Below are 53879 nucleotides of genomic sequence, written 5' to 3'. Positions count from 1 at the left end.
TAAGAAAGTGCTTGAGTCTGCTATTGCTAACGCAGAGCACAATGAAGGTGCTGACATTGACGAACTTCGCGTTGCGACTATCTTCGTTGATGAAGGCATGACCATGAAACGTATCCGTCCGCGTGCTAAGGGACGAGCTGATCGTATTTTGAAACGCTCGTGTCATATCACTGTTAAGGTCGCAGACTAAGAGCTGAGTACTAGGAGATTTAATCATGGGTCAAAAAGTTAACCCAACCGGTATTCGACTTGGTGTCGTAAAAGACCATACTTCTGTGTGGTATGCGGACAAAGCCGATTACGCGAAGAAGCTGTTGAATGACCTTGAAGTACGTAAGTACCTTGAGAAGCAGCTAGAAAAAGCATCTGTAAGCCGTATCGAAATCGAGCGTCCTGCACAGAATGCGAAAATCACCATCCACACGGCGCGTCCAGGCATCGTGATTGGTAAAAAAGGTGAAGACGTAGAAGTTCTACGTTCAACTGTTTCTAAGATGATGGGTGTGCCAGTTCACATCAACATCGAAGAGATTCGCAAGCCAGATATGGATGCGAAGCTAGTTGCGCAGAACATTGCAGGTCAGCTAGAGCGTCGTGTTATGTTCCGTCGTGCTATGAAGCGCGCCGTACAGAACACAATGCGTGCTGGTGCAAAAGGTATCAAGATCTCTCTTGCAGGCCGTCTAGGTGGTGCTGAGATCGCACGTACTGAGTGGTACCGTGAAGGTCGTGTACCTCTACACACTCTACGTGCTGATATCGACTACGCTACATACGAAGCCCACACTACTTACGGTGTGATCGGCATCAAAACTTGGATCTTCAAAGGTGAAGTTCTTGGTGGTATCGAACAGGTACGCGCTGAGAAAAATGCACCTGCGAAGAAAGCGAAGTGAGGTAGCGGAACATGTTGCAACCTAAGCGTCTAAAATTCCGTAAGGTAATGAAAGGCCGCAACCGCGGTTTGGCTCAACGCGGCAGCAGCGTTAGCTTTGGTGAATTCGCACTGAAATCGACCGAACGTGGTCGCATCACAGCGCGTCAGATCGAAGCAGCTCGTCGTACCATGACTCGTCACGTAAAACGTGGTGGTAAAATCTGGATCCGTGTCTTCCCAGACAAGCCGATCACAGGTAAGCCGCTAGAAGTACGTATGGGTAAAGGTAAGGGTAACGTTGAGTACTGGGTCGCTCAGATCCAACCAGGTAAAGTACTGTTTGAAATGGCAGGCGTACCTGAACAACTCGCGAAAGAAGCCTTTGAACTAGCGGCAGCTAAGCTTCCGCTTTCAACAACTGTAGTTAAACGGACGGTGATGTAATGAAAGCTACTGAACTACGTGATCAATCCGTAGAAGAGCTTCAGCAAACATTGCTGACTCTCCTTAAGGATCAGTTTAACTTGCGTATGCAAAAGGCTACTGGCCAGTTGGCACAGACTCACATGTTGGGTCAGGTTCGTCGCGACATTGCTCGCGTTAAGACAGTACTTAACCAAAAAGCAGGTGACTAAATGAGCGCTGAAAAACGTACTCGTACCGTTACTGGTAAAGTTATCAGTGACAAGATGGATAAGACCATCACTGTGTTGGTTGAGCGCAAGGAAAAGCACCCGATCTACGGTAAATTCATGAAGCGTTCAACTAAGTTGCACGCACACGATGAGAAGAATGAATGCCAAGCGGGTGACCTAGTGACAATCGCGGAAAGTCGCCCTCTGTCTAAGACTAAGTCTTGGTCATTGGTACGCATTGAAGAACGTGGAGCAAAGGTGTAAACTATTGCACCTTTGCTTCACTAGCCGCCTTATTCGACGGTCGATTGAGGGTCGAATGAGGCACTAGAGATTGTGGAGTAAACCATGATTCAAACTGAAACGATGCTTGATGTCGCTGATAACAGCGGCGCTAAGCGAGTGCAGTGTATTAAAGTACTAGGCGGTTCACACCGTCGTTACGCTAACGTTGGCGATGTTATCAAGGTATCGGTTAAAGAAGCGATTCCTCGTGGCAAAGTTAAAAAAGGCCAAGTACTTAAAGCTGTCGTAGTACGTACCCGTAAAGGTGTTCGTCGTCCCGATGGTTCATTGATCCGTTTTGATGTTAACTCAGCGGTTCTATTGAACGCGAACGACGCTCCAATCGGAACTCGTATCTTCGGCCCAGTAACGCGTGAGCTTCGCTCTGAGAAGTTCATGAAGATCATTTCCCTGGCGCCTGAAGTGCTATAAAACCTCGAAAAATTCGAAGTTTTTAAGGAAAACGTCAAGCTCTAACGAGTTTGGCGTTTTTCAGCATGAGGAAGGTAGTAGGAAACGAAGGTAAATTAAAATGCGCAAGATTAAACGTGACGACGAAGTCATCGTTATCGCAGGTAAAGACAAAGGTAAGCGTGGCAAAGTTGCTCGCGTACTTGAAAACGATCGTTTGATCGTGTCTGGCATCAACATGGTGAAAAAACACCAGAAGCCAAACCCTATGCTTCAGCAACCAGGTGGCATCATTGAGAAGGAAGCGGCTATCGCGACTTCTAACGTTGCTATCTTTAACGCTGCGACTGGTAAAGGCGACCGTGTAGGCTTCAAGACTCTTGAAGACGGCACTAAAGTTCGCTTCTACAAATCAACTGGCGAAATCGTTGAGTAAGAGGAGTAGAACAGATGTCTAGATTGAAAGCGCTTTACGAGACTCAGATCAAACAGAGTCTTAAAGAAGAATTGAATTCGCCAAACGTAATGGCTGTTCCACGTGTTTCTAAAATCACTCTTAACATGGGTGTTGGTGAAGCACTGGCAGACAAGAAGCTTCTAGAGAATGCAGTAAATGATATGACTGCAATCGCTGGTCAGAAGCCTGTTGTTACGTTGGCTCGTAAATCTGTAGCGGGCTTTAAAGTTCGTGAAGGTTGGCCAATCGGTTGTAAGGTTACTCTACGCGGCGAGCGTATGTGGGAATTCCTAGACCGTCTAGTTGACGTTGCGGTTCCACGTATCCGTGACTTCCGTGGTCTTAACCCTAAGTCATTTGACGGCCGTGGTAACTACAGCATGGGTGTTAAAGAGCAGATCATCTTCCCAGAGATCGACTACGACAAAGTAGACGCGATCCGTGGTCTTGATATCACTATCACGACGACTGCGAAGACAAACGACGAAGGTCGTGCTCTTTTGACTGCACTGCAGTTCCCGTTCAAGAAATAAGGAAGGGATAAGATATGGCTAAGGTATCTATGTGGGAGCGTGAAGTTAAGCGCGAAAAACTAGCGGCTAAGTTCGCTGAGAAACGCGCTTCTCTGAAAGCTATCATCGCTTCACCAGCTTCTTCTGAAGATGAAGTGTGGGAAGCACAAGTTGCGTTGCAGAAACTGCCACGTGACGCTAGCCCAGTACGTAAACAGCGTCGCTGTCAGGTAACAGGTCGTCCACATGCGGTTTACCGCAAGTTCGGTCTTTGCCGTAACCAGCTACGCGAAGCTGCAATGCGCGGCGACGTACCAGGCCTTAAGAAAGCTAGCTGGTAATCGACCAGTTAGTTAACGGTAAGCGTAGTGGTCAGGGCCACGTCAGTGATGACGGGGCTACCGCACTACGCTGCACAAGAGAGGAAGTTAAAGCATGAGCATGCAAGACACGCTCGCGGATATGTTCACACGTATCCGCAACGGTCACATGGCTGAGAAAGTTGCTGTTGCTATGCCATCTTCAAAGCAGAAAGTTGCTATTGCAGCGGTTCTACAAGAAGAAGGTTACATCAACGGTTACTCAGTTGAAGGTGACGTTAAGCCTGTGCTGTCTATCGAACTGAAATACTTCGAAGGCAAGCCAGTAATCGAAGAGATCAAGCGAGTATCTAAGCCATCTCTACGTATCTACAAATCTGCATCTGATCTTCCAAAAGTATCAGATGGCCTAGGTTGCGCAATCGTTTCTACTAGCAAAGGTGTAATGACCGATCGCGCTGCGCGCGCTGCTGGTATCGGCGGTGAAGTGATCTGCACAGTATTCTAAGGGGATTTACGATGTCACGTATCGCTAAAGCGCCTGTTGCTGTGCCTGCTGGTGTAGAGATCTCAATCTCTGGCCAGACGATCAGCGCTAAAGGCAAAAATGGTCAGCTATCACACGAAGTACACCCATCAGTTACTGTTGAACAGGCTGAAGGTTCATTGAACTTCGGTACTCGTGACGGTGCTAAACAATCTGTTGCACTGGCTGGCACAACTCGTTCTATCGTTAACAACATGGTTACTGGTGTTAGCGAAGGCTTCAAAAAAGAGCTAACACTGATCGGTGTTGGTTACCGTGCTGCGGTTTCTGGAAGCACTCTAAACCTGACTCTGGGTTTCTCACACCCAGTAGAGTACGCACTGCCTGAAGGTATCAAGGCAGAAGTACCTAACCAAACGACTGTTGTCATCTCTGGTGCCGACAAACAAGTTGTAGGCCAGGTTGCTGCTGAAGTTCGTGGTTTCCGCCCACCTGAGCCATACAAAGGTAAAGGTGTTCGTTACAGCGACGAATTTGTTCGCCGTAAAGAAGCTAAGAAGAAGTAAGGCAGGGTTATGAACGTTAAAAAAGAATCTCGTTTACGTCGTGCTCGTCGTTCACGCGCTAAAATGCGTGAGATCGGTACTGCACGTCTGTGTGTTAACCGCACACCGCGCCATATCTACGCGCAAATCGTAACTGCAGATGGCGCTACAGTTCTTGCTGCAGCTTCTACAGTTGAAAAAGATATGCGTGAAAGCGCAACTGGTAACATCGAAGCGGCTAAAAAGGTCGGTACTCTGATCGCTAGCCGTGCAAAAGAAGCAGGTGTTAGCCAGGTAGCGTTTGACCGCTCTGGTTTTAAATACCACGGTCGTGTAGCTGCTCTAGCAGACGCTGCACGTGAAGGCGGTTTGGAATTCTAAAGGTTTCTATTATGGCAAATCACGAACAGAAAGACGGTGAACTGCAAGAGAAGCTTGTTCAGGTAAACCGTGTAGCCAAAGTAGTTAAGGGTGGTCGTATCTTCGGCTTTACAGCTCTTACTGTAGTTGGTGACGGCAATGGCCGTGTTGGTTTTGGTCGCGGTAAAGCGCGCGAAGTACCTGTTGCAATTCAAAAGGCAATGGAACAAGCACGTCGTAACATGGTGAGCGTTTCTCTAAACGGTCACACGTTGCAGTACCCAATCAAAGCACGTCACGGTGCTTCAATGGTCTACATGCAGCCTGCATCTGAAGGTACTGGTGTTATCGCCGGTGGCGCGATGCGTGCAGTTCTTGAACTGGCTGGTGTAGAAAACGTATTGGCTAAGTGCTACGGCTCAACTAACCCAGTGAACGTTGTTCGCGCGACTGTTAAAGGTCTTGCGTCTATGGCGTCTCCTGAAGATGTTGCAGCTAAGCGCGGTAAGTCAGTCGAAGAGATCCTGGGGAACTAATCGATGGCTAATACAGTTAAAATCACTTTGGTACGCAGCCCAATCGGTATCATTCCGAAGCATAAAGCTACCCTAACAGGTCTTGGTCTACGTCGCATGAACCACACTGTTGAGTTGGAAGACACTCCTGCAGTTCGTGGCATGATTAACAAAGTCAACTACATGCTTCGTGTAGAAGACTAATAGAGGAGTCACCCAAATGCGTTTGAATACTCTTCGCCCGGGTGCCGGTTCTAAGCACGCTCCTAAGCGTGTTGGACGTGGTATCGGCTCCGGCCTAGGTAAGACTGGTGGTCGTGGTCACAAGGGTCTTAAATCTCGCTCAGGCGGTAGTGTTAAGCCAGGTTTTGAAGGCGGTCAAATGCCTTTGCAGCGTCGTCTGCCAAAATTTGGTTTCACATCTCGCCAAGCGCGTTACGTAGCTGAAATTCGTCTAAACGAATTGGCTGCTTGCGGTGTTGACGTAGTTGACCTCGCAGCGCTTAAACAGGCTGACATTATCCGTGAAGAGATCACCTCTGCACGTGTAATTCTGTCTGGTGAAATTACTAAAGCAGTTACCGTTAAAGGTCTTAAAGTGACTAAAGGCGCTCTAGCTGCAATCGAAGCTGCCGGTGGTAAGGTAGAAGCGTAATGGCAACTAAAGGACAAGTACCAGCAGGAAATGCAAGCGGACTAGGTGAGCTTTGGGCTCGTCTACGTTACGTTGCGATTGCGATCATTGTGTATCGTATTGGCGCGCATATTCCAGTTCCGGGTATTAACCCAGATCGTCTTGCTGCTCTGTTTGATCAGAACCAGGGTACGATCCTAAGCCTATTCAACATGTTCTCGGGTGGTGCACTCGAGCGCATGTCGATCTTGGCTCTAGGTATCATGCCGTACATCTCTGCATCGATTATCATGCAGTTGATGACAGCGGTTAGCCCTCAGCTTGAACAGTTGAAGAAAGAGGGTGAAGCTGGTCGCCGTAAGATCAACCAATACACACGCTACGGTACAGTTGCACTAGCAACTATTCAGGGCTTGGGTATGACCGTTGGTCTAGCTAATCAGGGTGTGGCATTTAGCACAGCGTTTAACTTCTACTTTGTAGCCGTTATTACACTGGTCGCTGGTGCAGTATTCCTAATGTGGCTTGGTGAGCAGATCACTGAACGTGGTATCGGTAACGGTATCTCGATTCTGATCTTTGCTGGTATCGTAGCGGGTCTACCTGGTGCGATCGGTCAGTCCTTTGAATCGGCTCGTCAGGGTGATCTTAACATCCTGGCGCTGCTAGCAATTGCAGTGTTAGCGGTAGCGACGGTTGGTTTTGTCGTGTTCATGGAACGCGCACAACGTCGTATCACCATTAACTACGCAAAACGCCAGCAGGGTAACCGCGTTTATGCGGGCCAAACCAGTCACCTGCCTTTGAAGGTCAACATGGCGGGTGTTATCCCACCGATCTTCGCAAGCTCTATTCTGCTATTCCCTGCATCTCTAGGCCAATGGTTTGGTCAGAGTGAGGGTATGGATTGGCTTCAGGATGTTGCATTGGCTCTAGGCCCAGGCCAGCCGTTGTACATTCTGTTGTTCTCGGCAGCAATTATATTTTTCTGTTACTTCTACACGGCGATTATGTTTAATCCTCGTGAAGTGGCAGATAACCTGAAGAAATCGGGTGCTTTCATCCCAGGTATTCGTCCAGGTGAACAGTCTGCTCGTTACATCGACTCAGTATTGAGCCGCCTTACTCTGTTTGGTGCTCTTTACATCACTGCGGTATCTCTGATGCCACAGGCGATGGTAGTTGCATGGAACGTACCTTTCTACTTCGGTGGTACTTCGTTACTGATCGTTGTAGTGGTGGTAATGGACTTCATGGCACAAGTGCAATCGCACCTAATGTCACACCAGTATGAATCATTGATGAAGAAGTCGAATCTAAAGGGTGGCGCAGGTCTACTGCGTTAAACCATTGAGGTGAATTATGAAAGTACGCGCATCTGTTAAGAAAATTTGCCGTAACTGTAAGATCGTACGTCGTAACGGTTCCGTTCGCGTGATCTGTAAGGTTGAACCTCGTCACAAGCAGCGTCAGGGTTAATCCTAAGCTGTAAACGAGGCGGAAGGGCGCATGGGTTGATTTAATAATAATCAACCCGTATAATTGCGCGCCTTCCACGAACTGAATGTAATTTCGTACCCAGTTCTTGCTGGAAGCGAATAATTAACTAATGGAGTACATTGAATGGCCCGTATAGCTGGCGTCAATATTCCTGACAACAAGCACGCGGTAATTTCACTGACTTACATTTATGGAGTCGGCCGCACAACTGCACAGCAGATTTGTGACACAGTAGGTATCGATCCAACGACTAAAGTTGGCGATCTTTCTGAAGAGCTACTCGACAATGTTCGTGGTGAAGTTACTAAGTTGACTGTTGAAGGCGACCTTCGTCGTGAAGTCAACATGAATATTAAGCGTCTTATGGACCTTGGTTGTTTCCGTGGTATCCGTCACCGTCGTAATCTACCGGTGCGCGGACAGCGTTCTAAAACTAACGCACGTACCCGTAAGGGCCCACGTAAACCGATCCGTAAGTAAGCGATAGGAATTACTAACTATGGCTAAGCCGAGTAATCGCACACGTAAAAAAGTTAAAAAGCAAGTTGCGGATGGCCTTGCGCACATCCACGCTTCTTTTAACAACACCATTATTACTATTACCGATCGTCAAGGTAATGCTCTTTCTTGGGCAACTTCTGGAGGCTCTGGCTTCCGTGGTTCTCGTAAGAGCACGCCGTTCGCTGCACAGGTTGCTGCTGAACGTGCTGGTCAAGCTGCACTAGAGTACGGCTTGAAAAACCTAGACGTGTTTGTGAAGGGTCCTGGACCAGGTCGTGAGTCTGCAGTGCGCGCACTGAACGCTTGTGGCTACAAAATCGCAAACATCACGGATGTGACACCTATTCCACACAATGGTTGTCGCCCTCCGAAGAAACGTCGCGTTTAATCTGGAGACGGTAAGTAATTATGGCTCGTTATATTGGACCTAAGTGCAAGTTGTCTCGCCGCGAAGGCACTGATCTCTTTCTTAAGAGCGGTGTTCGCGCACTAGACAGCAAGTGCAAGGCTGAAACTGTACCTGGCGTACACGGCGCTCGTCGCGGTCGTTTGTCAGACTACGGTCTACAGCTTCGTGAAAAACAGAAAGTTCGTCGTATCTACGGCGTACTAGAAAAGCAATTCCGCGGCTACTACAAAGAAGCAGCTCGTCGTAAAGGCGCAACAGGTGAAAACCTTCTGCAACTTCTTGAAAGCCGTTTGGATAACGTTGTATTCCGCATGGGTTACGGCTCTACACGTGCTGAAGCACGTCAGATCGTTTCTCACCGCTCAATCACTGTTAACGGTGAAGTAGTAAACGTTGCTTCTTACCAAGTAGCAGCGGGCGATGTGGTTGCAGTACGTGAAAAAGCTAAAAACCAACTACGTATCAAAGCGGCGTTGGAACTGGCTGCACAGCGTGCACCGGTAGAGTGGGTTGAAGTTGACTCTGCAAAAATGGAAGGCACTTTTAAAGCCATGCCAGAACGCGCAGAACTACCAGCTGAGATCAACGAACAGTTGATCGTCGAACTTTACTCTAAGTAATTTTTAATTAAACGGTGGAACTATGCAGAGTTCAGTAAATGAGTTTCTAAGCCCACGTCACATCGACGTACAGGAGATTAGCAAGACTCGCGCTAAGGTTACATTGGAACCTCTAGAGCGTGGCTTCGGTCACACCTTGGGTAATGCGCTGCGCCGTATCCTTCTATCTTCTATGCCAGGTTGTGCAATTACAGAAGTAGAAATCGACGGTGTTCTGCATGAGTACAGCAGCATCGAAGGTGTTCAGGAAGATGTCATTGAGATCCTCCTGAACCTTAAAGGTGTTGCGATCATCATGCACAACGGCGACGAAGCGGTGCTGACAATCAACAAGTCGGGTCCTGGTGCAGTTACAGCTGCAGATATCCAGCTAAACCAAGACGTTGAAATCGCTAATCCGGAACACGTGATTGCTACGCTAACTAGCGCTGGCAGTCTGAACATGCGCCTAACTGTTTCCCGCGGTCGCGGCTACGTACCTGCTGATGCTCGTACTAGTGAAGACGATGAGACACGTGCTATTGGCCGTCTGCAGCTAGACGCTAGCTACAGCCCAGTACTACGTGTTTCTTACGCAGTTGAAGCTGCGCGTGTTGAACAGCGTACAGACCTAGACAAACTGGTTATCGATATTGAGTCTAACGGCACAATCGATCCAGAAGAGTGCATCCGTCGTGCAGCAACGATTCTGCAGCAACAGCTAGCAGTATTTGTTGACCTTGAAGATGCAAGCGAACAAGCGAAGTCTGAGCCAGCAGAGCCAGAGATCGATCCAGTACTTCTTCGTCCTGTTGATGATCTTGAGCTAACTGTGCGTTCCGCGAACTGTTTGAAGGCTGAGCAGATCTACTACATCGGTGACCTAATTCAGCGTACCGAAGTTGAACTGCTAAAAACTCCGAACTTGGGTAAAAAGTCACTTACAGAGATCAAAGACGTTCTTGCGTCTAAAGGTCTGTCGCTAGGTATGCGTCTTGAGAACTGGCCACCAGCTTCTCTTAAAGGCGACGACAAAGTGGCTTCTTAAGTCGACTTAGCTAAGTTTTAAAGGATAGATAAGATGCGTCATCGTAAATCTGGTCGTCATTTGAATCGTACCAGCTCACACCGCAAAGCGATGTTCAAGAACATGGCAGTTTCTTTGATCGAGCACGAATTGATCAAAACAACTCTGCCAAAAGCTAAAGAACTTCGTTCTGTTGTTGAGCCACTAATCACATTGGCGAAAAACGACTCTGTTGCTAACCGTCGTCTGGCTTTTGCCCGTACACGTAGCGATGCAGCAGTAGGTAAACTATTCAACGAACTGGGTCAGCGTTACGCTACTCGCCCAGGCGGCTATGTTCGTATCCTTAAGTGCGGTTTCCGTGCTGGTGATTCGGCTCCAATGGCTTACGTAGAACTAGTTGATCGTCCAGTTGCTGAGTCTTCTGAAGACTAAGCACTGTGTTGATCCATAAAAAACCCGGCTTGTGCCGGGTTTTTTGTTTCTAGCGTTACCTTCCACTTGTTTTGTTTTTAAATAGCGTCTGTCCATGCATTATGGTTGATTGAACGCTGTCTTATATATGTCCAGTTCATTAAGTTTTACCTGCGCTTATGTAGGCTTAAATTCATTACAACTGCAAATAAAAAGGGCGCTTTACGGTTACCAATCGTAAAGCGCCCTTTGTGATTTTAGTGACCTAATAGTGGATCATCGCATCATTTCTACTAATCCCAGTGATAGGCTTGGTACTGCTATTAATAGAATTAGCCTTAGTAAATCGACACCAATAAAAGGAACTAGCCCTTTGAAAATCGATGCAAATGATACATTGGGCAGTGTCGCCTTAAGAACGAATACGTTCATGCCAATCGGTGGGGTAATTAGGGCTATTTCAGTAACGACCACGACAATAATGCCGAACCAAATAAGATCGAATCCATTAGCGAGTACGATTGGGACGAATAGAGGTACACAGATCAAAATAATGGCCAGTGAATCCATTACACATCCTAACAGTAGGAATATGATCATGATCAGAGCGATCAATTCATAATTACTCAGACCTGAAGCCTCTACTGCACTCAATATACCTTCGGCTAGCCCTGAGAAAGATACAAATTTTGCGAACAGCATAGCGCCAAATAGGACAGAGTAGAGCATGACGGAGGTAAAAGATGCATCTAAGAAGATGTTTTTTAACTTCGCCCAGGTCATCCGTTTTTGCCAAACAGCTATGATTAAGGCAAATCCTGCCCCCATGCCAGCTGCTTCTGTAGCTGTGAATACCTTCGCGTAGATGCCTCCAAATATCAGAATAAACAGCATAAAGAATGGCCACACTCCTTTTAAGGATTCAACCTTCTCTTTAGCGTCTGATCGATCGCCTCGTGGTGCATGTTCTGGCTTGAAGAGTGCTACGACGTATATTGCTAACATATAAAATGCTAGTCCTAATAATCCCGGCACAACACCGGCTATGAACAGTTCCCCAATGTTTGTCTGTGTCAGAATGCCATAGATCATTAGAATAATTGATGGCGGTATAAGAATACCCAGAGTGCCACCAGCTGCTATTGACGCAGATGCCAGAGAATCCGAATATCCGTATTTTTTCATACTGGGGTAGGCGACTTTTGACATGGTAGCGGCCGTTGCAAGACTCGATCCGCATACAGCGCTAAATCCGGCACAGGTCACCATCGTAGAGAGGGCTAGTCCACCTCTAATGTGTCCTAGATAAGCATTGGCTGCTCTGAATAAATCCGCCGCTATTCCCGTTTTAGATAGGATGTTACCCATCAATATAAACAGGGGTACCACGGCTAGATCGTATGAAAATACAGCGTCTGATATGGTCATGGAGAGCATAGTGATCGACGTCGAATAGCCATAATCCCAAGCAATACCAAAGAAACTAACGGTTAGAAGAGAGAAGGCCAAAGGCACTCTTAAAAATGCCAGTACTAGCACTAGCCCTAGGCAGATTAAACCAAGAGTCATATTGGTTCCTCGGATGTGATATCTGAATGGTGTCTAGCCGGTAATAGACTTGCTAAACCTGCTGTAAATGAGCCGAAAGCAAATAGGTAGTACATGTAACTGCGTGGAATTAGAAGCTCATGACTCACTTCGTGAATCTCAGTTGCATCCAAGGCCGCAATGACAAATTGATAACCAATCAAACCTAATGCAGCTGCTACAAGGCAGCGAATTAAGAAGTGCCACCAGTTCAGACTATCCTTCATTAGGAATCCATCTAATAGGTCGACGCAGAGATGACCTCTCGCTGCAGTGAGTAGAGGCAAACCGGTGAATACAATAACAGCCATAAAGTGTTCGGTTAAATCGTGTGCACCGTAAATGGGAGTATTAAATAGACGACGGCCTAATACATCTGCAAAGGTGAGAGCCACCATTAGGAATAGTGAGATCATTAAGATGATCTCAATGGTTTTGAAGGTCTTATCTATAATAGGCTTCATTTTCTTCCGCCTCTATAAAGCAAGGGGCTATCTAACAGACAGCCCCTTTTTGTTATTTATTAGCGTGAGCGTTGTAACGTTCTTTATGGTAGTTGACAATTTCCATTGGATTGTCGATACCAAAGTTACTAGCATCAGAGGCCCACTCATTGATGATTTTCTCGCGAGCTTCTGTAATTAAGGCCATCAGTTCTGGAGATGGTTCGCTGAAGCTGTGCTCACCAGAGGCGCGCATTTTTTCTTCTGCTGCTTTTGATTGAGCGTCAAATGTCCCACCCCATAGTTTAGCAAATGCGGCACCTGAAACAGTTTCGATCGCTTTTTTATCAGCTTTAGAAAGCTTATTCCATCTTTTCTCATTCATAGCCAAGAAGAACGAAGCATCATAGAAACCTTCTGGGATCTTAGTATGGTGGGTTAAAACGCCATCCAGACGGAAGTTAACAACTGATTCCATAGGGTGTAGTGATGCATCAATGACACCACCATTCAACATTTCGTAGGCTTTAGTAGCCGGGGCAGCGACAGGTATCGCACCCACTGTTTCAATCAGAACTTTTTGAATAGGTCCGCCCATGCGAACCTTTTGATTTGCGAGGTCTGCCGGTGTAACTATGTCTTTAGAACCATGGTTGATGACTCCAGGACCGAGTGTCCCTACACCAAGGACCTTAACCCCGTCGAACGCTGTATTAGCCTCTAGATGAGTTTTGTAGGTATCCCATAAAGCAAGCGATGAAGCTTCAGCTGAGTCACCAATAAAAGGCACTTCCGAGAACCAAACTGCTTTGAAACGTTCTGGCTCGTATGTCCAGTTTCCCCAAGTGATGTCAGCGACCCCTTTGCGAGCTAGCTCCCAATGCTGTGGTGGACTACCAACTGCTTTTGGCAGCATGCGGACAGTCACTCGGCCCTCAGTTGCTTCGCTAACATCTTCAGCCCAGTCTTTCAAAATTCCACTAACAAAGTGAGCTGGTGGAACCCAATTTGACATTGTGAGTGTTTCAGCTTGAGCGTTGAAGGATAGAGATCCAATCATTGTGGCCGCTGTTAGCGTGCCCATAATATTTGTTTTTATAGTCATTATTTGATCCTCAATAAAGGTCTATTTTATGGATGTTTCGCAGAAAAACTGCTCTATTAGGTCTACCCACATTTGAGTACCCACAGATAAAGCATCATCATTGAAATCATAGTGCGGGTTGTGTACGCTGCACGGCCCCACGCGTTTGCCATCGGTATGGCCGTTATCACCATTACCAATTAAGAAGTAACAGCCAGGAACGCTGTTTAACATGTAAGCAAAGTCTTCACTTCCAGTCAGAGGGGCTGCTTGTGAATCCACGAGCTCTTCACCGAATGCTCGCTCGGCTACTGTTCTAACAACCTCTGCATATTGAGCGCTGTTTTGTAGCACAGGGTAGCCGTATTGATAGCTGATTTGTGCGTTACAGTCATAAGCGGCTGCTTGATTATCGACCAGTTGTCTTATACGCCTTTCAAGCGTGTCACGTACTTCTGGTTGCAGTGCGCGAACACTTAATTCAAGCTCGGCTCTCTCTGGAATAACGTTGTAGCTTTGGCCGGCTGTAATTTTTCCAACACTAATAACGCCTGTGTGAATTGGATCGGTATTGCGGCCAATAATTGTTTGCAGACCAAGTACGGTGGCAGATAACGGTAGTGTTGGGTCGATCGACATTTGCGGGAGTCCGCCGTGGCCGCCTTTTCCTGTAAAGGTAATCTTCACAAGATCTGATGAGCACATGAAGGGACCACTTCGGAATTCGACACGACCAACAGGAACGCCAGGGTAATTATGGAGTGCAAAGATGGCATCGCATGGGAATTGTTCGAACAAGCCCTCATTGATCATGCGTTGTGCACCACCTCCACCACCAACCTCTTCTGCTGGCTGAAAGATAAGGTTGAGTGTGCCATTAAACGAACTTGTATCCGCTTCGGATATCGATTTCGCAGCCCCTAACAAAATAGAGGTATGCCCATCATGCCCACAGGCGTGCATCTTGCCTCTATTTTTGCTCTGGTAGGGTAGACCCGTCATCTCTTGGATCGGTAGCGCATCCATATCGGCTCTTAGGCCTATTTTAGGACCACTGCCATCACCAAATACCTTTTGAGCAACCACTCCTGTTTCTGCAATGCCTGTGGTGACTTGATAGTTCCATGATGTTAGGAGTTGTTGTACCAATTGGCTCGTATCGTTCTCCTCAAAACCTAATTCTGGATTTGAGTGAATACTGTGGCGCCAACTCTTCATGAGGTTGATCTGTGTATCGGTGATTTTTTTCATATCAGTACTTCTTGTAATTTCCAAACAGATTAAAACGAGTATATGATCTCAGCTATATGATTTTTTTGGCTATGTGATCATTTTTTGGTGTCACTAATATGAAGCAGCAACAAATACGTGCATTGGTTGCGATTGCGGATATGGGATCTATTCGCAGTGCAGCTGTTGAGCTCAACACCAGTCAGAGTGCTTTGACTAGGGCGATGCGTGAGCTTGAAGAGAGTCTAGGTGTGGAACTTTTGCAGCGCAGTTATCGGGGAGTTACTTTCACCCCTGCAGGTGAAGCGCTTTTAAAGCGGGCAAGATTAATTGTTGCGACCATCGAAAGAGCCAAGGATGAGGTTCAGCAGATCGGTGGTGGACGAGGCGCTAAGGTCTCAATTGGCGTCACTCCTGTTGTTGCTGCAACGATCTTAGCGGATATCTACAAAGGGTTTCACTCTCGCATGCCAGAAGCAAAGTTGGTTCTGACAGAGGGCTTGTTGACGACAATTGTTCCAGGATTGATTGAAGGGGCCCTGGATTTTGGTATTGCACTTGCATCCAAAGAGTCCATACCGTCTAAGTTAGTGTTCGAACCCTTATGCAACGTTAAAATAGTGGTTGCTGGAAGGGCTGGACATCCTCTTGCACACTCTAATGACTGGTGTGAGCTACTGGATGCCTCTTGGGTTCTTAATATGTCACTAGGTAGTAGTTCAAACTCCTTACTCCAATGGTTAGAAGAGGAGGGTTTGCCAAGGCCAAAAGAGGTTGTTCAGTGTACCTCTCCGCAAGTGATGCTGGAGATGATGCGAAGAACCGACTTAATAGGTTATGCGCCTGGGAGATACATCACTGATCGCTTTTCTGGAGCAGGGGTAGAGCCCTTCTCTGTTGATAAATTGCCTCCAGAAAATCAGTTGGGTATCGTCAAAGTAAGGGGTGTTCCGTTAACCCCTGCAGCACAGTATCTTCAGACTATGGCTCAAAGGTTGTTAGGCAGTGACTTTTCAAAAGAGTTAAGCGATCCTAATATTGTGTAAAGATCTAGTTAGATACATTTTATTTTAATCACCTCTTCTTAGATGAAGTTGGATTCAATGTTGAGATCAATTATGTCCGTTGAAAAAGCACTGCTTAACAGAAAAACCGTTAGGGCCTTTAAACCTGATCCTGTTCCGAAAGCGTTAATCGAAGAGCTGGTTGAGATTGCCAATCGCGCACCATCCAACGGGAATTTACAACCTTGGCGTGTTATTGCTCTGAGTGGAGAGTCGCTGGAGGTTTTAAAAACCAAGGCTGTGCAGAAACTTCAGCAAGATGGTTTTGAACAACCAGAGTACCAAGTCTATGTTTCACCTATGCCAGAACCCTATAGATCTCACCGTTTCGCTGTAGGAGAAGCCCTCTACAAGACGATTGGTGTGGCGCGTGAGGATAAAGCTGGACGACAGGCTCAGTTTGCAAAGAATGCCGAACTATTTGGCGCTCCTATGGGTCTATTCTTTTATATAGATCGCCGTCTTGGACCTGGGCAGTGGATGGATTTGGGGATGTACATTCAGAGTCTTATGTTGTTGTTGGAAGAGAGAGGGTTGAGTAGTTGTGCTCAAGGTTATTGGAGCTTTTTGCACGAGACGGTCACTTCAGTTACTGAAGCGAGTAATGAGTGGATGTTAGCCTGCGGTTTAGCTGTTGGATACGAAGATAAAGAGGCGTTTATTAATAGTTTAGAGTCTAGTCGTCAGCCATTAGGTGAATTCTTCCATCTCAAAGAGTAGTGAGCCAGTTGTCATAATAGAGCTGCAGTAGCTTATCTTTTAGCTATATCGTGGTTAGACTTATTTTAACTAGATGATCTAAAATTGATGTCATCCCTTTGCATCTGTTTTTTTAATATTTCTTAAAAGTAGGTTACCAATAATAGTCCTTACACTAAGGTGTATCTAATGACTAAACGGGCTGGATATCCAATAAAATAAAGGGCTCAGGCTCTTTATTCCTATTTTTAATTCAAAAAATTAACTCCTATAAATTTCCTTTCGTTAATAAATCCGTGGATGACTCCCCTCAAAAACAGTGTTCCATAAATTGTCTGGAAAATTGGTATAGGGTTGTTCTTTACAAAACGATGAGGTAGTTTGATCTCAATGGATCGTCCGGGAGAGAGTATTTTATAGCGCATAAAATACCGCCGAAGGAGCACGTGCCCCGCAAACTCTCAGGCAAAAGGACCGGCGATCTTTAAAACATCCGAAGAGTGATCTGCGCACTTTCAGATCCACCGAAGGAGCAAGCGCAGTCGTCAAAGGGGCGGCGAGCGTGAATCTCTCAGGTACCATGACGGAGAGGGCAGTCGGACATAAATGCAGTTCTGCTTATCAATTATTGTCCGCAAAAAAGAGTGCAATCCTATGCAAAATATTGCTGTTTTAGGTGCCGGTATCACCGGTATTACGACTGCCGCTAAATTACACGAACAGGGTTTCAACGTTACGGTTATTGATCGTCAACGCTACGCTGCAATGGACACTAGCTTTGCCAATGGGGGGCAACTGTCCGCTTCGAATGCAGAGGTGTGGAATACTTGGTCAACGATTCTGAAGGGTCTTAAATGGATGCTTCAGTCTGATGCTCCCTTGCTTGTGAACCCTAAACCCTCTTGGCACAAGATCAGTTGGATGCTCGAATTTATGGGTAACATTCCCAACTACGAGCGAAATACAATTGCAACGACAGAGCTTGCGATAGCCTCTCGAGCGCACATGCATGCCCTTGCAGATCGGTGGGGGGTGGAATATGACTCATCAGACTGCGGTATTTTACATTTCTACTCTGACAAAAAAGACTTTGAACATGCTCGGCATGTAAACAAACTATTGGCTAAAGGTGGCTTAGAACGTTTCGAGTTATCACCCTCAGAGATCATCGAAAAAGAACCACAACTTCATGGTGACTTTGTCGGCGGTTTTTGGACGCCTAGCGATTTTACCGGCGACATCCATAAGTATGCTTTTGGTTTGGCGGAGGCTATTCGTAAGGACGGCGTTAATTTTTTGATGGAGACCGAGCTGGTTGACGTTAAAACTGAGCAAGATGTCGTAAGGCTGAAAGATGCCAATGGCAGCGAGCTGGAGTTCGATGGCATCGTTGTTTGCTTGGGGGTTGGCAGCCGAGCGCTCGCCGCTAAGTTAGGCGATCGCATCAACATCTATCCAGTTAAAGGCTACTCGATTACCGTCAATTTGCGTGATGAGCAGAGCCAGCAGAGTGCGCCTATCCGTTCCCTTCTTGATGATAAAGCGAAGATAGTGACAAGTCGCTTGGGTGTTGATCGCTTCCGTATCGCTGGCACAGCTGAGTTTAATGGCTACAACCGAGATATTCGAGCAGACCGCATCAAACCGCTCGTTGATTGGTGTCAACATCACTTTCCTGGAGTGTCGACCGAAAGTGTGGTGCCTTGGGCAGGTCTTCGTCCAATGATGCCAAATATGATGCCTAAAGTAGGCGTTGGACGCCGTCAAAATGTCTTCTACAACACAGGGCATGGCCATCTAGGTTGGACGCTCAGTGCAGCGACCGCTGATCTAGTGACAGCGGCTGTTGTTGAAGCGCGAGATGGAAATCAGCAATTTAAACAGCTGGCGCATTAAACCAGTAACACTCGAAATCAGATTGAATTGGTGAAACATATGTTAAATATTACACGCTTAGATATATCTGATGCGGGGCTTTTGATTGAGGGTGCTCGCCTGAAGGCTAAAGAGATTGGCATTCCAATGTGTATCTCAATTGTAGATGAGTCAGGAAATCTTATCGCTTTTGAACGTATGGATGGTGGCAAGATCACCAGTGTGACCATTTCTCAGGATAAAGCGTTCACTGCGGCTGCCGCTAAAAAAGCGACCCATGATTACAATGCTGTGTGTCAGCCAGGTTCTCTCGTTTTTGGCATACATACCGCGTTGGGTGGTCGTTTATGTGTTGTTGGTGGCGGTTTACCGATCGAACATGATGGCCAAGTCGTTGGGGGTATTGGTTTAAGTTCTGGCACGCCTACACAGGATATGGAGTGTGCCCAGGCGGGGATTGATCATTGGCGATCACAGGTACAGGCTTAGCTTCACTGTAGGTAGGCCAGATTAGCCTTTAAGCCTTGAAATAAAAAGGGAAGCATATGCTTCCCTTTGATTATTTAGAACAGATTACTTTTGGTAGTTACGGAACGCTTCAAGAGCGGCTTTTGCATCGACACCGCGATCGGCTACCGATTCCATCCACATTGCGTCAAGACCCTTCATAGTGTTACGCATGTCTGCAGCGAGTTTTTCGTAGCTATCAACCATATGGATGTTAGTACCTACCTCTTTTGCATGCGTCATGCCGATCGCATCCATATCCTGCCATGTCTTACCTTGCATTCGAGATAGATTTTCACCTAGAGCTGCACGGATTGCTTCAGCATCTTTTGGATCTAGATCTTCCATGAATTCCTGGTTAGCTACGAAGCTGAACACAATGGTGTAAAGCGCTGTTGGGAAGACGGTTAGGTGGTCAGTGACTTCATCCAGTTTAAAGAACTTGTGTTCACCAGCTGGAAGGAAGGTACCATCAACAACACCTTGCTGCAGCTTCTCGTAAGAGCTAGGCGCTGAACCGCCGACAGGGGTCACTTCCAAGCGTGCAGCTAGTTCATTGACCATACCGCCGCCAAGACGGATCTTTTTACCCTTGAGGTCGTCTAAGCTGTTGATACGGAATTTAGAGTGGATAATGCCAGGTGCGTGTACCCACATGCCTAGTAGTTCTAGGCCTTCGTATTCGTTGGCATCAGCAAAATACTCTTGCTGCACCTTCCATAATGCTACAGATGCATCTTCTGCATCCGACATTTCACCTGGGATTTCAGCAACACCGGTTAAAGCAAAGCGACCTGGCGTGTAAGCGTTTACACCCCAAGAGGCATCAATGATGCCATCTTCTACTGACGAGTAGATTGTCTTTGGGTGACCTTGGAAGTTTTCGATAACAACCTTAACGCGGCCTTCAGTTGCCTCTTCAACCATCTTTTTGAACTCTGGCATCGCAACAGAGTTTTGTGGGTGAGTAGGTGGTAGCCAAGTCGCAACACGCATGGTTGTTTCAGCCATTGCGTTCATTGAGATTGCAGCGCCTACCGCTAGGCCGATTGCTTTAAGTTTTAGGTTGGTCATGTTTATTGCTCTCATTTTAAATGGTTATTTTTATAGTAAAAAAACAGTAAAAGTTATTTTAGGGATGACTTCCACTGCACCTTAGTCGAAACTGTTAACGATATAGCAGATCCGGCAAGAATAGGGTGATCGGTACAAAAGCGACGATCAGTGCTAAGCGTACAATGTCGGCACACCAGAATGGTGTTACGCCTTTAAAGATCGTGCCGGTTTTAATGTCTTTGAGAACAGCGCTGAGGACAAATACGTTCATACCCACCGGCGGTGTAATCAGACTGATCTCTGTCACTACAACCACCACGATGCCATACCAGACAAGATCGAATCCTAGGCTATCAATCAACGGGTAGAACACAGGGACCGTTAGCAGCAGCATTGATAGGCTTTCAAATACCATTCCCAAAAGAATGTAGATGCAAAGAATAACGATAATGACGGCCATGGGAGAGACATCAAGCGACTGCACAAACTCAAGAAGCCAAACGGGTAGACCGGCACGGTTGATGAAGTCAGAGAAGATCAATGCGCCGATGATCACGGCAAATAGCATGGTCGATGTTCGAACGGTATCCGACAGTACTTCGTAGGTTTTCACCAGATTGAGTTGTCCACGAAGTAGGGCGATCAAGAATGCGCCTGCCGCACCAATACCGGCTGCTTCGGTAGGCGTAAAGACGCCTAAGTAGATACCGCCCATTACGATCGTGAACAGCAGAAGTACACCCCAGATGCCTTTCAGTGCCTGCATGCGTTCTGCCCAGGTGAATTTCTCACCGGCTGGGCCCGATTTAGGATTGCGCATAACGACCCAGCGCACAGCTAACATGTAAAGAATGACGCCTAAAAGACCTGGTATAAAACCTGCCGCAAACAGTTCGCGGATACTGGTCTCTGTCAGTAGGCCGTAAATAACAAGGATGACTGACGGTGGTATCAGAATGCCAAGTGTACCGCCCGCTGCAATGGATGCGGTTGCAAGTGAATCGGCATAACCAAACTTACGCATTGGTGGCAGTGCAACCTTGGCCATGGTCGCCGACGTTGCTAGGCTGGAGCCACAAATAGCAGAGAAGCCACCACACGCAACAACCGTAGACATGGCGAGACCGCCGCGACGATGACCCAAAAAAGTATAAGCGGCGTTGTATAGCTCTTGAGACAGGCCTGAGCGAGTGACAAAGTTACCCATTAATATGAACAGAGGGACTACTGAGAGAGAGTACTCCTGTGCCGTCTCAATGACACGGTTAGAAGCCAAAGTCAGTGATGCTTTCCAACGGAAGTCGAAAAGGTTATCAAGAGTTAGGCCCTGTAAAATAGCGAAACCAAAGAACCCGACGATCGCCATCGCAAAGGCGATGGGCATTCGGATGACTAGAATTAAAAAGATAAGGAGCGCGAAGCCTATAATTACTGCGGTCATCGTGATAAATCCTTAATGCTTCTCTTTGTATATACGATAGATGCCATAGGTGATCATACCCAGTGCAGTGAACCAACTCATGACGGCGATGTACTCAATTAGATAGCCTACTGGTAGTTCCAAGTATTCTGTTACCTCGCCTCGGCGCAGTTTTCGTGCACCCAGTTGCCAAATACGTACACCGACAACGTAGAAGGAGGTTGAGATCGCCAGTGCCGAAAACATAGCCAGAATACGCACGATTTTGTGGCCAAGTGTTGAGTCTAAAAGGTCCACTAAAATGTGTCCTCCACGCCATGTCACAACAGGCATTTCGGCGAAGATAATGATGGCAAGACCTAGTTGGGTGATCTCAAAAGCACCATCAACCCCATTGTTGAAGAGGTAACGGCCGAAGACATCGGCAACGGTCAACATCATTAAAAAGAAGAGGCCACAAGCCGCTATGACTTCTAAGCCAAAAGCGATCCATCTGAAGGGGCCGGGCTCTGGGTAGTGTTGATCTAGCCACTCCGCGCGGCTAAGGGTAGTCTCGTTACTCATATGACCTCAAAAAAATCGATCTCTACACAGTCAGGTTTACGAACACCCGTGCCGATAAACAGACGTTCCGTAATCCACTGAAAGCGTTCGGCACTGGTTTCAAAAATAGGGGTGCACTTGAAGTAGACTTCGCTTGGATCGACGGGGATTCCATCGATGATCTTTTGTGTTACTTCTGGATCAGCAGCGCGCAGTGCTCGATTCTGTACAAATATGGTCTCGCCATCATCCGACTCAAGCACATAACGTGCATCCAGTTCGGCTAATCTTGGTGAAACGATACGTTGAAAGTCAGCACCACCAGGTAAAACACGGCCATTCCAGCCCTTACCTTGAACGGTGCCACCTGTAATCGGAATCACTCTGCGCGTGCCAAATTGTGCTGCACCTATCTCCTGGGGTGTAGCAATTTCAACACGCAGTGATGCGAAGTGCTTTAACTGTGGAATATCCATTAACGCTATACTCTATTTATTATCTGTAGTTTTTGGATACGAAGCTTATTGTTTAGGTGTACAACATATCACGTGTCGTCTCTAAATCTATGCACTTTTCCAACTAATTCACAAAAAATTATGGCTTTTGCGATTTTTGAACAAGGGTCAGGATATCGTAGCTTGCGACAAGCTCACCGTTTTGATTAACGACTTCGACATCCCAAGAGACAACACCGATAGCATCGCCTTTGTTGTTGACTTTACCTTGGTCAATTTTCGTCTTGCATGTGATTCTAGCTTGTATGGTATCGCCGATACCAACAGGGTTTACGAATCTGAGTGTGTCTAAACCATAGTTGGCCAGGACAGGCCCTACACCCGGATCAACGAATAGGCCAGCGGCCGCTGAAAGCACAAAATAGCCATGAGCGATGCGTTTCTCGAACATGGAGTCACAGGCCGCTTGCTCATCGAAGTGCATGTAAAAATGATCGCCTGAGAGGCATCCAAAATTAACAATATCAGCTTCTGTAACCGTTCTTCTGTGAGTTAATAGAGTCTGACCGATCTCGAGCTCATCGAAATGGTAACGGAATGGATGAAGCGGTTTTTCGATTTTGTCTGCGCCACGGACATATTGGCCTGTCACCGCCATCAGCATCGTTGGTGATCCTTGAACAGAAGCACGTTGCATGTAGTGTTTAACCGCTCGAATTCCGCCTAGTTCTTCACCGCCGCCAGCTCGACCTGGTCCGCCATGTTTAAGCATGGGTAACGGTGACCCGTGACCAGTAGATTCTTTTGATGAACGTTCGTCCAAAATGTGAACGCGTCCATGCCATACAGCCAGTTTAGGTGCTACCACGCCTGCGATGGCAGGGTCTTTAGTGGTTAATGTTGTCACCAAAGAGCCTTTGCCGCGTGCAGCGAGTGTGCAAGCGTGATCAACGTCTCTGTACGGCATCAGTGTGCTAACAGGTCCAAAAGGTTCAATATCGTGAGCCCCTCCCTCTGCGTCTGGAGAGGTGTTTAGTAGCAATGTAGGTTCAAAGAACGCGCCCTTTTCAGTGCCTTCACCAAAGGGTTTGCACTCTGCACCTCTACCAAGAAGCACGTCGCTGCTGGACATCAACATCTCTAGTTTTTCTTGTACATCACGCTGCTGATCTATTGAAGCAAGGGCTCCCATTCGAACACCTTCAATCGTTGGATCACCTAAAGTCGTTTTACCCAGTCTCTGTGTTAATGCACCTGAAACCGGTTCGATAAGATGCTCTGGGACTAGGATACGACGGATTGCAGTACATTTTTGTCCTGCTTTGACCGTCATCTCACGCGCCACCTCTTTAACAAAAAGCTCGAATTCCGCATCCTCTGGTGTCACATCAGGTGCTAGGATCGCACAGTTTAATGAGTCTGCCTCTGCATTGAATGGAATAGAGTGATTTAGAATGTTCGCATTGCTTTTTAACATCCGAGCGGTGTCTGCAGAGCCGGTAAAGGTTACGATGTCTTGAGAATCAAGTCGATCCAACAGGTCACCTGTAGACCCTATGATCAGTTGTATAGATCCTAATGGAAGCAGATTAGATTGATGCATCAGCTTCACGCACGCCTCGGTTAAGTAAGAGGTTTGCGAGGCAGGTTTAACGATAGCGGGCACGCCAGCAAGAAAATTGGGGGCGAATTTTTCTAACATTCCCCAAATAGGAAAGTTAAATGCATTGATGTGAACCGCAGCACCTTGCTTCGGAACTAGGATGTGGCTGCCAAAAAATTGTCCGACCTTACCCAGTTGGACAGGATCTCCCTCGTGAAGTGTATTGCCAGAGGGGAGTTCATTACGCCCCATGCTTGCATAAGCAAACAGTGTTGCAATACCACCTTCTATATCGATCCAGCTGTCATTTCTTGTAGCACCAGTATGAGCAGAAATCTGATAAAGAGACTCTTTGTGCTCCATCAGATATTTGCCTAGGTTTCTCAACACCGTGGCTCGTTGTTGAAAATCGAGAGCCAACAGACTTTTGTGACCAATCGTCTTTGCGTAGTCCAGACTTGAACTAAAATCTATTGCTTCAGAGTGAGTAGAAAAGACGGCATCACCATTAATTGCACTATTGAGTGTTTGATGAGCATTCTGACCAATCCATTGGCCTGCGATGAAACTTTGAACGATTGGTGTTGATGACATGATAAATCCGTTTATTGATTATAGTTTTTTATATTTGATCGAAATCTAGAACGACTTTGTCGCTTATTGGGTATGATTGGCAGGAGAGTACAAACCCCTCTTTGACCTCATAGTCTTCAAGCCCGATGCTAACATCCATCTCAACCTGACCCTCAACCACCTTGCATTTGCAGGTTGAGCAGACGCCTGCTTTACAAGAATAGGGAAGTTCTGCCCCTTGTTCGTTAGCTGCATCTAGGATGTTTTGCGTGTTCTGGGCAAGATCAAACTGCTTAACATGCCCATCGCGGATGATTTCAATGCTAGATAGGTGTGTTGCACGCTCAGCGGCTTCTGTTCGCTGTGCTCTTTTTTCACTACCCTGAGTCGTTCCGAAGAGCTCAAAATGAACGTTTTGCTTCGCGACTCCCGCTTTAATAAGTGATTCACTCACGGTTTCTGTCATTGATTGAGGACCACAAATAAAGACATCCGTTAATTGCTTAACATCGATCCATTTAGAGAAGAGGGCTTCACATTTCTCTGCGTCGATATGACCGTTATAAAGGTCTATGTCCTGTTGTTCGCGACTGAAGATGAAAATGAGATTTAAACGTCCCATGTAACTGTTTTTAAGATCTTCCAATTGATCTTTGAACATGGTGGAACCCGTCGCTCTGTTGCCATATATCAGTGTGACGCGGCTTTTTGGCTCCGATCTCAAAATGGTTTTGACCTGCGATAGAATAGGTGTGATACCACTGCCTGCTGCCATTAAAAGATAGTTACCTGAGCGCTCTTCATTAAGATCGGTATAGAAGTGCCCCATGGGTTCCATGACATCAATTTCATCCCCAATTGCCAACTGATCATTGGCAAAGTTGGAGAACAAACCGTCAGGCACTCGCTTTACAGCAACTCTAAGCTCGTTGTCATGGACACCACTGCAGATTGAATAAGAGCGGCGTACCTCTTCGTTATTGATGTTAGCTTTTAATGTTAGGTATTGACCTTGATTAAATCGAAAACGTTCCTGAATCTCGCACGGTACTTCGAAAGCTAACGAGACTGAGTCGCGTGTCTCTTCTGTGCGATCAGCAATTTTTAAACGGTGGAAGTTGCTCATTTTATCTCCCTAGCTTAGATGCATTTGAAGTAATCAAATGGTTCTAGACAGTCGTTACATTGGTACAGCGCTTTACACGCTGTGGAACCAAATTCTGTAATCTCTTTCGTATTGCTACTATCACAAACTGGACAAGGAATCGCTTGATCGAGTTGTGGCTTGTCAGCACTGCCGATGGGCGGTGCTATGCCATACTCTTTTAAACGGAGGCGACCGCGTTCTGTGATCCAGTCTGTCGTCCAAGCGGGTGCAAGTCTTTGCTCAATAGTAACGGCATTGAACCCCGAATCTTCAAGGGCTCGTTTAGCGCTCTGTTCAATGTGCTCTGTGGCTGGACAACCGGAATAGGTTGGCGTTAAAACGACTTGTAATAGTCCACCAACGGGTGTGATTTCGCGAACAATACCCAAGTCAGTAAGACTCACAACCGGTACTTCCGGATCCATGACTTCATCCAGAACTGACCAAGCTAACTTAATTGACTCTTCTGTCAGCTCAGGTCGATCAGTTGCAATCAACTCACCAGCTTGCATTCGGGTATGCTCTTTGTAAAAACTGCATCTCAGCTAAGATAAAACCAAGGCTTTCTGTATGCAGACCCTTAGCTCCACTGAGGTAGTTGTTATCAGCAGCCTCAGGTTGCATCAGTGTTGCTTCAGTTAATGTCTTTGAGATGATCGCGTGCCAATCACTGCAAAGATCATTTACACCTGGTGCAATACCAGATGAATCCAATGTCTTGAACAGTTCGCACGGCTTGGCTGGCTCGAATGTGAAATGCCAGATTTTGTCTAATGCGGATTGCATGCGTTCGTGGCTTTCAGAAGTGCCGTCGCCCAGTCGTTTTATCCATTCACTCGAACGACGGATATGATAACTAGACTCTTTAAGGGACTTAGCCGCGATGCCCGCTATTTTCTCATCAGATGAACTACACAGTTTTTCAAGAAGAGGATAGTGCCAAGCATCAAATAGAAACTGCTTAGCCATCGTCATCGCAAAGTCACCGTTTGGCTGTTCAACAATTAGAAGATTTCTGTACTCGCCTTGGTCTCTCAGGAAGACCAGATCGTCGGCTGTGCGACCATCACCAATACGTTCAGCGGCATACTCTAACCAGTTACGCGCTTGTCCGACTAGATCAAGGCCGACATTCATCAATGCGACTTCTTCTTCAAGAGCGGGTGCTCCTCCAACAAGTTCACACAGACGCTGGGCCTGTATCATGGCGCTATCGCCAAGTTGAAGCAGAAGTTCCGTTGTATCATCAAAACGTTTCATAGGGGCCTCTACATGTGTCCAACTTCATCAGGCAGTTTGTAAAAGCCAGCATGTCGGTAAATTTTGTCATCGGATGGATCGAATAACGCCTCTTTTTCATCCGTTGCTGTGGCCGTTATCGATGCAGATGGTACGACCCAAATACTCACTCCCTCGTTGCGTCGTGTATATAGATCGCGCGCGTTCTCGATAGCCATCTCAGAATCCGCGGCATGCACACTCCCGACATGCTTATGGTTTAGGCCGTGTTTACTTCGGATAAACACTTCAAATAGGGTCCAATCAGCCATAGTAGTTCTCCAAATTAAGCAGCATTACGCTGTTGTTTTTTGTTGGCGTAAGCAACAGCAGCTTCACGAACCCAAGCGCCTTCATCAATCGCCTTTTTACGCTGGGCAACACGCTCTTTATTACAAGGGCCGTTACCTTTGAGTACTTCGAAGAACTCTGTCCAATCGATTTCTCCATATTCCCAATGTCCGGTCTCTTCATTAAATTTCAGATCAGGGTCAGGCGCAGTACAGCCTAGAATTTGCAGTTGTGGAATGGTTTGATCGATAAAACGCTGGCGTAGCTCATCATTTGAGTGACGTTTGATTTTCCAAGCCATTGATTGGGCGCTATTGGGTGAGTGAGCATCGGATGGCCCAAACATCATCAGTACAGGCCACCAGAAACGGTTAATGGAGTCTTGAACCATCTCCTTTTGAGCGTCGTTTCCTTCGCGCATAAGGTGCAGAAGAATTTCATAGCCCTGGCGTTGGTGGAAACTCTCCTCTTTGCAGACTCGGATCATTGCTCGAGAGTAGGGTCCATAAGAGGTTCTTTGCAAAGGTACTTGGTTCACTATGGCCGCACCATCGACAAGCCAACCAATGGTTCCCATATCAGCCCAGTTCAAAGTAGGGTAGTTGAAAATACTGGAGTATTTCGCCTTGCCCTCGTGCATTTTTTGGACCTCTTCATCACGATCAGCGCCCAGTGTTTCCATAGCACTGTACAGGTACAGACCATGCCCGGCTTCATCTTGAATTTTGGCCATCAATTGCAACTTTCGCTTCAGTGTGGGTGCGCGAGTAACCCAGTTACCCTCAGGCAGCATGCCCACGATTTCTGAATGCGCATGTTGTGAAATTTGACGTATCAGTGTTTTCCGGTATGCCTCTGGCATCCAGTTCTTAGGTTCAATCTTTATTTCCGCGTCAATACGAGCCTGAAATGCCTGTTCTTCTGATGACATCTCTGTAGTTGATTTGACACTTTTAACACCGGTTTCAACCATCTGTGCGTACATAACAGACCTCTCTTTAAATGATTCAAGTCATCATATCAAAAGCGACACTAAAAAATAACAAGTATTTAAATTTTTGTATCGCATTTGGGCTCAAGTTCACACGATATTGCGTGTGTTCATTTATCTCTCATCAAATACGCGCTGTGCTTTACCTTCTGAACGAGCTATGGACCCTATGTCTCGAAGTTGAACACCGATACTGATGCCGACTGACGATTTTACATGATGCTTCAATGCCGCGATTTGTTGAGCCGTTGTCTCCTCAGGTTGTTGAGCAAACTCTGAACGTAACTCTATATGAACCATCATGCTGTCCATGTTTCCTTCGCGGTGCAGGTGGATTTCGTAATTTTCCGAGAATTGCGGAACTTTACAAACCTCTTCCTCAATTTGAGTAGGAAATACGTTTACACCGCGAATGATCATCATGTCATCACTACGGCCGGTGATTTTATCGATTCGACGCATAGGGCGAGCGGTACCCGGAAGAAGCCTTGTCAGGTCTCGCGTTCGATAGCGCAGCATAGGCAAAGCTTCTTTGCTCAGGGTTGTGAAGACTAATTCACCAAGCTCACCATCGGGCAGTACTTCACCGGTTTCAGGGTTAATAATCTCGGGGTAGAAGTGATCTTCCCATACTGTGGGTCCATCCTGTGTTTCGCCACACTCTTGTGCTACACCTGGTCCCATGATCTCTGAGAGACCGTAGATATCGGTAGCCGTGATGCCAAGACGTCGCTGCATGGAAAGACGAAGATCATTTGTCCAAGGCTCAGCACCAAATATCCCGAGTTTTAGACTCAATTGATGTGGGTCGATACCCTGTCTCTCCATCTCATCGGCAATATTGAGCATGTAAGAGGGTGTGACCATAATGATGTCAGGATTGAAATCCCTAATTAAGCGAACCTGCTTTTCTGTCTGTCCACCGGACATAGGGATGACAGTACAGCCAAGCCGCTCTGCACCATAGTGGGCGCCTAGACCACCCGTAAATAGACCGTATCCATACGATACATGAACCTTATCGCCCGGTTTTCCTCCTGCCGCACGAATCGATCGTGCTACGAGATTGGCCCAGTGATCGATATCATTTTTAGTATAACCCACCACAGTTGGATTACCTGTTGTGCCACTTGAAGCATGAAGTCGCACGATCTGATCCATGGGCGTTGCAAACAACCCAAATGGGTAGTGGTCTCTCAAGTCACTCTTGGTGGTAAATGGGATAATAGATAAATCATCCAGTGTTTTGATGTCTGAAGGGTGTATACCTTTATCATCAAAGCGCTTTTTGTATAGAGCGACATTATCATAAGCGTGAGATACGCTTTTCTTTAAACGATCTAGTTGTGTGGCGCGAAGCTCATCAATACTGGCCCGTTCCATCGGGTCCAGTTGATCTGGTGTGAAAGAGGTATCAACCATCATTGCTTAATTCCTTTTAAAATCTTGTTATGAGTGCTCACTTTCCGGAAGAACAGTTCCTTTTAAGGCATAGGATTTGCCTCTAAAAATCGCAATTAATTTATTATCTTGATTACGTATCTCAACATCATAATTACCCGTACGCCCTGATCGACTTCTCTCTTGTGCAGTTGCAGTTAAATGATCACCCATCAAACCAGGTGCAACGTAGTCGATGCTGCAACCTATCGCAACGCAGGGCTGATTGTAGGTATTACAGGCGAGTGCAAAGGCTGAGTCAGCCAGTGTGAACAGATAACCACCATGACATGTATTGTGGCCCTGTACCATAAAGTCTTTAACGAACATCGACATAGAGGCTTGACCAGGTGACACGCTGCTCATCTTCATTTCAAGATGATTGGTTGCAGTATCACGGGAATAGAGCTCCTTTGCGCAGGCTTCAGCAAGCTCTTGTGCTGTTTGAGATCTTGAATCCTTCATAATTAGCAACCTTTATAGTCAGGCTGGCGCTTTTCAATGAAGGCGTTAACACCCTCTTTATAATCATCTGAATTGCCAAGACGGGTCTGTATGTCTCGTTCAACGTCCAATTGATCCTCAAGAGAATTGTTAAAGCTTAGGTCCAGTGCCTGCTTTGTTTTGGCCAGCGCTAGTGTGGGTTGTGTCGCCAGTTGCTTTGCGAACGCGATCGATTCTTCATGAAGGAGGTCGTCGTCAACGGCTTTAAATATTAGGCCCCAATCAACGGCTTGTTCGGCGCTTAAAGGGTTCCCAAGCATAGCGAGTTGCTTCGCACGTGCCAGGCCAACCAAACGAGGTAATAGCCATGTGCCGGCTGAATCGGGTATCAGACCTATCTTACAAAAGGCTTGAACAAACTTAGCGGATTTAGCAGCGATAACGAAATCACACGCCAGTGGAATATTGGCACCTGCGCCTGCTGCGATGCCATTGACTGCACAAACGACGGGTTTTTCCATGTGGTAGAGACGTTTTACAGTGTTATTGTAGTAGGACTCGATAACATTTCCGAGGTTTGGCATTGGCTCAGCAGGCTTAACCATAGCATCAGAGAGATCCTGACCAGCGCAAAAAGCACGTCCAGCACCGGTTAAATAAACAGCTCTTACTTGAGAGTCCTTGGCGGCTGAATCCAATGCTAAATGCAGCGAATGATGCATTGCTTCATTAAAACTGTTTAAAGTGTCTGGTCTGTTGAGTGTAATCATAGCTACACCCTCAGACACCTCATATATGATATCGGTTAAATTCATTACTTAGACTCGTGCTCTTGTCGTTATTCATTAATGCACAGAAATTAAGTACCCGTGTACTGGATACTTTGTTAACGTATCTAAATATGCCGTAAAAAAAGATACATTTCAAATTATGCTTTCTGTATTTTTGTATCGCTTTATTTGGAAATAGATTAATGCAACAAACCTTATGCGCCGATTTGTGCATCCAGCGCTTTCAATCTCAAACACCTCTCAGGGTGCCTTCTCTTATTATTAGTGTTTGGGGAGATTCGATTGTTGCCCATGGTGGTGAAGTATGGCTCGGAAGTCTGATTCGACTTTTGGAACCCTTTGGTATCAATGAACGTTTGATGCGAACATCCGTTTTTCGCCTGACACAAGAGGGCTGGCTCCTATCCCATAAAGTGGGACGCAAAAGCTTTTATCGACTAAGCCCTGATGGTGAGTACCGTTTTAGTGCAGCGTTTAATCGCGTCTATCGGCTGAATGTCCCTCAGTGGCAAGGAGTTTGGACGTTATTGCTAATCTCCGCTCTAACTGCAGATGAGAAAAAGTCACTTTCAGATGAGTTGTCACTCAGCGGCTTTGGCTCACTCAGTAACTCTGTACTAGCCTTTCCTCAAGCCGATCGCGATGACGTCATATCAATCCTGAGAGAAAATGGATTAGCTGATAGAGTGGTTCTGTTCGAATCTCAGGTAGTGAATGAAAGTGAACAAGCTCTTCGAAATCTTATTTGGCAGGGCTGGGGTCTGAAGTCTTTGAATGACGCCTATATTGATTTTGTCGATTTCTATCAGTCTCTTAATGCCCCTGCGATGCATGCGCAGCTTCAAGATCCCAAAACGGCATTCATTACTCGAACGCTCATGATTCATGAATATCGAAAACTGGCACTAAGAGACCCTTCTTTTCCTGATCAAATACTCGGCAGCCGATGGCTAGGCAATGAAGCTAGAAGCTTATGTGCATCACTTTATAAGCAACTGACACCGGCGGCCCATCATTGGATTATCAATGAGTTAGAGGGGAGGCAGGGTAAATTGCCGCCGATATCCAATGATTTTTTGAATAGATTCGACGGCATTAATGTTTAAATTTGGATTCCAGGGCTAAGGTGCAGGGTTTGGTTGTGAGTTATGAATCTTGTTAATTGCTTTTAGCTGATCTTTATCCAACACTAACGCTTCACTAACAATGTTGGATTTCAGTTGTTCCATTGTAGTTGCACCAATGATCGTTGAGAGAACAAAGGGTTGTTGGTTAACAAATGCCAGTGCCATTTGGGAAGGTTCCATCCCCCACTGCTCTGCAAGCTGACAGTACGCTTCGATTGTTGTTTCACACTCTTTGCTTGAGTAACGCGCGAAACGTTCAAAAAGAGTGATTCGAGCGTTTTCAGGCTTGGCTCCATTTCGATATTTACCACTCAGTGCTCCAAATGCCATTGGAGAGTAGGCCATCAACCCGACATTTTCTCTGTGGGACACCTCAGCCATGCCAATCTCATATACGCGGCTTAACAGGTTGTAGGGGTTTTGGACCGTCTCGATTTTAGGCAGGCCCTGTGTTCGAGCAAGCTCTAAGTATCGCATCGTGCCCCATGGGTTCTCATTTGAAAGTCCGATAGAGCGAATTTTCCCACTCTTAATCAGAGTGTTCAAAGCTTCTAGAGTTTCATGTATTGGGGTGTCATCGGTATCGCGGTGGCGATATCCAAGTTGGCCAAATATGTTTGTGCTGCGCTCTGGCCAGTGAAGCTGGTAAAGATCAATGTATTCAGTCTGCATTCTACGCAAGCTGTCATCTACCGCTTTGGTTAAATACTCTAGATTGTGTTTTGGACCGCCGCGTAGATAGTCCATGCTGGCGCCAGGGCCCGCTGCTTTGGTCGCCACCACCCAATCTTCACGATGGCCGTTTTTTGCAAACCAGGTTCCAATGATCTCCTCTGAACGACCCGCTGTCTCTGCAACTGGGGGGACGGGATACATTTCTGCGCAGTCCATGAAGTTGATGCCCTGATCCATGGCGTATTGGATCTGTTCGTGAGCTTCTACTTCACTGTTCTGTTCTCCCCAGGTCATAGTGCCTAAACAGAGTTTAGAAACTTTTTTCCCATCAATGCTGCTAAGTGACATGTTCAATTCCTTTACTGTTTTACGGTGTCTTGTTTTGGTAGGACTTTCTCACCAATAGAAATCGTTTTGCGGTTGGCTTCGGCTTCTGTGAGCGGCTCTACCTCAATGCATGATTTGAGAGACTCTTTAGCGAGTGCGATATAAGCTTCAGTACCTTTGTGCTTCCAAGCCATCTCCTGCTCGGATAGTTCGCGCACTAATTTTGCTGGTGTCCCCAAGATCATGGAGTTCTCTGGAAACAAGTCGCCTGTTTTTACAAAGCTATGAGCCCCGACAAAGCTTCTTGCGCCGATCTCGACTTTATCCATTACCGTAGCGCTCATTCCAACCAATACACCTTCTCGGATTGTGCATCCGTGCAAAATGGCACCATGGCCTATATGACCATAGTCTTCGACTACAACCGTAATGTCTTGGAAACTATGGACCACTACGCAGTCTTGGATATTGACACCTCGGCCTAATTTGATGGCACCAAAATCACCTCTTAAGCTTGCCAGAGGGCCTACGTAACAATCTTCCCCGATATGGACGTCACCTATTATGACGGCTGTAGGGTGAACATAGGCGCTGGGGTGAATGACTGGAGTGACACCTGCTAATTGATAGATGGGCATGTTAACTTACCAATATTATTCTGATTTAATATGTAATATATTGCATGTTTAATCATATTGATAGTCAGTTCAAGGGTTTGTTATGGAAGCTGAAAAATACCGCAATAGCGAGCGTTTTCCATCGCTCAATATCTCTTTACATGGATCCGTGTTGTTGATTCAACTTAACAGACCTCGGGAACTTAATGCACTATCAACGAATATGTTGGGCCAAATAGCCACTTGTTTGGCGGAGGCCGATGCTGATACTAGAATCTCAGTTATGGTGTTAACCGGTAATGAACGAGCTTTTGCTGCGGGTGCTGATATTGATGAGTTGCAACGTAAAACAGGCGCGGACGTAGCAACCGATCCGCGAAATCAACACTGGGCAGCTATACGACAACTACAAAAGCCTTTACTCGGTGCCGTTAACGGCTTTTGTTTGGGTGGCGGTAATGAATTGGCTATGCTGTGTGATTTCTTGGTAGCAGGCAATAATGCTAAGTTCGGACAGCCCGAGGTTAATCTTGCTATCTTGCCGGGAGCAGGGGGTACTCAAAGACTTGCTACCCTTGTTGGAAAGGGGAAAGCGATGCGCTGGTGTTTAACGGGCGAGTTTATTGATGCCAATGAGGCTCTCTCTTGTGGTTTGGTAACAGAAGTCTGTCAACCCGAGCTAACGATCGAAAAGACTTTGGATATTGCTAAGTTGATCTCAACCAAAGCACCACTTGCAGTTATCGAAAATAAGAGAGCTATTAAAGCAGCCGTTGATCTGCCACTTGATGCAGGTTTGGATGCTGAGCGCTCATCATTTTCTCGTCTTTTAGATACTGAAGATAAGCATGAGGGTATTTCTGCTTTTAAGGAAAAACGACGCCCTAATTATCAGGGGAAATAACAATATGAAATATATTGCATTGACTTATCTCAAAGATGATGCAACATATAGCCTATAACAATATATAAAATAGGCTTCAGATTATGAATCAAGCGCGTTTCCACGACCTTATTGCGCCGGTGACCCAGTGGTTGGCTGGCCGTGATATTTCTCCTGCCCTAACCGACTCCCTCAACTCAGAGTTTTCCAGTGACAGTGAATGGTTTTCTGAACTCAAAAGTCTCTGCTCCATCGGTGTAGATGAGGGGTGGCTGTGCCAATACGAGGCTGGCGGCATCAAATATGGTCGGGTGTTTAAGCCTAGTAATGACCTTGCAGGTTTCAGCGTCGATGTTGTGCTGATGAATGATGTGGTTGGTCCGCATCACTCGCATCCTAATGGTGAAGTGGATCTGGTTATTCCATTGAACGAAGGCGCTGCATTTGATGGCACCGATCATGGTTGGAAAGTTTACTCACCTGGCAGTGCGCATAAACCGACAGTGGCCAACGGTGAAGCCTTTGTCATCTATCTGTTGCCTGATGGTGCAATAGAGTTTACTCGATAATTCTAAAAATAATTTCTCTTAAGACGGTCCTTAGAACTGTCATTAATAATAAAGGAATCAAGCAATGGATTTTGAATTAAGCAGCTGCGATCACTCGCAAAATCCGCCTGTGGTCAATGTACCTCGAAACTATAATGCAGCCTATGATTTGATGCAGCGTAACTTAAACGCTGGCTTCGGTGATAAGCTTGCTTATATTGATGATCAAGCGACAATTACCTTCTCAGAATTAGACCGAAGGTCCAATCGTCTCGGTTCATCACTTAACTCGCTAGGCGTTCAGGCTGAGCAAAGGGTTTTCTTGTGTGCGCTGGATACTATTGATTGGCCCGTATCGTTCTTGGGTTGTATCAAAGCGGGTGTATTGCCAATAGCAGTCAATACGCTACTCACTTCTAAAGATTATGAGTACATGCTTAATGATAGTCGCGCTAAAGTGGCTATTATAGATCCTAGTTTTGTTCCGACGTTTAAAGAACTTCTAGGTAAAGTACCTACGTTAGAAACTCTGATTGTAACGGGATCAGAGTCTGTGGATGGGTGTGATTCGGTGGCGGATTTAGAAGCAAAAGGCACCGACTCATTCGTAGGGCCTATGACGACTTGTGATGATCCCTGTTTTTGGTTGTACTCGTCAGGTTCGACTGGTGCACCCAAGGGTACGGTTCATATTCACTCCTCCATCATTCAAACGGCGGAATTGTTTGGCAAGGGCGTTCTTGATCTTCAGCAGGATGATGTTGTTTTCTCGGCGGCTAAATTATTCTTTGCCTATGGTTTAGGTAATGCGTTTAGTTTTCCACTATCGGTGGGGGCTACAACGATTCTCTATTCTGGTCGTCCAACGCCTGATTCCGTTTATGAGCGTCTTGAGAAGCATTCGGTAACGGTATTCTGCGGCGTACCTACTTTGTATGCCGGAATGTTGGCAAAACAAGATAAACCTGCAAAAGGCTTATTGCCTATACGTATGAGTACCTCGGCTGGTGAGGCCCTACCTGCTCAATTGTTAGAACAGTGGAGAGAGGAAAGGGGTAGCGACATTATTGATGGCATCGGTTCTACCGAGATGCTTCACATATTCCTATCTAATGCTCCAGGTCGCGTGGCACCCGGTACTACAGGTCAACCGGTGCCGGGCTATGAGGTTAAGTTGTTGGATGCTGACGATAATGAAGTACCTTCTGGTGAAATTGGTGATCTTGTAACCAAGGGGCCCTCTACAGCGATCATGTATTGGAATAACCGTGCAAAAAGTACTGCGACCTTCCAAGGTGAATGGACTCGCAGTGGCGATAAGTTCTACATCAATGAAGAGGGTAATTACGTCTACGCAGGTCGCTCAGATGACATGCTCAAAGTGAGCGGAATATATGTATCTCCTGCTGAAGTAGAAGCGACACTTATTCGGCATCCTGCGGTACTTGAAGCCGCCGTTGTCGGAGCGATGGATGATAACGACCTGGTCAAGCCGAAAGCGTACATCATTCTCAAAGAGTCTGTTCAAGAGACTCCAGAGTTAAATCAAGAGTTGAAAGACTTTGTTAAGGCTAATCTTGCGCCGCATAAATATCCGCGTTGGTTTATTTATGTCACGGATTTACCAAAAACAGCGACCGGTAAAATTCAACGGTTCAAATTGCGCGAGCTTGGTTAGTGGTTAATTTTATTGAAGTAGATGGCCGCCAGCATGAGGCGGTTATAACAACACCAGCAGGTGGCGCTAGAAATAGCGTCGCCTTTATTTTGTTGCACGAAGGGCTTGGGTGTGTTGAGTTGTGGAAGGATTTTCCTCAGAAGCTTGCAGATCAAACGGGTTCGGAAGTTGTGGCCTACAGCCGGGGCGGATACGGAAAATCGTCTCCCGTCGAGGTGCCACGTCCATTGGATTACATGGCTGATGAAGCCACGGTCTGGCTGCCAAAAATTATGAAGCAGCTCGATTATGATCACTATATTTTGGTTGGCCATAGTGATGGCGGGTCGATTGCACTGATTTATGCGGGAACCTCGACGGATGATCGGCTTATCGGTGCTGTTACGCTCGCAGCTCACGTATTCAATGAGCCTGTTTGTGTTGCCAGTATCGAAAAGGCGAAAGAAGCTTATGAGTCTGGTGAGCTTCGCCAAGGCTTAGCTCGGTATCATGGAGACAATGTTGACTGTGCGTTTTGGGGGTGGAACAGGGCTTGGCTAGATCCAGATTTCCTCGACTTTAATATTGAATCCTATCTAAAGTCGATTCGAGTACCTTTACTCGTCGTGCAAGGGGATCTAGATGAGTATGGAACCCTTGATCAGGTGGAAGCCATTGTCTCACAGGCTGGGTCTCGATCAGAGCAGTTAGTAATCCCCAACTGTCGACACTCCATACACAGAGATGCGCCAGAGCAGTTAATTGCTGCGATTAAAGAATTTCAAAACAGTTTGTAAGATTTTAAGGAGTTATGAACCATGCGAATGATGAGTTACCTATTAGGTGAATGGCAAGATAACAACAGCACCGCGGCAGAAGTTCATTGCGCGTTAGATGGCTCTGTAATGGGTGAAATCGCAGGTTACGAAGTCAGCGGTGGCGACATCCTAAATTATGCTCGAGCGGAAGGTGGTTCAGCTCTGCGTGCCATGACCTATTTAGAGCGTGCGGGCCTACTGAAACAAATTGCAGCTGTTCTGGGTGAAAACAAAGAGGAGTACGCCGAACTTAGCGCAAAAAATAATGGCGCGACTGTATTGGATACGTTCTTAGATGTTGAGGGCGGTATCGGCACAATAAAATACTACGCTTCATTGGGTAAGAGGCTCGGTGATCGTAAGTGGATTGCAGATGGTGAATTGGAGCAACTTACTAAAGATGAAAACTTCAGAGCGATTCATGTTAAAACGCCATTGCGTGGCGCCGCCGTTCATATTAATGCCTTTAACTTCCCAGCATGGGGAATGTTAGAGAAGCTAGGTGTTTCGCTTCTGTCTGGAGTGCCGGCTGTAGTTAAACCAGCAGCTGTCTCTTTGCCAGTCGCTTGGGCAATGGCACGCGATATTGTGAACGCTGATATTCTTCCTAAGGGTGCATTCAGTTTCTTGGCAGGTGGTGGTCGAGACTTAATGGATCACATTACATCGTCTGATGCTGTTGCGTTTACAGGCTCGGCGGACACCGCTGCAATGCTTGCATCGCACCCCAAAGTTATTAGTGAATCGGTTCGATTTAATGCAGAAGCCGATAGTATCAACTCTTCTATCCTTGGACCGGATCTAGCTGCAGGTTCAGACGGGTTTAAGTCATTTATTCATGAAGTCTCTAAAGAGATGACGATTAAGTCTGGACAAAAATGTACAGCCGTTCGTCGCATATTTGTACCTACCTCAGAGTTGGATGCAGCCAAAGAAGCGCTGGTCGCCAAACTTGCTAAAGGAAAGCCAGGCAACCCTGCTATCGAAGGGGTGACTTATGGGCCTCTGGTCAGTGCCGCGCAACAGCAAGCGGCAGAAGAGGGCGTAAAAGCTCTGCTTAATGAGACAGAGATTGCTTTCCAAGGCGATATTGCAACCTTAGAGGGTGATGCATCAGGCTTTTATGTCACTCAAAAATTGTTGGTGTGTCAGGATCCTCAAGCAGCCAGTCAGGTCCACGAGACGGAAGTGTTTGGTCCTGTTGCAACACTGATGCCTTACAGCAGCGAAACAGAACTGTTTGAGTTGGTTCGCAGAGGAGGCGGTTCGCTAGTGAGCTCAATTTTTACTAACGATGATCAATTTGCTATGGATGCAGTATTAGAACTCGGATCAACCCATGGCCGACTTCTGATCGTTGATGACAGTGTAAGTCGTGGTCATTCTGGCCACGGTAATGTAATGCCGATGTGTATCCACGGTGGCCCAGGTCGCGCAGGGGGTGGGCAGGAGTTAGGTGGTTTGCGTGGATTGGATTTTTATCATGTAACGACTGCGGTACAAACTAACCTAGCTCGAGCTACTGCTCTAAGAGGTGAGTAATGTCACTTTTAAATAACTATGAATGTCTTCAAGTCTCCGAGACAGAGGGCGTTGTTGAGTTAAAGCTGAGCCGACCTGATCGGCTCAATGCGTTCAGTAAAACCATGCATGCTGAACTGAAATTGGCTCTCAAAGAGATAGAGCGTTTTGATGCTTTGCGTTGTCTCATTCTTACAGGTGAAGGGCGAGGATTCTGTGCCGGTCAGGACCTTGAAGAACGCCGTATTCCTGAGGGGGAGCCGAAACCTGATTTGGGGGACTCTCTAAAAAACACCTACAGCCCTCTAGTGTCTAGGTTGAGAAACCTTCCTGTCCCTGTCATAGCTGCAGTAAATGGTGTGGCGGCTGGTGCTGGTGCATCACTGGCGCTTGCTTGTGACATTGTCATTGCAAAGAAACAGGCAAAATTCACTTTTCCGTTTAGTCACTTAGGTTTGGTTCCTGATGCTGGGGCCACGGCCACGCTTGTAAGAAATGCCGGTCAGGCTAAAGCGATGGCCATTACTATGCTCGCAGAGGTCGTGACGGGCGAAGAGGCAGCTGAATACGGTCTTATCTGGAAAGCCGTTGAAGAGGACCAATTTTCAACTGAGCTTGAGAGAGTTGTTTCCAACTTAAAGAGTAAGCCTAGATTGGGATTGGAGTTGATAAAACGAAGCCTCTATCGCGCCTTTGATAACGACTTCGATGCTCAACTGGAGCTTGAAAGTCAATGTCAAAAGTTGGCCGGTCGTAATCCGGAATTTTGGGAAAAAGTTCAGCAGTTTTTAGAGAAGAAGTAATGACTATGGCCACGCAATATAAAACGGTAGATCAAATAAAACAGGTGGGTGTTGTTGGTGCCGGCACAATGGGTGCTGGAATCGCCCAAGTTGCTTCACAAGCTGGACTAGAGGTGGTGCTCTTCGACTTAAATGAGTCGGTACTCGAAACGGCAAAAGCGAATTTGAAAAAGTCGATGGATAAGCTGGTTTCACGCGGTAAGTTCACTGATGAACAAGCGCAAGCCATTTGCGATCGCATCACCTACGCTAGTGATATCTCGTTGATGAAAAATGCTGATTTGGTTGTGGAAGCGATCGTAGAGCGTCTTGATATTAAGCAGCAACTGTTTCAACAGCTTGAATCGATCTGTTCAGATCAAACTATTTTAGCGACTAATACCTCCTCTATTTCAGTGACGGCTATTGGGTCAGCGTTGAATGATCCTGCCCGTTTAGCGGGTCTGCACTTCTTTAACCCAGCACCTATTATGAAACTGGTCGAAGTCATCCATGGTTTGGCAACCGATTCAAAAGTAATTGAGACGTTGCTTGAGCTGTCGAAGCGGTGGGGCAAAGTTGGTGTTGCTGCAAAATCATCACCTGGTTTCATTGTTAACCGAGTAGCACGTCCTTTCTATGCTGAGGGACTTCGATTGGCCGAGGAGGGGGCAACCGAACCTGAACGAATCGATCTATTCCTGAAAGAGGCCGGCGGATTCCGCATGGGACCTTTTGAATTGACCGACCTTATTGGTCAAGACGTTAACTACGCCGTCACTAACTCGGTATTTGAGTCCTACTATTTTGATCCCCGCTTTAAGCCATCACTGATGCAAAAAGAGTTGGTTGATGCCGGTTGGTTGGGGCGTAAGAGTGGTCGTGGTTTTTATCAGTACCCTGATGGTAAGCAGTCAGTACCAAATCTTGAGTGGGATGACATTCGTTTTGGTGGGTTCTTTAACATCAGCAGTGCGGTTGTATCACCAGTGATAAAGTCACTTATTGATCGAATCAAAGCACGTGGTATTGAGATCCCTCAAGAGACTGAAGGTGACGAGGGTGAAATCGTCTTTGCTAACGGCGCAACACTGGTCTTGACCGATGGTCGCACCACTTTGGAGCGTTCATTGGCTGAAGATAATCATAATCTGATTCAAATGGATTTAGCGATTGACTACACGACTTGTGAATCTCTCGCACTATCAACTCCTCCGGAAATGCCTGAAGAGGTTTGGACAGAAGTCTATGCAATGTTCGATTTTCTAGGTGTCAAAACACGAGTAGTTAAAGACTTGCCAGGTCTAGTTGTCATGCGAACTGTAGCAATGCTGATCAACGAAGCTTCTGATGCGCTTCATCTGGGAATTGCGGATGCAGCGGGTATAGATGCCGCTATGCAAGCGGGCGTGAACTACCCGACAGGGTTGCTAGCCTGGGCTGACAAACTGGGGACCAGTTTTGTTGCCGATGTGCTGGATAACATCAACCTGTTTTATGGAGATGATCGTTATAGGGTTTCACCGGCGTTACTTCAGCGCGCATTTATTAATGCACCTTTTCATCAGATTGACTAAACGAGGATATAAAAATGGCTGAAGCTTATATTTGTGCAGCAAAGCGCTCTGCAATTGGTCGTTATGCGGGTTCCTTGGCAACGGTGCGTCCTGACGACCTGTTAGCTCAGGTTATAAGATCGACCCTCGCTGAGGTTCCCTCTCTAGATACTGCATCGATCGATGATGTGCTTATGGGGTGCGCCAATCAGGCGGGTGAAGATAATCGAAATGTTGCGCGTATGTCAGTGTTACTTTCAGGCCTGCCGACTTCGGTACCAGCCTCAACCATCAATCGCCTATGTGGCTCTGGATTAGATGCTATTGGCACCATGGCGCGTGGGATTAAAGCTGGTGAACTTAACGTTGCGCTTGCTGGTGGTGTTGAGTCGATGACGCGAGCTCCCTTTGTAATGGGGAAAGCAGAGTCGGCTTATGGTCGTGCGCAAATCTTAGAAGACACCACAATGGGCTGGCGCTTCACCAACCAGGCACTTAAAGCTATGTACGGTGTTGATACCATGCCTCAGACGGCTGATAACGTAGCCGCTGAATATGGCATTAGCCGTGAAGAGCAGGATCTGTTTGCCTTTAATAGCCAGGCTAAAACAGCAGCAGCTCAAAAAGCAGGGCTGTTTGCTGATGAAATCGTCCCTATAGAGATTAAAGATCGTCGCGGCAATATTAGCTATTTTGATGTCGATGAGCATCCCCGTGAATCAACACTTGAAAAATTGGCTCAGTTAAGAACAGTCAATGGCGGTGATGGCTCTGTGACAGCGGGCAATGCGTCGGGCATAAACGATGGTGCATGTGCAGTGCTGTTGGCAAGTGAGTCTGGAGCAACTGCTAACGGGTTAACACCTCGGGCTAGAGTCGTCGCAATGGCAACCGCCGGTATTGACCCTCGAATCATGGGTGTGGGGCCTATTGAAGCCGTCAATAAAGTGTTGAAGCTATCGGGTCTTACTTTGGATCAAATGGATATCATTGAGTTGAATGAGGCTTTTGCCTCACAGGCTTTGGGTGTTTTAAAAGGACTTAATATCGATCCCAATGATTCGCGACTCAATCCACAAGGTGGTGCCATTGCGCTAGGCCACCCTTTGGGTATGAGTGGTGCACGTCTAGTAACAACGGCAATGACACAGCTTGAGCGTAGTGGTGGTAAATATGCACTTTGTACCATGTGTATCGGTGTAGGGCAGGGTATTGCGGCCATTATTGAGCGAGTTTGATATTGATTTATGAATTAAAATTCCGGTCTCTCCATTATTATTAGAAATTTAATTCAAAAAATGCATTTAAGTTGTGGTAAATCAATAAAAGATGAACTATAGTGCATTTATAAAATGGACAAAACGATAATAATGTATCCGGAGAAAGGACAGATGATCGATTTTCAAACCAAGCCAGCCGACTACAATCACTGGAAATTAGAATTTGAAGGTGATGTTTGTCGCCTGATTATGGATGTTAACCCTGATGCAACACTTGCAGAGGGTTACCAGCTTAAAATGAACTCATACGACTTAGGTGTTGATATTGAGTTGAACGATGCTCTACAGCGTATACGTTTTGAGCACCCTGAAGTTAAAACGGTTGTTATTGCTTCAGGCAATGAGAAGATCTTCTGTGCCGGAGCCAACATTAAGATGTTGGGTCTTTCTACGCACGCTCACAAAGTTAATTTCTGTAAGTTCACTAACGAGACGCGTAACTCTATCGAAGACTCAAGCCAGAACTCAGGTCTTAAATTCCTATGTGCAGTTTCTGGTACTGCTGCCGGTGGTGGTTATGAGCTTGCACTTGCTGCTGATGAGATCTACCTCGTTGATGATGGAAGTACAGCGGTTTCGCTGCCGGAAGTTCCCCTTCTAGCCGTTCTTCCGGGAACTGGCGGTCTTACTCGCGTCGTTGATAAGCGTAAAGTTCGCCGCGACCGCGCTGACATTTTCTGTTCTATCGAAGAGGGTGCGTCGGGCAAGAAAGCCGTCGATTGGCGTCTAGTTGATGCTGCCGTGCCACGTTCTAAGTTTTCTGATGCTGTAAATGCTCGCGCAAAAGAGTTGGCTTCTCTTTCAGATCGACCAGGTGGTCAGGGTTGTGAGCTAACTCAACTGAATCGAACTATTTCTGATGATGCTGTTGAATACTCAACGGTGTCTGTGGGTGTAGATCGCAAAGCGCGCACCGCAGAGATCACTATTAAGACGAATGATGCAGCTATGCCGGCTGATGCTGAGGCAGCATTGGCTCAGGGTGCGGAGTTCTGGGTTCTTCGTATGACTCGTGAGTTAGATGATGCCATCCTTCATTTGCGCGCGAATGAGCTTGAACAGGGTGTACTGTCTCTTAAAACTCAAGGTGATCTAGACGCTGTAATGGCTGCTGATGCTTTCTTGCAAGCTAATGCTGATCACTGGTTTATCCGTGAAGTGATTGCTTATTTCAAGCGGGTTATGAAACGCGTAGACATGACCTCACGTACTCTTGTTACTCTGGTTGAGCCTGGCAGCTGTTTTGGTGGATTCTTAGCTGAGCTAATGTTTGCCTCAGATCGTACCTACATGCTTGAAGGTCAGTTCGAAGGTGATGACACTCCAGAGGCCTTCATTGAACTTAGTGAAATGAACTTCGGTACTTTGCCGATGAGTAATGATATTTCTCGTTTGGATACGCGTTTCTTTGGTGAGCCCGAGTCTGTTGATAAGGCTAAAGCGGCCATCGGTAATCGATTAGATGCAGCTGGTTGTGCTGAGCTAGGTCTTGTAACTGATGCGTTGGATGACATCGACTGGGAAGATGAAGTTCCTCATGTTATTCAGTCGCGTGCTAGCTACTCGCCTGATGCTTTGACAGGTTTAGAGGCTAACCTACGTTTTGCGGGTCCTGAAACGATGGAAACTAAAATCTTTGGTCGCTTAACAGCATGGCAAAACTGGATCTTCCAGCGTCCAAATGCAGTTGCCGAGGGCGGTGCATTGAAGCTCTACGGTACGGGTACCCGTGCTGAATATGATTTTAAACGTGTATAACTGAACGAAGTGTTGGAGAGTATAAAAATGACTACTGAAAACGTCCGCGTAGAAGTTAACTACGACGATTTAATTCCAAACAATGTTGATCTATCAAGTGACCGTCGTCTTTTAAAGGCGCTTGAAGAGTGGCACCCTAAATTCCTTGAGTGGTGGGGCGATCTTGGTCCAGACGGCTTCAATGATAAAGAAGTTTACCTGCGCACAGCTGTTGGTGTTGACCCTAAAGGCTGGGCTGTATTTGGCCACGTTAAAATGCCGGAGTATCGTTGGGGTGTGCTTTTAGCACCTCAAGTTGAGGGTCGTACCATTCCATTTGGTAAACATAAAGGCGAGCCTGCTTGGCAAGAAGTCCCAGCTGAATACCGTTCACTGTTGCGTCGAATGATTGTTGTTCAGGGTGATACTGAGCCGGCTTCAGTTGAACAGCAGCGCCATCTCGGTTCTACGGCACCATCATTGTATGATATGCGTAACCTTTTCCAGATCAATGTTGAAGAAGGTCGCCACCTTTGGGCAATGGTCTACCTTCTAATGAAGTACTTTGGCAAAGAGGGTCGTGAAGAAGCTAAGATGATGCTAGAGCGTAACTCTGGTAACGAAGACAAACCACGTATTCTTGGTGCCTTCAATGAAGAGACTCCAGATTGGTTGTCATTCTTCATGTTTACTTACTTTACTGATCGCGACGGTAAGATGCAGCTTGAATCCCTAGCTCAGTCTGGTTTTGATCCGTTGTCACGTACGTGTCGATTCATGTTGACTGAAGAAGCGCATCACATGTTTGTTGGTGAGTCGGGTGTTATGCGTGTGTTAGAGCGTACTTGTGCAGCGATGAAGGAAGCGGGCATTACTGATCCTAACGATATCGAAGCTGTGCGCGCACTTGGCGTAATCGATCTGCCGACTATTCAGAAAAAACTGAACTTCCATATGGCGGTTACACTGGATCTGTTCGGTGCTGAGCTGTCGACTAACGGCGCTGCTGCATTTGAGGCAGGTATCAAGGGTCGTTACATGGAAGATAAGTTAGATGACGACCACCAGCTCTACAATGAGAAGTATCCAGTACTTCAAGTTGTTGATGGTCAGCTAGTTGAGGTTGAGGAAGACGCAATTTCAGCTATTAACGGTCGTCTACTTGATGATTACATCAAAGATGCGACGAGCGGCATTAAGCGTTGGAACAAGGCGATTGCTAAAGCTGGTATTGAGTTCGAATTGGTACCACCACACAAAGCCTTCAACCGTAAGATTGGTACGTTCGCTGATATCAATGTTACCCCATCTGGTGAAATTGTTGATGCGCAGACGTTTGAGGCAAACCTTGCTAACTGGTTGCCTAATGACTCTGATCTAGAGTTTATCAACAGCCTCATGGTTCAGTGTACTGAGCCAGGCAAGTATGCAAACTGGATTGCTCCTCCGAAAGTGGGCGTAAACCAGCAAGCGTCTGACTTTGAGTACGTAAAACTAGCGTAACTCACTCTGCCCGGTTCCAACAGAACCGGGCATTTTATTCACTTATAACAAGAGCAATCAGTCATGACTTCACTTAGACAGCACCTTATCGATCCTGAAGTTTGTATTCGTTGTAATACCTGTGAAGAGAACTGCCCAGTAGATGGAGCAATCGAGCATAACGATGATAACTACGTTGTGAATGCCGAGCTTTGTAACAACTGTATGAGCTGTATAGCTCCTTGCCCTACAGGTGCAATTGATAGTTGGCAACTAGTTAATGTGCCTTACTCTCTAGAGGAACAGTACTCTTGGGATGAGCTGCCTGAAGAGATTGAGCTTGTTAATGTTGATTCGGAGTCTGAAGCATCAGAGTCTGAAGCTAATGATATTCTTGATGTTGCCCACGCTTCTAGCGGCGCAGTGCCAGCTCCAGCGACCGCATCAAAACCACAGATTAATCTCTGGACCCGTGATAACCCAGCTAAGGCTAAGGTAACAGGTAATATGCGTATTACTGAAGAGGGTACAGAGTCTGATATCCATCACATTGTTTTGGATTTTGGTTCGCAGAGTTTCCCTGTTTTAGAGGGACAGTCAATTGGTATTATTCCACCGGGCGTAGATGATAAAGGGAAGCCGCATTTGGTTCGGCTCTACTCAATTGCGAGTGCCCGTGACGGCGAGCGTCCTGGTTACAACAATCTAGCGCTTACTATTAAGCGCGTTACTTTCGATGTTGATGGCGAATCACGTCAAGGTGTCGGTTCAGGTTACATGTGTGACCTACAGAAAGGCGATGAGGTTCAAGTAACTGGACCATTTGGTAGTACCTTCCTAATGCCTAATGATCCTGATGCCAATCTGATGATGATCTGTACAGGTACAGGCGCGGCACCATTCCGCGGTATGACAGAGCGCCGTCGTCGTTTAGCTGCCAATGGCAAAGGCAAGATGATGCTGTTCTTTGGGGCCCGCACCGCTAGCGAGTTACCTTATTTCGGGCCACTACAAAAGGTTCCTGCAGACCTTCTTGATCAAGAGCTTGTTTTCTCACGAATGACCCGACTTGATGAGAACGATAAAGAGTACGTTCAAGATCGTATGTTGAAGCGTTCAGACGATGTTGCAGCACTTCTTAAAGATAACAACACTCACATTTACATCTGTGGTCTGAAAGGCATGGAAGAGGGTGTTGAATCTAGCTTTACACAGATCTGTGCAGATAATGGCATGGATTGGAGTGAAATTCGTTCGTCACTTAAATCGGAAGGTAGGTATCATATAGAGACCTATTAATTCGTTAAGAGTCTTTCCAATGAATGCTCCTCTGATTTATAAGCGTCGCCCCCAATGGGGCGACACTGATGCAGCTCAAATAGTCTATACAGGTCGGATTGCTGATTACGTCTTGGAAGCGATCGATCACTTCATGCGTGAAGTGTTAAAAATGCCTTGGTTTGAACTCAATATAGATGAGCATATTGGTACGCCATTTGTTTCCGTTAAGTACGATATTTTCGCACCCTTAACCCCTCGGTCTGAACTCGATTGCAAAGTACTAGTTAGCAAGGTTGGTCAGACCTCTGTTGGCTTTCATGTCACCATCAGAAATGATGACGGCCTTAAGTGTGTTGAAGCTAAAACAGTCAATGTCTTCGTCGATAACCAATCGATGACAAAAATCGATATTCCTGAAAAGTATCGTAAGCGACTCGAGTCTTATGTGCAGGCCTGTGGAGGTATTGATGAATAACTCAGATATTGATACCCAATTCGATGAACTTGCGTTGCAACAATACATAGAAGAGATTGGTAATAGAGTCAGATCTCTCAGAGCTAAGCGCGGCATGACTCGTAAGAGTTTATCTAAGCACTCTGACGTTTCTGAACGTTATCTTGCTCAGTTGGAGACGGGTAAAGCTAACATCACACTGAGTGTCTTGTGGCGAGTCGCTGAGGCGTTTGATATTCCGTTTTCAGAGATTATTCCTGATCAATGCCGTGACGGTATTAATCCACTGTTTGCTAGCTTTGTATCCTCTTTGACTGAGGAGCAACAAAATAGCGCTTTACAGCTTTTGAAACGACATTTCGCAAGCAGCTTAGCATCGGGGCATGGTGTTGCATTGGTTGGCCTTCGCGGAGCAGGTAAAACCACTTTGGGCCAACTGCTTGCCAAAGAGATGAATGTTCGCTTCATCCGCCTGACTGCTCTAATCGAAGAACTCGCAAATATGTCTATCGGAGAGATTTTAGATCTTGGTGGGCAGAAGAAATTCCGTCGTATTGAAGCGCAAGCGCTTGAATATGTTTTAAACCTGAATGAACCGGTTATTTTAGAAACGGGTGGTTCACTGGTCTCTCAAACTGAGTCGTTCAAATTACTCCTCGATAACTTCTTCTCGGTTTGGATTAAAGCTTCGCCAGAAGAGCATCTTTCTCGAGTTATGGATCAAGGTGATACTCGTCCAATGGCTGGTCTTAAAGAGGCGATAGAGGATCTTAAACTGATCTTAGAAGAGCGTGAATCGGGCTACAAACTGTCTGATTATACTCTTGATACGACAGGCCGAACTGAATCCGAGTGTTTAGCAGAACTTAAAAAAACGGCAGGAGCTTTCCTTCACTGAATTCTACCTGGCTAGAAGTTGACCGTTTTTAGTCAGGCACACATAGGTCTAATGATGACAATAAAAAAAGGAGTCAATCATGAAAAAAACAGCAATGATTTCGGCATTAACTGCAGGTGTGCTAAGTGCCTCAATTGCGTCAGCTGAGACGACTAAAGTTGGCGTTCTTCTTCCTTTTTCCGGTGTTTATGCGGCACTGGGTAAAGAGATTGATGCAGGTTTTGCATTGGGTATGGAGGAGTTTGGTGCAGGTCTTGATATTGAGTATGTTCGTGAAGATTCTGAAGCTGACCCAGGCAAATCGGTTGCTAAAGCTCGTAAGCTGGTTCTTCAAGACAAAGTTGATGTGATGACCGGTCTGGTCTCTTCAGCCGTTGCTGGTGCACTTCGGGACTTTGTTCATGGTGCTAAAGTACCACTTCTTATTACCAATGCAGGTGATAACTCAGTTACAGGTGCAAAGTGTAGTCCTTACATTTCTCGTTTCTCCTTCTCTAATGGGCAAATTAACCGTCCAATGGGTACATGGATGGCGCAAAATGGCATCAAAAAAGTCTACACACTCGCACCGGATTACACAGCTGGTCGTGAAATGATTGAAGGTTTCACTGGCACGTTTGAAGCTGCAGGTGGCGAAGTCGTGGGTGGCGAATACACGCCATTCCGCAAGACAAAAGACTTTGGTCCTTACCTAGCTAAAGCCAAAGCATCGGGTGCAGATGCTGTTTACAGCTTCTACGCTGGCGGTGAAGCCATTGCTTTTGTTAAGCAATACGATAGCTTCGGTCTAGATGAGACTATGCCACTATACGGCTCAGGCTTCCTGACTTCACCACTTTACGTGAAGGCTGAGGGTGATGCTGCTGTAGGTGTTACAACCGTTCTGCACTACGCCCCAACGATTGACACTGATTTGAACAATGCCTTTGTTCAAAAATTCCAATCAATCAACGATGGTCGTTCCCCATCTGAGTTTGCTGTGGCGGGTTATGACGCTGCTCAGGCTCTAGCGCTTGCCCTAAAAGGCGGTGCAGATGATCGTGCTTCTATTGCAGAAGCTATCTCGAAAGTTTCGTTCTCGGGTCCACGTGGCGAAGTCTCTATTGATCCTAAGACAAACAACATTGTGCAGCCACTTTACGTCTATGAAACCGTAAAAGATGGTGAAAAATTGACTCAGAAAGTTGTTGCTCAACTTCCGAGTGAACGTGACCCAGCGGGTAGTTGTTCACTCTAATTTCGTTTCAATTTGCAATAAAAGCTGGGCGCAAGCCCAGCTCATTTCGAGGCCTTCCAATGGATACCGGTTTTTGGATTCTGCAATTGCTGAATGCGTTGCAGCTATCGATGCTTTTGTTTCTTTTATCAGTGGGTTTGACCGTAATTTTCGGTCTAATGCACTTCGTTAACCTTGCGCACGGTGCGCTCTATGCCTTTGGTGCTTATGTTGCTGCTACGATCGCAGCCAGCATGGGTTATTGGGTAGGGCTGTTTGTCGCGCCTTTAGCCGTTGCTGTTCTTGGGTTGGTGCTCTATCAATTTTTGATCAAAAGTATGCGCTCCAGTGGTCCAATGGCTCAGGTCTTGGTGACCTTTGGATTGATCTTCGCATTACTGGATATTACTCGGATTATTTGGGGTGACTTGGCTTTGGCTCTTGATGTGCCAGAGATTCTTTCCGGCCGATTGTCGCTGTTAGGTGTTGAATATCCTGCCTATCGCTTCTTTGTGATGCTGGTTGGCTTGACTGCACTTATCATTCTTAATTTAGTGCTAAATAAAACACAAATTGGCGCAATGATTCGTGCGGGGGTTGATAACGATAAGATGGCCTCTTGCTTGGGGATCAACGTTGAACGTCTATTCTTTTTAGTCTTCTGTGTGGGCTGTGCCTTGGCAGGCCTAGCAGGCGCAGTGGCGGCTCCCTTGCTATCGGTTGTTCCCGAGATGGGATTAGAAATTCTTATACCCACGCTTATCGTTATTGTTATTGGCGGATTGGGTTCTTTAAAAGGAGCTATTGCTGGCTCGCTTATATATGGTTTTGTACAAACCTTTGGCTCTGTTTTTGCTCCTCAGTTTGCGTCAGTTGTTATCTACCTTCTTTTGGCGTTTATTTTGGTCACCAAACCTGCTGGTCTGTTCCCAGCAAAAGGAGGGTAAATCATGTTTTTTCAAACGCCTTTAAGAAATTTTATAATGATAGGCTATCTATTGATTTGCGCGTACATCGCAATGACAGCCGACTATTTTGGTGTCGAGATACTCACTGAATTGCTCATCTTAGCGATGATCGCTCTGGCGCTTGATTTGGTTGCAGGGTTCGGCGGCATGGTGTCGCTCTGTCACGGTGCTCTGGCCGGTCTAGGTGCCTATGTCTTTGCAACTTTGTGTACTAAGTTGGGTTTTGGGGCTTTGGAGTCGGTACTGATAGCATGTGTTCTGACGGGGATGGTCTCTTGGTTAATCGGCCTTATCTGCTCTAAATCCCATGGCATCTATTTCATTATGGCAACTTTGGCTTTCGGACAAATGGCCTACGCTTTCGTATTTGAGTCAAGTTACTTAGGGGGTGATAACGGAATGGCAGGGATTCCCCGTCTAGACCTAACTCCCATCAGTATCGATCTATTTGATTCAACTAACTTTGCTCTGTTTTGCCTGTTTTGTTTGGCTATCTCATATCTATTTGTCGCTAAAGTGCTTTCATCAGGCTTAGGTCGAAGCATGGTAGGTATCATGTACAGCGAGAAACGTTCTAGAGCGCTGGGTCAGCCAGTCACGCTGATTAAGGCCAATATATTTGGACTTTCAGGTATTGTGTTAGGTCTTGCAGGCTCTCTATCGGCTCAGCATTTTATGTTTATCTCACCTAGCTTGCTTTCGTGGACGCACTCGGGGGAGGTGCTAGTTGTAGTCATACTGGGTGGATTGGGAACCCTGGTAGGCCCAATTATCGGCGCAACGGCCTTTGTCGTGCTGAAACATGAGATTAGTAATTACACCGACCATTGGCATTTGATTGTTGGCATTATTCTCATTTTGGTTGTTATGGGTGGTGCCAAAGGGATCTACGGTATGTTGGAAAGTTATATCGAGCAGCGCAGAACTAAAGCGGCTGGTCCACGAAAAGTATTGAGCGAGGAGTAAGCATGCTTGAGGTAACTAATTTATCTAAGCACTTTGGTGCTCTTCATGTGACACGTGGTGTCTCTATGAGTGTTGCCAAAGGTGAGCGAAGAGTCATTCTTGGGCCGAATGGCGCTGGCAAAACAACCCTGTTCAATCAGTTGGTTGGTGAATTTATGCCAGACTCAGGAAGTATCAAAATCAATAACGAAGATGTGACCTCCTGGAGTGTAGCGAAACGCGCTAATTTTGGTTTGAGTCGAAGCTATCAACAAAATACTTTGTTTGATGGTCTAACTATTGCTGAAAATCTAGGCTTAGCAGCGTCCGTTAAAACTAAAAAATCAACCGCACTTTGGCGTGACTCGCTCACTTCTCCTGACGTGCGAGCCTTAGTAAGAGAGACTGCTGCTCAAGTTGATCTTACAGAGCATCTGAATAAGCGTGTTTCTGATGTAGCTTATGGTATTCGTCGTCAGCTAGAGGTTGGTATTGCCCTTGCTACTCAACCACGTGTGTTGCTGATGGATGAGCCTACGTCTGGTGTTGGGCCTGAAATGATTGGCGCATTTCATCACCTTTTAAAGCGCCTGCCCGAGGATCTAACCGTTGTAATCATAGAGCATGATATGGGTTTGGCATTAGATGTTGCTGACAGTATGACGGTTCTAAATTACGGCGAAGTGGTGTTTGAAGGGACTCCTGATGAGGCCCGTGAAAGCACTCTATTGCAAGAGATTTATCTGGGGACGTTTGAAGATGCTTGATGTTAAAGGTTTAGAATCTGGCTACGGTGAGACACAGGTTCTATTTGATTTGTCGTTTACAGCTCGCGCTGGCAAGGTTCATACTCTGCTTGGTCGAAATGGCGCTGGTAAATCAACCACACTAAAAACCATAATGGGACTTGTTAAACCCAAGCAGGGTCGTATCGCTTTGGAAGGGACCGAAATTCAAAAATTGGAGCCCTATACCGTTGCTGGAAAAGGCATCGCCTACGTGCCTGAAACGCGTGATATATTTCCCTCTTTAACCGTGCTCGAAAATTTAGAGCTAACTGCTAAACGTTATGTTGACGCTGACAATGCTGGGCAGAAACGTTGGACGATTGAACGAGTGTTTGACGTTTTTCCGCGTCTGTCTGAGCGTGCTAACAATTTTGGTAATGAGTTGTCGGGCGGTGAGCAGCAAATGCTAACGATTGCTCGTGCGCTTTTAATGAACCCTAAGCTGCTTATTCTTGACGAACCAACAGAGGGTCTTGCTCCAATCATCGTAAAGCAGATTCATGCTCAGCTTAAGTCCCTAAAAGAGACAGGTTTGACGATTATTTTGGTTGAACAAAATTTTGGCTTTGCGGTTAGCTTAGCCGATGATGTCAGTGTGGTGGGTAAAGGACAGATCGTGTGGCAAGGTTCACCGGAAGAGATTAAGGCCAATACCGAAGTCCAGAAGCAGTGGTTGGGCGTATAACTCAGTAAATTTATTAAAGGTGTTTAACTAAGAGTGTTTAGAGGCATTTTTCCCAAGACTCACTGGAATGATCTGCTTGATCACTTGGAAAGGTCAGGTCCAGATATTGTTGAAGTTGAGATTAATAGAGATGGGGTCATTGTTGATCATGAGCTCGTCTCTTTTATTAGCGAACTTGATGATGATGTAGTGATGCTAATTGAGCGCGATAAGCTTTTGGAGACTCGTACCGACGGTCTAGTGGAGTTGAAACACTACTCTAATGAATCTCTATTAATCGAGGACGAGACAAATAGACAGCAGTGGGTCGTAGAGTTAGTACGGCCCATCTATTTACATTAATCATTCAAAGCCTAGGCCGAACATTGCCTCCAAATCGTGTTTTGAATAGGCTTTAAAAGCCAGCATCGTCTCAGTCTCTTCAATATGATCAACCTCAGCTAATTTGTTGGTAATCAGATCAGATAACGCCTCGTTATTTTCAACACGAGCCATCGCAACTAAATCAAAATTTCCGCTGACAGAGAAAACTTCTGTAAAACCTTCCATTCCAGCGAGAAGCGTAGCGGTCTCTTGAATTTTTTGTCTTTGAACTTTTAACAATATGATCGCTGTAACCATTTTT

66 protein-coding genes and 1 riboswitch (1 of these 67 cut by a window edge) are annotated in these 53879 nt (G+C 46.3%); of the genes, 46 read left to right on the top strand and 20 right to left on the bottom strand.

What is annotated here, in order from left to right:
* The 22 genes from rplV to rplQ all read left to right on the top strand — a co-directional run.
* Positions 1–190 carry the 3' portion of a 50S ribosomal protein L22 gene (gene rplV, locus XMM383_RS07315; RefSeq protein ID WP_173480313.1) on the top strand. The gene continues 140 nt to the left of window position 1, outside the view, so only the last 190 of its 330 coding nucleotides appear in the window; the start codon falls outside the window, past its left edge; its stop codon occupies positions 188–190.
* Between the two features lie 25 nt (positions 191–215).
* Positions 216–896 (top strand): 30S ribosomal protein S3, encoded by a 681-nt coding sequence (rpsC, locus tag XMM383_RS07310; RefSeq protein WP_173480314.1) that lies wholly within the window; start codon positions 216–218, stop codon positions 894–896.
* An 11-nt stretch (positions 897–907) separates the two neighbouring features.
* The gene (gene rplP, locus XMM383_RS07305; RefSeq protein WP_173480315.1) at positions 908–1321 is read left to right on the top strand and encodes a 50S ribosomal protein L16; all 414 of its coding nucleotides are present in this window, start codon (positions 908–910) and stop codon (positions 1319–1321) included.
* The gene (gene rpmC / locus XMM383_RS07300) at positions 1321–1512 is read left to right on the top strand and encodes a 50S ribosomal protein L29 (protein WP_173480316.1); all 192 of its coding nucleotides are present in this window, start codon (positions 1321–1323) and stop codon (positions 1510–1512) included. The genes rplP and rpmC overlap by 1 nt, the downstream gene beginning before the upstream one ends.
* Positions 1513–1776 carry a 30S ribosomal protein S17 gene (rpsQ, locus tag XMM383_RS07295; protein WP_173480317.1) on the top strand — a complete coding sequence of 88 codons (264 nt, stop codon included), beginning with the start codon at positions 1513–1515 and terminating at the stop codon, positions 1774–1776. It begins immediately after the preceding gene.
* An 84-nt stretch (positions 1777–1860) separates the two neighbouring features.
* On the top strand, positions 1861–2229 hold the full coding sequence (gene rplN, locus XMM383_RS07290; RefSeq protein WP_173480318.1) for a 50S ribosomal protein L14: 369 nt from the start codon (positions 1861–1863) through the stop codon (positions 2227–2229).
* Between the two features lie 100 nt (positions 2230–2329).
* Complete coding sequence (gene rplX / locus XMM383_RS07285; protein WP_173482922.1) at positions 2330–2644, top strand: 50S ribosomal protein L24; 315 nt, start codon at positions 2330–2332, stop codon at positions 2642–2644.
* 14 nt (positions 2645–2658) lie between these two features.
* On the top strand, positions 2659–3198 hold the full coding sequence (gene rplE / locus XMM383_RS07280) for a 50S ribosomal protein L5 (protein ID WP_173480320.1): 540 nt from the start codon (positions 2659–2661) through the stop codon (positions 3196–3198).
* Positions 3199–3212: 14 nt separating this feature from the next.
* Positions 3213–3518: a 30S ribosomal protein S14 gene (gene rpsN, locus XMM383_RS07275; RefSeq protein ID WP_173480321.1), complete on the top strand. Its 306-nt coding sequence runs from the start codon at positions 3213–3215 to the stop codon at positions 3516–3518.
* 94 nt (positions 3519–3612) lie between these two features.
* Complete coding sequence (gene rpsH / locus XMM383_RS07270; RefSeq protein ID WP_173480322.1) at positions 3613–4005, top strand: 30S ribosomal protein S8; 393 nt, start codon at positions 3613–3615, stop codon at positions 4003–4005.
* Positions 4006–4016: 11 nt separating this feature from the next.
* Complete coding sequence (gene rplF / locus XMM383_RS07265) at positions 4017–4550, top strand: 50S ribosomal protein L6 (RefSeq protein WP_173494769.1); 534 nt, start codon at positions 4017–4019, stop codon at positions 4548–4550.
* A gap of 9 nt (positions 4551–4559) precedes the next feature.
* Positions 4560–4910: a 50S ribosomal protein L18 gene (gene rplR / locus XMM383_RS07260; protein ID WP_173480324.1), complete on the top strand. Its 351-nt coding sequence runs from the start codon at positions 4560–4562 to the stop codon at positions 4908–4910.
* Between the two features lie 11 nt (positions 4911–4921).
* The gene (gene rpsE, locus XMM383_RS07255) at positions 4922–5425 is read left to right on the top strand and encodes a 30S ribosomal protein S5 (protein WP_173480325.1); all 504 of its coding nucleotides are present in this window, start codon (positions 4922–4924) and stop codon (positions 5423–5425) included.
* Between the two features lie 3 nt (positions 5426–5428).
* Complete coding sequence (gene rpmD, locus XMM383_RS07250) at positions 5429–5608, top strand: 50S ribosomal protein L30 (protein WP_173480326.1); 180 nt, start codon at positions 5429–5431, stop codon at positions 5606–5608.
* Positions 5609–5624: 16 nt separating this feature from the next.
* On the top strand, positions 5625–6059 hold the full coding sequence (gene rplO, locus XMM383_RS07245; protein WP_173480327.1) for a 50S ribosomal protein L15: 435 nt from the start codon (positions 5625–5627) through the stop codon (positions 6057–6059).
* The gene (gene secY / locus XMM383_RS07240; protein WP_173482921.1) at positions 6059–7384 is read left to right on the top strand and encodes a preprotein translocase subunit SecY; all 1326 of its coding nucleotides are present in this window, start codon (positions 6059–6061) and stop codon (positions 7382–7384) included. Before rplO ends, secY begins: the two co-directional genes overlap by 1 nt.
* Before the next feature lie 16 nt (positions 7385–7400).
* Positions 7401–7517, top strand: a complete 117-nt coding sequence (gene rpmJ, locus XMM383_RS07235) for a 50S ribosomal protein L36 (protein WP_007021200.1) — start codon at positions 7401–7403, stop codon at positions 7515–7517.
* Positions 7518–7661: 144 nt separating this feature from the next.
* The gene (gene rpsM, locus XMM383_RS07230; RefSeq protein ID WP_173480329.1) at positions 7662–8018 is read left to right on the top strand and encodes a 30S ribosomal protein S13; all 357 of its coding nucleotides are present in this window, start codon (positions 7662–7664) and stop codon (positions 8016–8018) included.
* Between the two features lie 19 nt (positions 8019–8037).
* Complete coding sequence (rpsK, locus tag XMM383_RS07225; RefSeq protein WP_173480330.1) at positions 8038–8427, top strand: 30S ribosomal protein S11; 390 nt, start codon at positions 8038–8040, stop codon at positions 8425–8427.
* Positions 8428–8447: 20 nt separating this feature from the next.
* A complete protein-coding gene (gene rpsD / locus XMM383_RS07220; protein WP_173480331.1) occupies positions 8448–9068 on the top strand; it encodes a 30S ribosomal protein S4 in 621 nt (206 codons plus the stop codon).
* 22 nt (positions 9069–9090) lie between these two features.
* A complete protein-coding gene (gene rpoA / locus XMM383_RS07215; RefSeq protein WP_173480332.1) occupies positions 9091–10095 on the top strand; it encodes a DNA-directed RNA polymerase subunit alpha in 1005 nt (334 codons plus the stop codon).
* Between the two features lie 33 nt (positions 10096–10128).
* Positions 10129–10509 (top strand): 50S ribosomal protein L17, encoded by a 381-nt coding sequence (gene rplQ / locus XMM383_RS07210; RefSeq protein WP_173480333.1) that lies wholly within the window; start codon positions 10129–10131, stop codon positions 10507–10509.
* Between the two features lie 255 nt (positions 10510–10764).
* Here the strand turns inward: rplQ and XMM383_RS07205 are convergent, their stop codons facing one another.
* The 4 genes from XMM383_RS07205 to XMM383_RS07190 are packed head-to-tail and all read right to left on the bottom strand — an operon-like array spanning position 10765 to position 14853.
* Positions 10765–12057 carry a TRAP transporter large permease gene (locus XMM383_RS07205; protein ID WP_173494768.1) on the bottom strand — a complete coding sequence of 431 codons (1293 nt, stop codon included), beginning with the start codon at positions 12055–12057 and terminating at the stop codon, positions 10765–10767.
* Positions 12054–12539, bottom strand: a complete 486-nt coding sequence (locus XMM383_RS07200; protein ID WP_173482919.1) for a TRAP transporter small permease — start codon at positions 12537–12539, stop codon at positions 12054–12056. The genes XMM383_RS07205 and XMM383_RS07200 overlap by 4 nt, the downstream gene beginning before the upstream one ends.
* 52 nt (positions 12540–12591) lie before the next feature.
* On the bottom strand, positions 12592–13623 hold the full coding sequence (locus XMM383_RS07195) for a TRAP transporter substrate-binding protein (protein ID WP_173494767.1): 1032 nt from the start codon (positions 13621–13623) through the stop codon (positions 12592–12594).
* A 21-nt stretch (positions 13624–13644) separates the two neighbouring features.
* Complete coding sequence (locus XMM383_RS07190; RefSeq protein WP_254443093.1) at positions 13645–14853, bottom strand: M20 aminoacylase family protein; 1209 nt, start codon at positions 14851–14853, stop codon at positions 13645–13647.
* A 98-nt stretch (positions 14854–14951) separates the two neighbouring features.
* On the opposite strand from XMM383_RS07190, the gene XMM383_RS07185 reads away from it, so the two are divergent.
* The 4 genes from XMM383_RS07185 (at position 14952) to XMM383_RS07170 (ending at position 18959) form a co-directional block, all read left to right on the top strand.
* Positions 14952–15878 carry a LysR family transcriptional regulator gene (locus tag XMM383_RS07185; RefSeq protein WP_173494766.1) on the top strand — a complete coding sequence of 309 codons (927 nt, stop codon included), beginning with the start codon at positions 14952–14954 and terminating at the stop codon, positions 15876–15878.
* 72 nt (positions 15879–15950) lie between these two features.
* Positions 15951–16616 carry a nitroreductase gene (locus XMM383_RS07180; RefSeq protein ID WP_173494798.1) on the top strand — a complete coding sequence of 222 codons (666 nt, stop codon included), beginning with the start codon at positions 15951–15953 and terminating at the stop codon, positions 16614–16616.
* Positions 16617–16985: 369 nt separating this feature from the next.
* Positions 16986–17081, top strand: a riboswitch (glycine riboswitch).
* Positions 17082–17249: 168 nt separating this feature from the next.
* Positions 17250–18491, top strand: coding sequence for a D-amino acid dehydrogenase (locus tag XMM383_RS07175; RefSeq protein ID WP_173494765.1), 1242 nt, complete (start codon positions 17250–17252; stop codon positions 18489–18491).
* A 39-nt stretch (positions 18492–18530) separates the two neighbouring features.
* Positions 18531–18959, top strand: coding sequence for a heme-binding protein (locus XMM383_RS07170; RefSeq protein ID WP_173494764.1), 429 nt, complete (start codon positions 18531–18533; stop codon positions 18957–18959).
* Positions 18960–19043: 84 nt separating this feature from the next.
* Here the strand turns inward: XMM383_RS07170 and XMM383_RS07165 are convergent, their stop codons facing one another.
* The 13 genes from XMM383_RS07165 to paaG form a co-directional block, all read right to left on the bottom strand.
* Positions 19044–20051, bottom strand: a complete 1008-nt coding sequence (locus tag XMM383_RS07165; RefSeq protein ID WP_173480334.1) for a TRAP transporter substrate-binding protein — start codon at positions 20049–20051, stop codon at positions 19044–19046.
* Positions 20052–20145: 94 nt separating this feature from the next.
* Positions 20146–21474: a TRAP transporter large permease gene (locus XMM383_RS07160; protein WP_173480335.1), complete on the bottom strand. Its 1329-nt coding sequence runs from the start codon at positions 21472–21474 to the stop codon at positions 20146–20148.
* A gap of 12 nt (positions 21475–21486) precedes the next feature.
* Positions 21487–22017: a TRAP transporter small permease gene (locus tag XMM383_RS07155; protein WP_173480336.1), complete on the bottom strand. Its 531-nt coding sequence runs from the start codon at positions 22015–22017 to the stop codon at positions 21487–21489.
* The gene (locus tag XMM383_RS07150) at positions 22014–22472 is read right to left on the bottom strand and encodes a DUF3237 domain-containing protein (RefSeq protein ID WP_173482914.1); all 459 of its coding nucleotides are present in this window, start codon (positions 22470–22472) and stop codon (positions 22014–22016) included. The genes XMM383_RS07155 and XMM383_RS07150 overlap by 4 nt, the downstream gene beginning before the upstream one ends.
* Positions 22473–22590: 118 nt before the next feature.
* The gene (paaZ, locus tag XMM383_RS07145; protein ID WP_173482913.1) at positions 22591–24648 is read right to left on the bottom strand and encodes a phenylacetic acid degradation bifunctional protein PaaZ; all 2058 of its coding nucleotides are present in this window, start codon (positions 24646–24648) and stop codon (positions 22591–22593) included.
* A 28-nt stretch (positions 24649–24676) separates the two neighbouring features.
* The gene (paaE, locus tag XMM383_RS07140) at positions 24677–25753 is read right to left on the bottom strand and encodes a 1,2-phenylacetyl-CoA epoxidase subunit PaaE (RefSeq protein WP_173494763.1); all 1077 of its coding nucleotides are present in this window, start codon (positions 25751–25753) and stop codon (positions 24677–24679) included.
* Positions 25754–25767: 14 nt separating this feature from the next.
* Complete coding sequence (gene paaD, locus XMM383_RS07135; RefSeq protein ID WP_173482911.1) at positions 25768–26286, bottom strand: 1,2-phenylacetyl-CoA epoxidase subunit PaaD; 519 nt, start codon at positions 26284–26286, stop codon at positions 25768–25770.
* Complete coding sequence (gene paaC, locus XMM383_RS07130; RefSeq protein WP_173482910.1) at positions 26273–27034, bottom strand: 1,2-phenylacetyl-CoA epoxidase subunit PaaC; 762 nt, start codon at positions 27032–27034, stop codon at positions 26273–26275. The genes paaD and paaC overlap by 14 nt, the downstream gene beginning before the upstream one ends.
* 8 nt (positions 27035–27042) lie before the next feature.
* The gene (gene paaB / locus XMM383_RS07125; RefSeq protein ID WP_173480342.1) at positions 27043–27324 is read right to left on the bottom strand and encodes a 1,2-phenylacetyl-CoA epoxidase subunit PaaB; all 282 of its coding nucleotides are present in this window, start codon (positions 27322–27324) and stop codon (positions 27043–27045) included.
* A gap of 14 nt (positions 27325–27338) precedes the next feature.
* Positions 27339–28328: a 1,2-phenylacetyl-CoA epoxidase subunit PaaA gene (gene paaA / locus XMM383_RS07120; RefSeq protein WP_173480343.1), complete on the bottom strand. Its 990-nt coding sequence runs from the start codon at positions 28326–28328 to the stop codon at positions 27339–27341.
* Positions 28329–28448: 120 nt separating this feature from the next.
* A complete protein-coding gene (gene paaK / locus XMM383_RS07115) occupies positions 28449–29756 on the bottom strand; it encodes a phenylacetate--CoA ligase PaaK (protein ID WP_217362003.1) in 1308 nt (435 codons plus the stop codon).
* A 27-nt stretch (positions 29757–29783) separates the two neighbouring features.
* Entirely contained in the window at positions 29784–30239 is a 456-nt protein-coding gene (gene paaI, locus XMM383_RS07110; protein ID WP_173480345.1) for a hydroxyphenylacetyl-CoA thioesterase PaaI, read from the bottom strand.
* A gap of 2 nt (positions 30240–30241) precedes the next feature.
* Positions 30242–31033 carry a 2-(1,2-epoxy-1,2-dihydrophenyl)acetyl-CoA isomerase PaaG gene (paaG, locus tag XMM383_RS07105; protein WP_173482908.1) on the bottom strand — a complete coding sequence of 264 codons (792 nt, stop codon included), beginning with the start codon at positions 31031–31033 and terminating at the stop codon, positions 30242–30244.
* 158 nt (positions 31034–31191) lie between these two features.
* Here paaG and paaX point away from each other — a divergent pair, with 158 nt between their 5' ends.
* Positions 31192–32115: a phenylacetic acid degradation operon negative regulatory protein PaaX gene (gene paaX, locus XMM383_RS07100; RefSeq protein ID WP_173494762.1), complete on the top strand. Its 924-nt coding sequence runs from the start codon at positions 31192–31194 to the stop codon at positions 32113–32115.
* Between the two features lie 15 nt (positions 32116–32130).
* Here the strand turns inward: paaX and XMM383_RS07095 are convergent, their stop codons facing one another.
* Positions 32131–33159, bottom strand: coding sequence for an NADP(H)-dependent aldo-keto reductase (locus XMM383_RS07095; protein WP_173494761.1), 1029 nt, complete (start codon positions 33157–33159; stop codon positions 32131–32133).
* Positions 33160–33170: 11 nt separating this feature from the next.
* Entirely contained in the window at positions 33171–33776 is a 606-nt protein-coding gene (locus XMM383_RS07090; RefSeq protein WP_173494760.1) for a transferase hexapeptide repeat family protein, read from the bottom strand.
* An 82-nt stretch (positions 33777–33858) separates the two neighbouring features.
* On the opposite strand from XMM383_RS07090, the gene XMM383_RS07085 reads away from it, so the two are divergent.
* From XMM383_RS07085 to XMM383_RS06995, 19 genes are all read left to right on the top strand, one after another.
* Positions 33859–34659, top strand: a complete 801-nt coding sequence (locus XMM383_RS07085) for an enoyl-CoA hydratase-related protein (RefSeq protein WP_173494759.1) — start codon at positions 33859–33861, stop codon at positions 34657–34659.
* Between the two features lie 83 nt (positions 34660–34742).
* Entirely contained in the window at positions 34743–35207 is a 465-nt protein-coding gene (locus tag XMM383_RS07080; RefSeq protein ID WP_173482903.1) for a DUF4863 family protein, read from the top strand.
* 64 nt (positions 35208–35271) lie between these two features.
* Complete coding sequence (locus XMM383_RS07075; protein WP_173494758.1) at positions 35272–36864, top strand: benzoate-CoA ligase family protein; 1593 nt, start codon at positions 35272–35274, stop codon at positions 36862–36864.
* The gene (locus tag XMM383_RS07070; RefSeq protein WP_173494757.1) at positions 36864–37640 is read left to right on the top strand and encodes an alpha/beta fold hydrolase; all 777 of its coding nucleotides are present in this window, start codon (positions 36864–36866) and stop codon (positions 37638–37640) included. The genes XMM383_RS07075 and XMM383_RS07070 overlap by 1 nt, the downstream gene beginning before the upstream one ends.
* Before the next feature lie 21 nt (positions 37641–37661).
* Entirely contained in the window at positions 37662–39203 is a 1542-nt protein-coding gene (locus XMM383_RS07065; RefSeq protein WP_173494756.1) for a 3,4-dehydroadipyl-CoA semialdehyde dehydrogenase, read from the top strand.
* Positions 39203–39985, top strand: coding sequence for an enoyl-CoA hydratase-related protein (locus XMM383_RS07060; protein WP_173494755.1), 783 nt, complete (start codon positions 39203–39205; stop codon positions 39983–39985). The genes XMM383_RS07065 and XMM383_RS07060 overlap by 1 nt, the downstream gene beginning before the upstream one ends.
* Positions 39985–41541 (top strand): 3-hydroxyacyl-CoA dehydrogenase, encoded by a 1557-nt coding sequence (locus XMM383_RS07055; protein WP_254443092.1) that lies wholly within the window; start codon positions 39985–39987, stop codon positions 41539–41541. Before XMM383_RS07060 ends, XMM383_RS07055 begins: the two co-directional genes overlap by 1 nt.
* 14 nt (positions 41542–41555) lie before the next feature.
* Positions 41556–42758 carry a 3-oxoadipyl-CoA thiolase gene (gene pcaF, locus XMM383_RS07050; RefSeq protein WP_173494754.1) on the top strand — a complete coding sequence of 401 codons (1203 nt, stop codon included), beginning with the start codon at positions 41556–41558 and terminating at the stop codon, positions 42756–42758.
* 153 nt (positions 42759–42911) lie between these two features.
* Positions 42912–44558: a 2,3-epoxybenzoyl-CoA dihydrolase gene (gene boxC, locus XMM383_RS07045; protein WP_173494753.1), complete on the top strand. Its 1647-nt coding sequence runs from the start codon at positions 42912–42914 to the stop codon at positions 44556–44558.
* Positions 44559–44585: 27 nt separating this feature from the next.
* Positions 44586–46040: a benzoyl-CoA 2,3-epoxidase subunit BoxB gene (gene boxB, locus XMM383_RS07040; RefSeq protein WP_173494752.1), complete on the top strand. Its 1455-nt coding sequence runs from the start codon at positions 44586–44588 to the stop codon at positions 46038–46040.
* Between the two features lie 63 nt (positions 46041–46103).
* Positions 46104–47318 (top strand): benzoyl-CoA 2,3-epoxidase subunit BoxA, encoded by a 1215-nt coding sequence (gene boxA / locus XMM383_RS07035; RefSeq protein ID WP_173483845.1) that lies wholly within the window; start codon positions 46104–46106, stop codon positions 47316–47318.
* Positions 47319–47337: 19 nt separating this feature from the next.
* Positions 47338–47775, top strand: coding sequence for a thioesterase family protein (locus tag XMM383_RS07030; RefSeq protein WP_173494751.1), 438 nt, complete (start codon positions 47338–47340; stop codon positions 47773–47775).
* Positions 47768–48652 carry a helix-turn-helix transcriptional regulator gene (locus XMM383_RS07025; RefSeq protein WP_173482892.1) on the top strand — a complete coding sequence of 295 codons (885 nt, stop codon included), beginning with the start codon at positions 47768–47770 and terminating at the stop codon, positions 48650–48652. The genes XMM383_RS07030 and XMM383_RS07025 overlap by 8 nt, the downstream gene beginning before the upstream one ends.
* A gap of 79 nt (positions 48653–48731) precedes the next feature.
* Positions 48732–49889 carry an ABC transporter substrate-binding protein gene (locus XMM383_RS07020; protein WP_217363601.1) on the top strand — a complete coding sequence of 386 codons (1158 nt, stop codon included), beginning with the start codon at positions 48732–48734 and terminating at the stop codon, positions 49887–49889.
* Between the two features lie 59 nt (positions 49890–49948).
* Entirely contained in the window at positions 49949–50815 is an 867-nt protein-coding gene (locus XMM383_RS07015; RefSeq protein WP_173494750.1) for a branched-chain amino acid ABC transporter permease, read from the top strand.
* 36 nt (positions 50816–50851) lie between these two features.
* Positions 50852–51802: a branched-chain amino acid ABC transporter permease gene (locus XMM383_RS07010; RefSeq protein ID WP_217363600.1), complete on the top strand. Its 951-nt coding sequence runs from the start codon at positions 50852–50854 to the stop codon at positions 51800–51802.
* 2 nt (positions 51803–51804) lie between these two features.
* Positions 51805–52548, top strand: coding sequence for an ABC transporter ATP-binding protein (locus tag XMM383_RS07005; RefSeq protein WP_173494748.1), 744 nt, complete (start codon positions 51805–51807; stop codon positions 52546–52548).
* Positions 52541–53254: an ABC transporter ATP-binding protein gene (locus XMM383_RS07000; RefSeq protein WP_173494747.1), complete on the top strand. Its 714-nt coding sequence runs from the start codon at positions 52541–52543 to the stop codon at positions 53252–53254. Before XMM383_RS07005 ends, XMM383_RS07000 begins: the two co-directional genes overlap by 8 nt.
* A gap of 33 nt (positions 53255–53287) precedes the next feature.
* The gene (locus tag XMM383_RS06995; RefSeq protein ID WP_173482887.1) at positions 53288–53596 is read left to right on the top strand and encodes a hypothetical protein; all 309 of its coding nucleotides are present in this window, start codon (positions 53288–53290) and stop codon (positions 53594–53596) included.
* On the opposite strand, the gene XMM383_RS06990 is transcribed toward XMM383_RS06995, so the two are convergent.
* Positions 53597–53875, bottom strand: a complete 279-nt coding sequence (locus XMM383_RS06990; protein ID WP_173482886.1) for an Lrp/AsnC family transcriptional regulator — start codon at positions 53873–53875, stop codon at positions 53597–53599. It abuts the gene before it with no gap.
* Positions 53876–53879: the final 4 nt, after the last annotated feature.

It is taken from the genome of Marinobacterium sp. xm-m-383, assembly GCF_013283255.1.
Taxonomy (GTDB): domain Bacteria; phylum Pseudomonadota; class Gammaproteobacteria; order Pseudomonadales; family Balneatricaceae; genus Marinobacterium_E.
Note: the sequence above shows the minus strand (reverse complement) of the source record. Positions and strands in the feature narration are given on the sequence as shown.

What these genes read in the sequence shown, in the direction of transcription:
- paaZ (WP_173482913.1), bottom strand. Translation starts at nt 24,648, where the DNA reads ATGTCATCAACACCAATCGTTCAAAGTTTCATCGCAGGCCAATGGATT.
- XMM383_RS07075 (WP_173494758.1), top strand. Translation starts at nt 35,272, where the DNA reads ATGGATTTTGAATTAAGCAGCTGCGATCACTCGCAAAATCCGCCTGTG.
- rplR (WP_173480324.1), top strand. Translation starts at nt 4,560, where the DNA reads ATGAACGTTAAAAAAGAATCTCGTTTACGTCGTGCTCGTCGTTCACGC.
- XMM383_RS07150 (WP_173482914.1), bottom strand. Translation starts at nt 22,472, where the DNA reads ATGGATATTCCACAGTTAAAGCACTTCGCATCACTGCGTGTTGAAATT.
- XMM383_RS07200 (WP_173482919.1), bottom strand. Translation starts at nt 12,539, where the DNA reads ATGAAGCCTATTATAGATAAGACCTTCAAAACCATTGAGATCATCTTA.
- pcaF (WP_173494754.1), top strand. Translation starts at nt 41,556, where the DNA reads ATGGCTGAAGCTTATATTTGTGCAGCAAAGCGCTCTGCAATTGGTCGT.
- XMM383_RS07060 (WP_173494755.1), top strand. Translation starts at nt 39,203, where the DNA reads ATGTCACTTTTAAATAACTATGAATGTCTTCAAGTCTCCGAGACAGAG.
- rpsK (WP_173480330.1), top strand. Translation starts at nt 8,038, where the DNA reads ATGGCTAAGCCGAGTAATCGCACACGTAAAAAAGTTAAAAAGCAAGTT.
- boxC (WP_173494753.1), top strand. Translation starts at nt 42,912, where the DNA reads ATGATCGATTTTCAAACCAAGCCAGCCGACTACAATCACTGGAAATTA.
- XMM383_RS07000 (WP_173494747.1), top strand. Translation starts at nt 52,541, where the DNA reads ATGCTTGATGTTAAAGGTTTAGAATCTGGCTACGGTGAGACACAGGTT.
- secY (WP_173482921.1), top strand. Translation starts at nt 6,059, where the DNA reads ATGGCAACTAAAGGACAAGTACCAGCAGGAAATGCAAGCGGACTAGGT.
- rpsC (WP_173480314.1), top strand. Translation starts at nt 216, where the DNA reads ATGGGTCAAAAAGTTAACCCAACCGGTATTCGACTTGGTGTCGTAAAA.
- XMM383_RS07065 (WP_173494756.1), top strand. Translation starts at nt 37,662, where the DNA reads ATGCGAATGATGAGTTACCTATTAGGTGAATGGCAAGATAACAACAGC.
- XMM383_RS07020 (WP_217363601.1), top strand. Translation starts at nt 48,732, where the DNA reads ATGAAAAAAACAGCAATGATTTCGGCATTAACTGCAGGTGTGCTAAGT.
- rpoA (WP_173480332.1), top strand. Translation starts at nt 9,091, where the DNA reads ATGCAGAGTTCAGTAAATGAGTTTCTAAGCCCACGTCACATCGACGTA.
- paaB (WP_173480342.1), bottom strand. Translation starts at nt 27,324, where the DNA reads ATGGCTGATTGGACCCTATTTGAAGTGTTTATCCGAAGTAAACACGGC.
- XMM383_RS07205 (WP_173494768.1), bottom strand. Translation starts at nt 12,057, where the DNA reads ATGACTCTTGGTTTAATCTGCCTAGGGCTAGTGCTAGTACTGGCATTT.
- rplN (WP_173480318.1), top strand. Translation starts at nt 1,861, where the DNA reads ATGATTCAAACTGAAACGATGCTTGATGTCGCTGATAACAGCGGCGCT.
- rpmC (WP_173480316.1), top strand. Translation starts at nt 1,321, where the DNA reads ATGAAAGCTACTGAACTACGTGATCAATCCGTAGAAGAGCTTCAGCAA.
- XMM383_RS07185 (WP_173494766.1), top strand. Translation starts at nt 14,952, where the DNA reads ATGAAGCAGCAACAAATACGTGCATTGGTTGCGATTGCGGATATGGGA.
- paaI (WP_173480345.1), bottom strand. Translation starts at nt 30,239, where the DNA reads ATGAAGGATTCAAGATCTCAAACAGCACAAGAGCTTGCTGAAGCCTGC.
- rpsH (WP_173480322.1), top strand. Translation starts at nt 3,613, where the DNA reads ATGAGCATGCAAGACACGCTCGCGGATATGTTCACACGTATCCGCAAC.
- rpsE (WP_173480325.1), top strand. Translation starts at nt 4,922, where the DNA reads ATGGCAAATCACGAACAGAAAGACGGTGAACTGCAAGAGAAGCTTGTT.
- XMM383_RS07175 (WP_173494765.1), top strand. Translation starts at nt 17,250, where the DNA reads ATGCAAAATATTGCTGTTTTAGGTGCCGGTATCACCGGTATTACGACT.
- boxB (WP_173494752.1), top strand. Translation starts at nt 44,586, where the DNA reads ATGACTACTGAAAACGTCCGCGTAGAAGTTAACTACGACGATTTAATT.
- XMM383_RS07095 (WP_173494761.1), bottom strand. Translation starts at nt 33,159, where the DNA reads ATGTCACTTAGCAGCATTGATGGGAAAAAAGTTTCTAAACTCTGTTTA.
- XMM383_RS07155 (WP_173480336.1), bottom strand. Translation starts at nt 22,017, where the DNA reads ATGAGTAACGAGACTACCCTTAGCCGCGCGGAGTGGCTAGATCAACAC.
- paaA (WP_173480343.1), bottom strand. Translation starts at nt 28,328, where the DNA reads ATGTACGCACAGATGGTTGAAACCGGTGTTAAAAGTGTCAAATCAACT.
- XMM383_RS07190 (WP_254443093.1), bottom strand. Translation starts at nt 14,853, where the DNA reads ATGAAAAAAATCACCGATACACAGATCAACCTCATGAAGAGTTGGCGC.
- rpsM (WP_173480329.1), top strand. Translation starts at nt 7,662, where the DNA reads ATGGCCCGTATAGCTGGCGTCAATATTCCTGACAACAAGCACGCGGTA.
- XMM383_RS07160 (WP_173480335.1), bottom strand. Translation starts at nt 21,474, where the DNA reads ATGACCGCAGTAATTATAGGCTTCGCGCTCCTTATCTTTTTAATTCTA.
- XMM383_RS07030 (WP_173494751.1), top strand. Translation starts at nt 47,338, where the DNA reads ATGAATGCTCCTCTGATTTATAAGCGTCGCCCCCAATGGGGCGACACT.
- rplX (WP_173482922.1), top strand. Translation starts at nt 2,330, where the DNA reads ATGCGCAAGATTAAACGTGACGACGAAGTCATCGTTATCGCAGGTAAA.
- paaK (WP_217362003.1), bottom strand. Translation starts at nt 29,756, where the DNA reads ATGGTTGATACCTCTTTCACACCAGATCAACTGGACCCGATGGAACGG.
- XMM383_RS07090 (WP_173494760.1), bottom strand. Translation starts at nt 33,776, where the DNA reads ATGCCCATCTATCAATTAGCAGGTGTCACTCCAGTCATTCACCCCAGC.
- boxA (WP_173483845.1), top strand. Translation starts at nt 46,104, where the DNA reads ATGACTTCACTTAGACAGCACCTTATCGATCCTGAAGTTTGTATTCGT.
- XMM383_RS06990 (WP_173482886.1), bottom strand. Translation starts at nt 53,875, where the DNA reads ATGGTTACAGCGATCATATTGTTAAAAGTTCAAAGACAAAAAATTCAA.
- rplF (WP_173494769.1), top strand. Translation starts at nt 4,017, where the DNA reads ATGTCACGTATCGCTAAAGCGCCTGTTGCTGTGCCTGCTGGTGTAGAG.
- XMM383_RS07080 (WP_173482903.1), top strand. Translation starts at nt 34,743, where the DNA reads ATGAATCAAGCGCGTTTCCACGACCTTATTGCGCCGGTGACCCAGTGG.
- rplQ (WP_173480333.1), top strand. Translation starts at nt 10,129, where the DNA reads ATGCGTCATCGTAAATCTGGTCGTCATTTGAATCGTACCAGCTCACAC.
- XMM383_RS07010 (WP_217363600.1), top strand. Translation starts at nt 50,852, where the DNA reads ATGATAGGCTATCTATTGATTTGCGCGTACATCGCAATGACAGCCGAC.
- paaX (WP_173494762.1), top strand. Translation starts at nt 31,192, where the DNA reads ATGCAACAAACCTTATGCGCCGATTTGTGCATCCAGCGCTTTCAATCT.
- paaD (WP_173482911.1), bottom strand. Translation starts at nt 26,286, where the DNA reads ATGCAAGCTGGTGAGTTGATTGCAACTGATCGACCTGAGCTGACAGAA.
- paaE (WP_173494763.1), bottom strand. Translation starts at nt 25,753, where the DNA reads ATGAGCAACTTCCACCGTTTAAAAATTGCTGATCGCACAGAAGAGACA.
- XMM383_RS07180 (WP_173494798.1), top strand. Translation starts at nt 15,951, where the DNA reads ATGTCCGTTGAAAAAGCACTGCTTAACAGAAAAACCGTTAGGGCCTTT.
- XMM383_RS07085 (WP_173494759.1), top strand. Translation starts at nt 33,859, where the DNA reads ATGGAAGCTGAAAAATACCGCAATAGCGAGCGTTTTCCATCGCTCAAT.
- XMM383_RS07055 (WP_254443092.1), top strand. Translation starts at nt 39,985, where the DNA reads ATGACTATGGCCACGCAATATAAAACGGTAGATCAAATAAAACAGGTG.
- rplP (WP_173480315.1), top strand. Translation starts at nt 908, where the DNA reads ATGTTGCAACCTAAGCGTCTAAAATTCCGTAAGGTAATGAAAGGCCGC.
- rplE (WP_173480320.1), top strand. Translation starts at nt 2,659, where the DNA reads ATGTCTAGATTGAAAGCGCTTTACGAGACTCAGATCAAACAGAGTCTT.
- XMM383_RS07165 (WP_173480334.1), bottom strand. Translation starts at nt 20,051, where the DNA reads ATGACCAACCTAAAACTTAAAGCAATCGGCCTAGCGGTAGGCGCTGCA.
- rpsN (WP_173480321.1), top strand. Translation starts at nt 3,213, where the DNA reads ATGGCTAAGGTATCTATGTGGGAGCGTGAAGTTAAGCGCGAAAAACTA.
- rpsQ (WP_173480317.1), top strand. Translation starts at nt 1,513, where the DNA reads ATGAGCGCTGAAAAACGTACTCGTACCGTTACTGGTAAAGTTATCAGT.
- rpmD (WP_173480326.1), top strand. Translation starts at nt 5,429, where the DNA reads ATGGCTAATACAGTTAAAATCACTTTGGTACGCAGCCCAATCGGTATC.
- XMM383_RS07170 (WP_173494764.1), top strand. Translation starts at nt 18,531, where the DNA reads ATGTTAAATATTACACGCTTAGATATATCTGATGCGGGGCTTTTGATT.
- XMM383_RS07015 (WP_173494750.1), top strand. Translation starts at nt 49,949, where the DNA reads ATGGATACCGGTTTTTGGATTCTGCAATTGCTGAATGCGTTGCAGCTA.
- paaC (WP_173482910.1), bottom strand. Translation starts at nt 27,034, where the DNA reads ATGAAACGTTTTGATGATACAACGGAACTTCTGCTTCAACTTGGCGAT.
- XMM383_RS07025 (WP_173482892.1), top strand. Translation starts at nt 47,768, where the DNA reads ATGAATAACTCAGATATTGATACCCAATTCGATGAACTTGCGTTGCAA.
- rplO (WP_173480327.1), top strand. Translation starts at nt 5,625, where the DNA reads ATGCGTTTGAATACTCTTCGCCCGGGTGCCGGTTCTAAGCACGCTCCT.
- XMM383_RS07005 (WP_173494748.1), top strand. Translation starts at nt 51,805, where the DNA reads ATGCTTGAGGTAACTAATTTATCTAAGCACTTTGGTGCTCTTCATGTG.
- paaG (WP_173482908.1), bottom strand. Translation starts at nt 31,033, where the DNA reads ATGAATTTAACCGATATCATATATGAGGTGTCTGAGGGTGTAGCTATG.
- rpsD (WP_173480331.1), top strand. Translation starts at nt 8,448, where the DNA reads ATGGCTCGTTATATTGGACCTAAGTGCAAGTTGTCTCGCCGCGAAGGC.
- rpmJ (WP_007021200.1), top strand. Translation starts at nt 7,401, where the DNA reads ATGAAAGTACGCGCATCTGTTAAGAAAATTTGCCGTAACTGTAAGATC.
- XMM383_RS07195 (WP_173494767.1), bottom strand. Translation starts at nt 13,623, where the DNA reads ATGACTATAAAAACAAATATTATGGGCACGCTAACAGCGGCCACAATG.